The 55147-nt window shown below is 72.2% G+C and carries 39 protein-coding genes (1 of these 39 only partly in view); 12 read left to right on the top strand and 27 right to left on the bottom strand.

The window, feature by feature from the left end:
• Positions 1–282 (bottom strand): carboxyl transferase domain-containing protein (locus IO36_RS23495; protein WP_280923747.1); only part of this gene is annotated, 282 nt, incomplete at its 3' end.
• A 500-nt stretch (positions 283–782) separates the two neighbouring features.
• On the opposite strand from IO36_RS23495, the gene IO36_RS23490 reads away from it, so the two are divergent.
• Positions 783–1412, top strand: coding sequence for a YceI family protein (locus tag IO36_RS23490; RefSeq protein ID WP_037622692.1), 630 nt, complete (start codon positions 783–785; stop codon positions 1410–1412).
• Positions 1413–1670: 258 nt separating this feature from the next.
• Here the strand turns inward: IO36_RS23490 and IO36_RS23485 are convergent, their stop codons facing one another.
• Positions 1671–3032, bottom strand: a complete 1362-nt coding sequence (locus IO36_RS23485) for a hypothetical protein (RefSeq protein WP_037622690.1) — start codon at positions 3030–3032, stop codon at positions 1671–1673.
• A gap of 260 nt (positions 3033–3292) precedes the next feature.
• Positions 3293–6334: a glycoside hydrolase family 3 protein gene (locus tag IO36_RS23480; protein WP_037622688.1), complete on the bottom strand. Its 3042-nt coding sequence runs from the start codon at positions 6332–6334 to the stop codon at positions 3293–3295.
• A 289-nt stretch (positions 6335–6623) separates the two neighbouring features.
• On the opposite strand from IO36_RS23480, the gene IO36_RS23475 reads away from it, so the two are divergent.
• Positions 6624–8486, top strand: a complete 1863-nt coding sequence (locus tag IO36_RS23475) for a ricin-type beta-trefoil lectin domain protein (protein WP_037622687.1) — start codon at positions 6624–6626, stop codon at positions 8484–8486.
• Between the two features lie 100 nt (positions 8487–8586).
• Here the strand turns inward: IO36_RS23475 and cimA are convergent, their stop codons facing one another.
• The 5 genes from cimA to ureA all read right to left on the bottom strand — a co-directional run bounded on the left by cimA (position 8587) and on the right by ureA (position 14644).
• Positions 8587–10191 (bottom strand): citramalate synthase, encoded by a 1605-nt coding sequence (gene cimA / locus IO36_RS23470; RefSeq protein WP_037622686.1) that lies wholly within the window; start codon positions 10189–10191, stop codon positions 8587–8589.
• A 372-nt stretch (positions 10192–10563) separates the two neighbouring features.
• Positions 10564–11154 (bottom strand): TetR/AcrR family transcriptional regulator, encoded by a 591-nt coding sequence (locus IO36_RS23465; protein ID WP_037622684.1) that lies wholly within the window; start codon positions 11152–11154, stop codon positions 10564–10566.
• Between the two features lie 15 nt (positions 11155–11169).
• Positions 11170–12207 carry an agmatine deiminase family protein gene (locus tag IO36_RS23460; protein WP_037622682.1) on the bottom strand — a complete coding sequence of 346 codons (1038 nt, stop codon included), beginning with the start codon at positions 12205–12207 and terminating at the stop codon, positions 11170–11172.
• 26 nt (positions 12208–12233) lie between these two features.
• Positions 12234–13943, bottom strand: coding sequence for an urease subunit alpha (locus IO36_RS23455; protein ID WP_037622681.1), 1710 nt, complete (start codon positions 13941–13943; stop codon positions 12234–12236).
• Positions 13940–14644: an urease subunit gamma gene (ureA, locus tag IO36_RS23450; RefSeq protein ID WP_037622679.1), complete on the bottom strand. Its 705-nt coding sequence runs from the start codon at positions 14642–14644 to the stop codon at positions 13940–13942. Before ureA ends, IO36_RS23455 begins: the two co-directional genes overlap by 4 nt.
• Before the next feature lie 164 nt (positions 14645–14808).
• Here ureA and IO36_RS23445 point away from each other — a divergent pair, with 164 nt between their 5' ends.
• The gene (locus IO36_RS23445; protein WP_037622678.1) at positions 14809–16242 is read left to right on the top strand and encodes a cytosine permease; all 1434 of its coding nucleotides are present in this window, start codon (positions 14809–14811) and stop codon (positions 16240–16242) included.
• On the opposite strand, the gene IO36_RS23440 is transcribed toward IO36_RS23445, so the two are convergent.
• The 4 genes from IO36_RS23440 to IO36_RS23425 all read right to left on the bottom strand — a co-directional run bounded on the left by IO36_RS23440 (position 16189) and on the right by IO36_RS23425 (position 21186).
• The gene (locus IO36_RS23440; RefSeq protein ID WP_245173439.1) at positions 16189–17421 is read right to left on the bottom strand and encodes a KamA family radical SAM protein; all 1233 of its coding nucleotides are present in this window, start codon (positions 17419–17421) and stop codon (positions 16189–16191) included. The two genes, IO36_RS23445 and IO36_RS23440, sit on opposite strands and share 54 nt — an antisense overlap.
• A 137-nt stretch (positions 17422–17558) precedes the next feature.
• Positions 17559–18629, bottom strand: coding sequence for a hypothetical protein (locus IO36_RS23435; RefSeq protein WP_051900851.1), 1071 nt, complete (start codon positions 18627–18629; stop codon positions 17559–17561).
• Between the two features lie 156 nt (positions 18630–18785).
• The gene (locus tag IO36_RS23430) at positions 18786–19874 is read right to left on the bottom strand and encodes a branched-chain amino acid aminotransferase (protein WP_037622675.1); all 1089 of its coding nucleotides are present in this window, start codon (positions 19872–19874) and stop codon (positions 18786–18788) included.
• A 268-nt stretch (positions 19875–20142) separates the two neighbouring features.
• Complete coding sequence (locus IO36_RS23425) at positions 20143–21186, bottom strand: 3-isopropylmalate dehydrogenase (protein ID WP_037622674.1); 1044 nt, start codon at positions 21184–21186, stop codon at positions 20143–20145.
• A 142-nt stretch (positions 21187–21328) separates the two neighbouring features.
• On the opposite strand from IO36_RS23425, the gene IO36_RS23420 reads away from it, so the two are divergent.
• Positions 21329–22930 carry a purple acid phosphatase family protein gene (locus IO36_RS23420; RefSeq protein WP_037622673.1) on the top strand — a complete coding sequence of 534 codons (1602 nt, stop codon included), beginning with the start codon at positions 21329–21331 and terminating at the stop codon, positions 22928–22930.
• 110 nt (positions 22931–23040) lie between these two features.
• Here the strand turns inward: IO36_RS23420 and IO36_RS48970 are convergent, their stop codons facing one another.
• Positions 23041–23172 (bottom strand): hypothetical protein, encoded by a 132-nt coding sequence (locus IO36_RS48970; RefSeq protein WP_103550476.1) that lies wholly within the window; start codon positions 23170–23172, stop codon positions 23041–23043.
• A gap of 462 nt (positions 23173–23634) precedes the next feature.
• Between IO36_RS48970 and IO36_RS23415 the strand changes: the two genes are divergently transcribed.
• Both IO36_RS23415 and IO36_RS23410 read left to right on the top strand, forming a co-directional pair.
• A complete protein-coding gene (locus tag IO36_RS23415; RefSeq protein ID WP_037622671.1) occupies positions 23635–24501 on the top strand; it encodes an alpha/beta fold hydrolase in 867 nt (288 codons plus the stop codon).
• Positions 24502–24588: 87 nt separating this feature from the next.
• The gene (locus IO36_RS23410; RefSeq protein ID WP_037622670.1) at positions 24589–24795 is read left to right on the top strand and encodes a DUF5988 family protein; all 207 of its coding nucleotides are present in this window, start codon (positions 24589–24591) and stop codon (positions 24793–24795) included.
• Between the two features lie 144 nt (positions 24796–24939).
• Here the strand turns inward: IO36_RS23410 and pruA are convergent, their stop codons facing one another.
• A complete protein-coding gene (gene pruA / locus IO36_RS23405) occupies positions 24940–26571 on the bottom strand; it encodes an L-glutamate gamma-semialdehyde dehydrogenase (RefSeq protein WP_037622667.1) in 1632 nt (543 codons plus the stop codon).
• A gap of 130 nt (positions 26572–26701) precedes the next feature.
• Entirely contained in the window at positions 26702–27628 is a 927-nt protein-coding gene (locus tag IO36_RS23400; RefSeq protein ID WP_037622664.1) for a proline dehydrogenase family protein, read from the bottom strand.
• A gap of 143 nt (positions 27629–27771) precedes the next feature.
• On the opposite strand from IO36_RS23400, the gene IO36_RS23395 reads away from it, so the two are divergent.
• Positions 27772–29076 (top strand): PucR family transcriptional regulator, encoded by a 1305-nt coding sequence (locus IO36_RS23395; protein WP_209441257.1) that lies wholly within the window; start codon positions 27772–27774, stop codon positions 29074–29076.
• Between the two features lie 19 nt (positions 29077–29095).
• On the opposite strand, the gene IO36_RS23390 is transcribed toward IO36_RS23395, so the two are convergent.
• The gene (locus IO36_RS23390; protein ID WP_037622660.1) at positions 29096–30523 is read right to left on the bottom strand and encodes a MocR-like pyridoxine biosynthesis transcription factor PdxR; all 1428 of its coding nucleotides are present in this window, start codon (positions 30521–30523) and stop codon (positions 29096–29098) included.
• A 47-nt stretch (positions 30524–30570) separates the two neighbouring features.
• Between IO36_RS23390 and IO36_RS23385 the strand changes: the two genes are divergently transcribed.
• The gene (locus IO36_RS23385) at positions 30571–31803 is read left to right on the top strand and encodes an MFS transporter (protein WP_051900850.1); all 1233 of its coding nucleotides are present in this window, start codon (positions 30571–30573) and stop codon (positions 31801–31803) included.
• A 22-nt stretch (positions 31804–31825) separates the two neighbouring features.
• Here the strand turns inward: IO36_RS23385 and IO36_RS23380 are convergent, their stop codons facing one another.
• Positions 31826–32428, bottom strand: coding sequence for a TetR/AcrR family transcriptional regulator (locus IO36_RS23380; RefSeq protein ID WP_037622658.1), 603 nt, complete (start codon positions 32426–32428; stop codon positions 31826–31828).
• A 122-nt stretch (positions 32429–32550) separates the two neighbouring features.
• Between IO36_RS23380 and IO36_RS23375 the strand changes: the two genes are divergently transcribed.
• Entirely contained in the window at positions 32551–34155 is a 1605-nt protein-coding gene (locus tag IO36_RS23375) for an MFS transporter (RefSeq protein WP_078943382.1), read from the top strand.
• A 255-nt stretch (positions 34156–34410) separates the two neighbouring features.
• A complete protein-coding gene (locus tag IO36_RS23370; protein ID WP_037622656.1) occupies positions 34411–37383 on the top strand; it encodes a helix-turn-helix transcriptional regulator in 2973 nt (990 codons plus the stop codon).
• An 84-nt stretch (positions 37384–37467) separates the two neighbouring features.
• Here IO36_RS23370 and serA read toward each other — a convergent pair whose 3' ends face one another.
• The 6 genes from serA to IO36_RS23340 form a co-directional block, all read right to left on the bottom strand.
• Entirely contained in the window at positions 37468–39057 is a 1590-nt protein-coding gene (gene serA / locus IO36_RS23365) for a phosphoglycerate dehydrogenase (RefSeq protein ID WP_037622655.1), read from the bottom strand.
• A 308-nt stretch (positions 39058–39365) separates the two neighbouring features.
• The gene (gene ilvC / locus IO36_RS23360; protein WP_037622653.1) at positions 39366–40367 is read right to left on the bottom strand and encodes a ketol-acid reductoisomerase; all 1002 of its coding nucleotides are present in this window, start codon (positions 40365–40367) and stop codon (positions 39366–39368) included.
• Between the two features lie 136 nt (positions 40368–40503).
• The gene (gene ilvN, locus IO36_RS23355; protein WP_037622651.1) at positions 40504–41031 is read right to left on the bottom strand and encodes an acetolactate synthase small subunit; all 528 of its coding nucleotides are present in this window, start codon (positions 41029–41031) and stop codon (positions 40504–40506) included.
• A gap of 20 nt (positions 41032–41051) precedes the next feature.
• On the bottom strand, positions 41052–42908 hold the full coding sequence (locus IO36_RS23350; protein WP_037622649.1) for an acetolactate synthase large subunit: 1857 nt from the start codon (positions 42906–42908) through the stop codon (positions 41052–41054).
• Positions 42909–43135: 227 nt separating this feature from the next.
• A complete protein-coding gene (locus IO36_RS23345) occupies positions 43136–46309 on the bottom strand; it encodes a putative bifunctional diguanylate cyclase/phosphodiesterase (protein ID WP_051900849.1) in 3174 nt (1057 codons plus the stop codon).
• A gap of 392 nt (positions 46310–46701) precedes the next feature.
• Positions 46702–47643, bottom strand: a complete 942-nt coding sequence (locus IO36_RS23340) for a 2-hydroxyacid dehydrogenase (RefSeq protein WP_037622646.1) — start codon at positions 47641–47643, stop codon at positions 46702–46704.
• Positions 47644–47718: 75 nt separating this feature from the next.
• Here IO36_RS23340 and IO36_RS23335 point away from each other — a divergent pair, with 75 nt between their 5' ends.
• Positions 47719–48726, top strand: coding sequence for an aldo/keto reductase (locus IO36_RS23335; RefSeq protein WP_037622644.1), 1008 nt, complete (start codon positions 47719–47721; stop codon positions 48724–48726).
• A gap of 126 nt (positions 48727–48852) precedes the next feature.
• Positions 48853–50025 (top strand): PQQ-dependent sugar dehydrogenase, encoded by a 1173-nt coding sequence (locus IO36_RS23330; protein WP_037622737.1) that lies wholly within the window; start codon positions 48853–48855, stop codon positions 50023–50025.
• 79 nt (positions 50026–50104) lie between these two features.
• Here the strand turns inward: IO36_RS23330 and IO36_RS23325 are convergent, their stop codons facing one another.
• From IO36_RS23325 to IO36_RS23305, 4 genes are all read right to left on the bottom strand, one after another.
• Positions 50105–53242, bottom strand: coding sequence for a helix-turn-helix transcriptional regulator (locus IO36_RS23325; RefSeq protein ID WP_051900848.1), 3138 nt, complete (start codon positions 53240–53242; stop codon positions 50105–50107).
• Positions 53243–53874: 632 nt separating this feature from the next.
• On the bottom strand, positions 53875–54072 hold the full coding sequence (locus IO36_RS23315) for a hypothetical protein (RefSeq protein WP_037622642.1): 198 nt from the start codon (positions 54070–54072) through the stop codon (positions 53875–53877).
• Between the two features lie 184 nt (positions 54073–54256).
• Positions 54257–54868: a hypothetical protein gene (locus IO36_RS23310; protein ID WP_037622640.1), complete on the bottom strand. Its 612-nt coding sequence runs from the start codon at positions 54866–54868 to the stop codon at positions 54257–54259.
• Positions 54869–54903: 35 nt separating this feature from the next.
• Positions 54904–55147: the final stretch of a GNAT family N-acetyltransferase gene (locus tag IO36_RS23305; RefSeq protein ID WP_037622636.1), read on the bottom strand. 332 nt of this gene lie beyond the right edge of the window; 244 of the gene's 576 nt are visible here — the last part of the coding sequence; its start codon lies off the right edge, out of view — the gene reads right to left on this strand; the stop codon is at positions 54904–54906.

Below are 55147 nucleotides of genomic sequence, written 5' to 3'. Positions count from 1 at the left end.
ACCGTCCGTGTACGGCTTCTTGGCCTCCAGGCCGAAGCCGGTCGCCCGGTGCCGGCGCAGCTGCTCGACCTCGCTGAACGAGCCCGCGTCCAGCAGCAGCTCGATACGCTCCCGGGCGGTCAGCTTGCCCTTGGCGTGCTGCGCCTCGGTCGCCTTCTCGCTCGGCCCGGCCAGCGCCTCCGCACGGATGGCGTGCAGCTCCGCCACGCGGCCACGCGCGTCGGTCGGTTCGCCGGTGGGGATCGTGGTGCTGGCGGTGTCGGCCTCGTCCAAAACGGTCATGTAGCGACCATACGAAGTCCGCCAAGGAAAGAGGCCCGTCGACTCTGCACAGTCTCCGGACCGTTTTCCTGGCGCCCCTGAACAGAACCACCATCACATGCAGGCGATCCGACTGCCCGGAGGGGTTCGGCCTTGTGGGGGTCTCACAAACGGTTCCGCCGAGTGCCGTTCGGCATTCAAGCACGGCCCATGCCGTCACCGGGGTGACGCGACCCCCGTTCGGCGGTTCGCGCCGCGTCCGAGCGCCGGTTCGGCGGCCGGTCCGCGCTTCCTGTTGGAGCGACTCCACGGGGGTACCCGGTGCCGGTGTCCGACGTCCGGGCCGCCCGGCGAAGGCCCGCCCAGGACGACCCGGCGTCACGGCACGCGCACACTCCGGATGCTGTTGAAAGTTGAACGGAATAGGTCTACGGTTGCCCGTGTTGACCTCGTTGAACATTCAACAGAATGACGCCGTGGCTCCCCCCGGAACCGCGGCCCGTCCCCCCAAGGAGCATCTGATGGGCATCTTCGGCCGCAAGACCACCGACACCGCCGAGAACACCTCCGCCGTCGCCACGGCCACCGCCGGCGCCGTCAGCCCGGACCTGGCCGCCCTGACCGGCGACTACACGATCGACCCGGCCCACTCGACGATCGGCTTCGTCGCCCGGCACGCGATGGTGACCAACGTCAAGGGCTCGTTCAAGGACTTCGAGGGCACGCTGCGCCTGGACGGCACCGACCCGGCCCGGTCGACGGCTTCCCTGGACATCAAGATGGACAGCATCGACACCGGTTCCGCCGACCGTGACGGTCACCTCAAGAGCGCCGACTTCTTCAAGACCGACGAGTTCCCGGCGATGACCTTCCGCTCCACCAAGGCGGAGGCGCTCGGCGGTGACGACTACCGGATCACCGGCGACCTGGAGATCCTCGGCACCACCAAGCAGATCAGCATCGACCTGGAGTTCAACGGCGCCGCCAAGGACCCGTTCGGCAACGAGCGCGTGGGCTTCGAGGGCAAGGCCGAGATCCTGCGCTCCGAGTGGGGCCTCACCTGGAACGCCGCCCTGGAGACCGGTGGCGTCCTCGTCTCCGACAAGATCAAGCTGAACTTCGACATCTCGGCGATCCGGAACGCCGGCTGAGCCACGGGCCCAGGCCCCCGCTTCGACGCACGCTTTCCCTCGGCGCCGAGCTCCCCGCACAGGGGCGCTCGGCGCCGCCGTGTGCGCGGGGCGCGAGGGCCGTACGCACGGGGCGTCGCCGGGTCCGGATGCCTGGGGAGCCCGGGATGCATGGGGCGCCCGGAGTGCCTGGGGCGCCCGGGATGCCACGGGGAGCCCGGAGTGCTCCCCGTCCGCCCCACGCCCCACTCGCTCCGCTCCCTCCCTCGGCCGCGCGTCTCAGAAGCCGCCGCCGAAGTCGCCGCCGCCCCCGCCGCCGAAGTCCCCTCCTCCCCCGCCGTCGCCGAAACCGCCGCCGAAGTCGCCGGGGTCGAAGTCGGCTCCGGAGACGTCCCCGCCGTCGTAGCCGCCGCCGAAGTCGCCGTAGCCGGTGCCGTACGCGGCCCCGTACCCGGGGCTCGACATCATGCTGCCGAGCACGGTCCCGACGAGCAGGCCCGGCAGCACGCCGCCGCCGAAGTAGCCGCCCGCCCAGGGCCCGTACGCCGGACCGGCGTCCCAGTACGGGCGGCGGCCGTTCGGGGTCTCCACCTCGCGCACGGCCGGTTCCTCACCGCCGGTGAGACGCATCCAGTCCGCCTTGCAGACCGGGACCTCGCGGGGCGCGCCCCCGGCGGGCGTCCAGGCCGCGTCGGCGACGGACGGCCCGTGCCGGGGGTCGAAGAAGCAGGGCGCCCGGCGTTCGGGCACGGGCCGCCCCTCGCGGCGCGCGGCGAGGACCGCGAGGGAGAAGCGGCCGCCCTCCAGGGACTCGGTGACGGCGCGCACGTCCTCGGGTCTGCGCGCCCCGGCCATGAGCGACTTCGCCTGTTCGTAGGCGTCCAGCGCGCGTTCGTAGTCCGCGCGCATCGCGTCGTCGGCGCCGGCCTCGGCGGGATGGAAGTCGAGCCGGTCCAGTTCCTCGCCGAAGGCGGTGATGTCCTCGTCCACGACCACGCGGAGCCGCTCCAGCGCCGCCCGCTGTTCCTCCTCGTCGCGGCGACGGTTGCGCCGCACGACCACGTAGGCGCCCGCTCCGCCCACCACGGCCACCGCGCCGACCGCGATCAGCGCTCCCGTGGGCACGCCGCCGCTGTCCATGCCGCCTCCCCAGCTCGCGGGGGCCGAGCCGTGGATGTTGGCGAGCGCCCGGTCGGTGAACTCGTTCAGCTGGGTGTTCGCGTCCGAGACGCCCTGCACACTGGCGACGAGGTTCTGTACGGCCGTGCGGGACATCACGGCGGAATCGGCCCGGGCGTCGAAGCGGTCGCCGAGGCGGATCGCGTAGAGGCCGGTGATCCCGGTGTCGGTGCGCAGGTTCCGGAAGAGGTCCTGGGTGGGGAAGTCCGCGGGAAGGACCGCGACGAAGACCGGCTTGTCCGCCTTCTCGATCTTGGTGGAGAGCGCGTCGGCCTCCGCGCCGGAGAGCTGGCCGGAGGCGGCCGGGTCCACGTAGACGGGCCCCTCGCGCAGGGCCGCCGCGACCGTGGAGACGTCGGTGGCGGCTTCTGCCCGGGGCGCGGGGAGCCACATCGTCGCCAGGGCCGCGAGTATCAGCGCGGCCAGCAGGCCCGGAAGTCCTCGGGTGCGTGCGGCCCTCATGCCTTGAAGCTACCCGAACCGGGGCGAAAGAGGACACCGGTACGGCGGCTCGCCGGCGGGCGGGCACCGGCACCTCGCCCGGCGGCCACGGACCGTCCGCGCCGCCGGAACCGCGGGAACCGTCCGCGCCGCCGGAACCGCGGGAGCCGCTCATGCCACCGGTATCACCGGATCCACCGGAAACGGCGCGGGCCGGCCGGGGCTGGAACCCAGCCCCGGCCGGCCCTACCGTCCGCCCCCCTCCCCGGGAAGCGGCTCCCTCACGCCGCGCGGTACGCCTTCGTCAGTTCGGCCACCGCCTTCGCGTAGTGGCCGGTCAGCAGAAGGTGGTCCGCGTTCGCGAAGTGCCCCGCGTTCGCCGCGCCGAGCGACGGGCCGATCTTCTGCTGGACGAGCAGGCGGGCCCTGGTGACGATCCTGCGGGCGTCACGGTCGGCCCCGGCCCGTTCCGCCGCCGCGGCCACCAGGGCCATCTGGTGCAGCGTGGCCTCGCCGCCCCTCGGCGTCTTCGTCAGCGTGGTGAGACCCCATCCGTACGGGAACTGCGGGTCGTAGGAGGAGTCACCGACGTTGATCGGCAGCTGGTCCGCGGACTTCGGCCAGGTCACCGGGAGCTGCCCGGTGAAGGCGCGCCTTCCGTAGAGGACGTCGGCGACGCCGTCCCCCTCGGTGCCCGGCAGCCAGGAGGCCACCAGGGCGTCGATGGCGCCGAGCCGGTCGCCGATGAGCTGCGGGCGGCCCGAGACGACCAGCACCGCGCACTTCATGGCCGCGCACACCTTGTCCACGGCCGCCTTGTCCGCCGTGGTCAGCTCCAGGTCGTTGCCGTTGCCGACGTCGCCCACGCCCTCCGCGTACGGGGTCTCGCCGACGACGACCACGCCGACGTCGTAGCCCGAGGTGGGGGCCGAGGCGTCCTTGGAGTAGGTGACGTTCCCGCCGGCGTTCCGCATGCCCTGGAGGATCGTCGTGCCCCCGGGGACCGGGCCGGACTGTCCTTGCCAGGTGAGGGTCCAGCCGCCGGACTGGTTGCCGAGGTCGTCGGCGTTCGAACCGGCGACGTACACCTTCTGGGACTTCTTCAGCGGCAGTACGCCGTTCGCGTTCTTCAGCAGGACCTGGGACTCGGCGGCGGCCTGCCGTGCCACGGCCCGGTGCGCGGACGAGCCGATCCGCGAGGCGCCGCTCGTGTCCGCGTAGGGCTTCTCGAAGAGGCCGAGCCGGAACTTCTGGGTGAGGATGCGCGCCACGGCGTCGTCGATCCGCTTGGTGGTGACCCGGCCCGCCTTCACCTCGTCCGTGAGCGTCGCCCGGAAGTCCTTGTAGGAGTACGGCACCATCATCATGTCCACGCCCGCGTTGACCGAGGTGCGCACGTGCGCCGCGTAGTCGCCGGGGAGCTGGTCGATGGCGTTCCAGTCGCTGATGACGAAGCCGTCGAAGCCCATCCTGCCCTTGAGCACGCCGTTGATCATGTCGGCGCGGGCGTGCATCTTCACCGGGCCCTGGCCGTCACCGACGATGTCGAGCGAGGAGTACGACGGCATGACCGAGCCGACGCCCCGGTCGACCGCGGTCGTGAACGGGGCCAGGTGGACGGCCTCCAGTTCCTTGCGGGTGACCTTGGTGACGCCCTGGTCGAGGGTGTACGAACCCGTCGTGGACGTGCCGTAGCCGGTGCCGCCGTCGCCGACGAAGTGCTTGGCGGTGGCGAGGACCTTGTCGTCGTCCTTCAGGTCCTTGCCGCTGCGGGCGCCCTGCAGGCCCTGGACGACCGTCTCCATGGACTGGACGAGCGCCGGGTCCTCGCCGAAGGACTCGTAGGAACGGCCCCAGCGTTCGTCGCGCGAGACGCACAGGCAGGGGGCGAAGTCCCAGGGGATGCCGGTGGCGCGGACCTCGGCCGCGGTCACCGCGCCCGTCCGCTCCGCGAGGGCCGGGTCGCGGGTGGCGCCGATGCCGATGTTGTGGGGCATGACCGTCGCGCCGGCCAGGTTGTTGTGGCCGTGCACGGCGTCCACGCCGTAGATCAGCGGGATCTGCAGCCGGGTGGCCCGGGTCCGCAGCTGGTAGCCGTCGATCATCTTCGCCCAGGCCGCGGGGGTGTTGGGGGTCGGCGTGGAGCCGCCTCCGGAGAGCAGCGACCCGAGGTCGTAGGCGGCGATGTCGCCGCCGGTGCCGATCGCGCCGCGCTCGGCCTGGGTCATCTGCCCGGTCTTCTCCTCCAGGGACATCCGGGAGAGAAGGTCGGCGACCCGCTTCTTCACGGGCAGCTTCGGGTCCAGGTACGGGAGTCCGTGGGCGTCGATCACGACCTGCGGGGTCTCGGCGGGGGCCTTGGCGCCGGTGACCGTGAGCTTGAGCGGGATCGTCTCGGCGTCCTCGGCGGAGCGGTCGCGCAGGGTCGGGACCCTGACGACGCGGCTGGTGCCGGACACCGTGCCCGCCGGGAAGGTGACCTCGCCGTGGACCGGGGTGTAGTCCCGGCCGGCGGTGGCGGTGCCGCCCGCGCTCTCGTAGGCGACGGTCACGGGTTCGTCGATGGGGGCGGAGCCGGTGGTGGCGACGGTGACCTTCACGGCGGCCGTGGCGCCCTCGCGGACCGGGTAGACCGCGGAGTCGGTGGTGACGGAGGCCCGCAGGGACTGGTCGGCCTTGCCGTACAGCTCGACGTCGTCCATGGCGAACTGCCCCGCGACGCCGACCGGCAGGGTGAGGGCGTAGCCCCACATCTGCGTCAGGCCGAGGACGTGGTCGATGCCGCCGACGGGCTGGTAGTCCGTGCGGTAGACGAAGTCGGCGAAGGGGATCTCGATCTGCTTCCAGCCGGTGAAGTCGTCGGTGAAGGACGTCGTCCACAGCTCGGACGCCTCGCCGTTCGCCCCGCCGTCCTTGATCTCGAAGGAGATCTTCTTGGCCGTGTCGCGGCCGTCCCACCAGAAACGGATGCCCTTGTGCGCGGACCAGTCGTGGCCCGGCCGGTCGGCCGCGAAGTCGTGGGTGAAGCCGCCGTAGCCGCTGATGTCGTAGTCACCGGTGAGGACCTTGGCGCCCTCGGGGGCGTCGGACCGCGCGGTCAGGGCGAGCTTCGGCGGGTCGTCGCTGTCGCCGCCCCAGGTGAAGAGTCCCTCGGCCGGCTGGCTCGCGAAGGGCACCTCGCCCTCGAAGCGGTCGACCGGCACCGGCGCCGGTTCATCGGCCGCGGCCGCTCCCGCCGAGGCGAGCGGCAGCAGTCCGGCGATCAGCGCGGCACCGGCCAGCAGAGCGGTTCTTCGTACGGAGTTCCGATCGAGCCCGGTCAATGGGGTTCCCCTCGACTCTCACGTGGTTCGGACGACGTGCTTCCCGACGATGACGTGCCGCTCTGTTCCCTCGCTCGTCTCACGACTTAGATCACGGCGTGAGTTAACTGGCGTCCCGGCAACCCGTCAAGACTTCACGCCAGAACCGGTACACACTCAACTCACGGCCGGATCAGTGCAGTTGTTCCTTCAAAGTCTGAACGCGCACCCCCTTGACGCGGGTCCGCAGCCGTCATTTACTCACGCCTCGCACGCCTCCCAACCCCCACCTTCGAAAGGGCGGCGCTCCATGAGGAGATCCACTCGGGCGGCCCGGCTGATCGTCGCCGGGCTGCTGGCCACCGCGGGATTCACGGCGGCCGCGCCCGCTCACGCGGCGGGCGAACAGGTCACGGCCTACCTCACGACCACGGACGACGACGGCGGGCGTCATGTCGTGCGCGGGCTCCAGGCGCAGGCCCCGTTCGCCTTCCAGTCGGGCACCGGCGGCAGCGGCGAGAACATCACCGTCGACGAGAACACCCGGTACCAGACCTTCACCGGCGGCGGCGCGTCCTTCACCGACACCGCGGCCTGGCTGATGAACAGCAGCGGCGCCCTGTCACAGGGCACCCGCGACGCGACGATGCGCAAGCTGTTCTCGCCGACGGACGGGATCGGGCTGTCCTTCCTGCGCAACCCCATGGGCGCATCGGACCTCGCCCGCTACGGCTACACCTACGACGACGTGCCGGCCGGGCAGAGCGACCCGAACCTCGCGCAGTTCTCCATCGGGCACGACCTGGCCGACGTGGTGCCGCTCACCAAGCAGGCGCTCCAGCTCAACCCGGCCCTGACCGTGATGGCCTCGCCGTGGACGGCACCGGCCTGGATGAAGGACAGCGGGTCGCTGAACGGCGGCTGGCTGAAGGCGGAGGACTACGGCGCGTACGCCTCGTACTTCGTGAAGTACCTCCAGGCGTACCGGGACCAGGGCGTCCCCGTCTCCTACGTCACCGCCCAGAACGAGCCGACCTGCTGCTCCGGGTACCCCTCGATGAGCTGGAACGCCTCGGGGCTCGCCTACTTCACCAAGAGCGAGCTGCTGCCGAAGCTCCAGGCGGCCGGGCTGTCCACCAAGGTGCTCGCCCACGACTGGAACTGGGACGTGTACGACTCCTACGCGGCGGCCACGGTCGACGACGCGGCGGTCCGCTCGCACCCGAACTTCGGCGGGATCGCCTGGCACGGATACGGCGGCGACATCGCCAAGCAGACGAGCGTGCACAACCAGTACCCGGGCCTCGACGCCTTCGGCACCGAGCACTCGGGCGGCACCTGGATCGCGAACCAGCAGCGCGAGGACATGCTCAACATCGTCGACTACACCCGCAACTGGGCGAAGTCGGTGACCAAGTGGTCGCTCGCCGTGGACCAGAACAAGGGCCCGCACAACGGGGGCTGCGGCACCTGCACCGGACTGATCACCGTGCACAACGGGGACGGCGCGAGCGGGACCGTCGACTACACGGTCGAGTACTACACGATGGGGCACTTGACGAAGTTCGTCCGGCCCGGGGCGCAGCGGATCGCCTCCACGGCGTCCTCCGCCGTCCCGAACGTCGCCTGGCGCAACCCGGACGGGTCGAAGGCGCTGATCGCCTACAACGACGGTTCCGCGGCGAAGACGGTCACGATCGACTGGGGCGGCCAGCACGCCACGTACTCGCTGCCCGGCAAGACGTCGGCGACCTTCACCTGGTCCGGCACGCAGTCGGGCGGGGGCGGCCAGAGCGGGGCGCTCGTCGGACTGGCCGGCAAGTGCCTGGACGTGGCGGGCGCGTCGAGCGCCAACGGCACCGCGGTGCAGCTCTACGACTGCAACGGCACCACGGCGCAGCGGTGGACCGTGGCGGCCGACGGTTCGGTCCAGGCGCTCGGCAAGTGCCTGGACGTGACCTCTGCGTCGACCGCCGACGGGGCGAAGGTGCAGTTGTACGACTGCAACGGGACCGGTGCGCAACGGTGGTCGTACAACTCTTCGACCGGTGACGTCGTCAACACGGCGGCGAGCAAGTGCCTCGACGTGACCGGCAACGTGTCGGCCAACGGGACCCGGGCGCAGATCTGGTCGTGCACGGGGGCCGCCAACCAGAAGTGGCACCTGCAGTAGGGCGGGGCGTGTCCCGCCCTCGACGGGGGGCGGGACACGAAGCGTGCGGGAACAGCGGTGGCGCCTGCGGCGTCGCCCGGTCACCGCTGCCGAGCGGCCGCTACGCGGCGGGCTCCACCCCGGCGCGCAGCAGGCCGTAGGTGTACGCGTCCTCCAGGGCCTGCCAGGACGCGGCGATGACGTTCTCCGCGACGCCCACCGTGGACCACTCCCCCGTGCCGTCGGAGGTGGAGATGAGGACACGGGTCGTGGACTGCGTGCCGTGCTTGCCCTCCAGGATGCGGACCTTGTAGTCGACCAGCTCCAGCTTGGCGAGCTGGGGGTACAGCGTCTCCAGGGCGACGCGCAGGGCGCGGTCGAGGGCGTTGACGGGGCCGTTGCCCTCGGCGGTGGCGACGATGCGCTCGCCCTTGGCGAAGAGCTTGACCGTGGCCTCGTTGGCGTGGGAGCCGTCGGGGCGGTCCTCGACAATGGCCCTCCAGGACTCGACCTCGAAGTAGGTGCGCTTGCGGCCCTCGGCCTCCTCGCGGAGCAGGAGTTCGAAGGACGCGTCGGCGGCTTCGTAGGTGTAGCCCTTGAGTTCGCGTTCCTTGACGCGCTCGACGACACGGGCGACGAGCTCGCGGTCGTCGCCGAGGTCGACGCCGAGCTCCTTGCCCTTGAGCTCGATGGAGGCGCGGCCGGCCATGTCGGAGACCAGCATCCGCATGGTGTTGCCGACCTGCTCGGGGTCGATGTGCTGGTACAGGTCCGGGTCGACCTTGATGGCGGAGGCGTGCAGGCCCGCCTTGTGCGCGAACGCGGAGACACCCACGTAGGGCTGGTGGGTGGAGGGCGTGAGGTTGACGACCTCGGCGATGGCGTGCGAGATCCGGGTCATCTCCCGCAGCGCTCCCTCGGGGAGCACCTTCTTGCCGTACTTCAGCTCCAGGGCGGCGACGACGGGGAAGAGGTTGGAGTTGCCGACCCGCTCGCCGTAGCCGTTGGCGGTGCACTGGACGTGGGTGGCACCCGCGTCGACGGCGGCGAGGGTGTTGGCGACGGCGCAGCCGGTGTCGTCCTGGGCGTGGATGCCGAGGCGGGCCCCGGTGTCGGCCAGGACGGTGGAGACCACGGCCTGGACCTGGGCGGGGAGCATGCCGCCGTTGGTGTCGCACAGCACCACCACGTCGGCGCCGGCCTCGTGCGCGGCGCGCACGACGGACTTGGCGTAGGCGGGGTTGGCGCGGTAGCCGTCGAAGAAGTGCTCGCAGTCCACGAAGACGCGGCGGCCCTCGGCGACCAGGTGGGAGACGGTGTCGCGGACCATCTCCAGGTTCTCCTCCAGCGTGGTGCGCAGCGCGAGCTCCACGTGCCGGTCGTGGGACTTGGCGACCAGCGTGATCACCGGGGCACCCGAGTCCAGGAGTGCCTTGACCTGGGGGTCCTCCGAGGCCTTGCCGCCGGCCCGGCGGGTCGCGCCGAAGGCCACGAGCTTCGCGTGCCGGAAGTCGATCTCCTGGGTGGCGCGGGCGAAGAACTCGGTGTCGCGGGGGTTGGCGCCGGGCCAGCCGCCCTCGATGAAGCCCACCCCGAAGTCGTCCAGGTGCCGCGCGATGGCCAGCTTGTCCGCGACGGTGAGGTTGATGCCCTCGCGCTGCGCGCCGTCGCGCAGCGTCGTGTCGAAGACGTGGAAGGAATCGTCGACTCCGCTGGTTTCCGTCATGGTCTCAAGGCTCCTGTGTTGAAACTCGGTCTACCGGAATGACCGGCTCCACCGTCCTCCAATGATCCCGCGTGCGCCGCGCTCCCGGCTGAAGGTGGGCCAGAAACGCGAAAAACCCCTCGCGGGTGCGAGAGGTCTGCGCGCGGGTCGAGGACGACGGTGCCGCCCGTACCTGGTCGTACGTGGCGGTCACTGCGGACCGGCGCGCCTGCTGCCAATAATCATGGCGAACGAGAGCACGGGGGCAGTGTGGCACATACCGTCCCGGTGATCACACGGTGTCTCAGGATGCGAGCACTGGGCTACATGATCGGCGGACAGTGGCGGTAGCGGCGTCGCAGCCCTGTTCGGCGAACGCCTCGGCGGCGCCGGTCAGCCGAGCGACGCGTCCAGGAACTCCTTCACCTGGGACAGCACCTGGGCGCGGCTGGTGCCGCGCAGGCCGATGGCCACATGGATGGAGAAGCCGTCCAGCAGGGCGCGCAGCCGGGCGCCGAAGCGGTCCGCGTCCAGCGGACGGAACTCTCCGCGCGAGACACCCTCGGCGAGCAGGGCGACGAGGTCCCGGTGCCAGGCGCCCTCGATGGCGGCCTGCCGTTCGCGGGCGTCGTCGTCCGCGTTCTGGGAGTGGTTCCAGACCTCCAGCCACAGGGTCCAGTGCGGGTCCCGGTGGCCGTCGGGGACGTACAGGTCGACATAGGCGTCCAGGCGCTCGCGGGCGGTGCCCCGGGCGGCGAGCAGCCGGCCGCGTTCGGTGCCGAGGCGGCCCTCGCTCCACTCCAGGGTGCGCAGCAAGAGCTCGTCCTTGGTGCGGAAGTAGTACAGGAGATGGCCGCTGCTCATGCCGACCTCACGGCCGAGCGCCGCCATGGTGAGCTTGTCCAGACCGCGCTCGGCGATCATCTCCATGGCGGCGGCGAGGACCTCCTCGCGCGGCGGCGCGTTCCGGCGCACACCGGCCATCGGGGACTCCCGTCGTCAGACCTTCGGCTGCTGCTGGGTGATGCAGTGGATGCCACCACCGCCCGCGAAGATCGTACGTGCGTCCACCAGCGTCACGGTCCGCCCGGGGAACAGCCGCCGGAAGATGTCCGCGGCGGTCTCGTCGCGCGGGTCGTCGAAGCCGCACAGGACGACGCCGTCGTTGCAGAGGTAGTGGTTGATGTAGGAGTAGTCGGCCCAGTGGCCGTCGGCCTCCAGGACGGTCGGGGCAGGGACCTCGACGACCTCGATGGCACGGCCGCGCGCGTCGGTCTGGGCCCTGAGCAGCCCGATGATCTCCCGGCTGACCTCGTGGTCGGGGTGCGCCGGGTCCTGCTGGGAGTGGGCGACGATCACCCCGGGCCGGGCGAAGGCGGCGACGATGTCGACGTGGCCGAGGGTGCCGAAGCCGTGCGGGGGGTAGTCGCCGGTCAGGCCGCGCGGGAGCCAGATCGCCTTCTCGGTGCCGAGGTGGGCGTGGATCTCCGCCTCGACCTGCTCGCGGGTCCAGCCGGGGTTGCGCTCGGGGCCGAGCTGGACGGTCTCGGTGAGCAGCACGGTGCCCTCGCCGTCGACGTGGATCGCGCCGCCCTCGTTGACCAGCCGGGAGGCGTACGTCTTCGCCCCGGCCAGGCCCGCGACCTCGGCGCCGATCTTGGAGTCGTGCTCCCAGCGGGCCCACTCCTGGGCGCCCCAGCCGTTGAACGTCCAGTCCACGGCGGCGAGTCCGCCCTTCCCGTCGGTGAGGAAGGTGGGCCCGATGTCGCGCATCCAGGCGTCGTCGAGTTCCCGTTCGACGAGGTCGATGCCGGGGCCGAGGAGTTCGGCGGCCGGAGCGGACTGGCCCGGCCCGCACACCACGGTGACGGGTTCGAAGCGGCGGACCGTGCGGGCCACCTCGGCCCAGGCGGCGCGGGAGGCGGCGAGGTCCTCGGGGCTGTCGAAGGTGGGGTTGGGGCCCGGCCACGCCATCCAGGTGCGCTCGTGCGGGGTCCACTCGGCGGGCATGCGGAAGCCGTCGGCGGCAGCAGACATGGGGGGTTCCTTAGAGGCGGTGTCCATTACAGGAAGTACAGGCGGTTGAGGGAGACCGAGTCGGCGGCCTCCGAGCGCAGCGGCTCGCCGTCGAGGGTGACCAGGCCGGTGCGCCCGTCCACGTCGACCGCACCGGTACGGGAGTTGAGGCGCAGGTCGGCGGGACCGATGCCGCGGGTGCCGCGGACCGCGACGCGGCGCCGGCGGGTGGGCATGGTGTCGTTGCCCTGGTCGAGCGCGGCCTGCGCGACGAACGCCACGGAGATCTCGGCGGGGGTCGCGCCGTGCGCCCCGAACTGCGGCCCGAGGACCAGGGGTTCGCAGGTGTCGGTGGCGGCGTTCGGGTCGCCGACGACGCCGTAGGCGGGGAAGCCGGACTTCAGGACGAGCTGCGGTTTGGCGCCGAAGTACTCGGGGCGCCACAGCACGATGTCGGCGAGCTTGCCGGTCTCGATGGAGCCGACCTCGTGGGCGAGGCCGTGCGCGATGGCCGGGTTGATCGTCAGTTTGGCCATGTAGCGCAGGACGCGTTCGTTGTCGTGGTCCTCGGGGGCGCCGAACTGGGCCTTCATCTTCCCGGCCATGGCGAAGGTGCGGCGCACGGTCTCGCCTGCCCGGCCCATGCCCTGGGCGTCCGAGGAGGTGATGCCGATGGCGCCGAGGTCGTGCAGCACGTCCTCGGCGCCCATGGTCCCGGCGCGGATGCGGTCGCGGGCCATGGCGGCGTCGCCCGGCAGGTCGGTCTTCAGGTCGTGGACGGAGACGATCATGCCGTAGTGCTCGGCGACCGCGTCCCGGCCGAAGGGCAGGGTCGGGTTGGTGGAGGACCCGATGACGTTCGGGACGCCCGCCATCTTCAGCACGTTCGGCACGTGGCCGCCGCCGCAGCCCTCGATGTGGAAGGCGTGGATGGTGCGCCCCTCGAGCACCCTCAGGGTGTCCTCGACCGACAGGCACTCGTTCAGCCCGTCGCTGTGCAGGGCGACCTGGACGTCGTGCTCCTCGGCGACGCGCAGGGCCGTGTCCAGGGCGCGGGTGTGGGCGCCCATGTCCTCGTGGACCTTGAAGCCGCTGGCCCCGCCCTCGGCGAGGGCCTCGACGAGCGGCGCGCCGTGGGAGGACGAACCCCGGGCGAGGAAGCCGATGTTGACGGGCCAGGCGTCGAAGGCGGAGAACGCGTGGCCCAGCGCCCAGGGCGAGTTGACGCCGACGCCCCACACCGGCCCGAACTCCTGGCCGACGATGGTGGTGACGCCGGAGGCGAGGGATGCCTCCATGATGCGCGGCGACAGCAGGTGGACATGGGTGTCGACGGCTCCGGCGGTGGCGATGAGCCCCTCGCCGGAGACGATGGACGTTCCGGTGCCGACCACGACGTCGACGCCGTCGAGGGTGTCGGGGTTGCCGGCCCGCCCGATCGAGCAGATGCGGCCCTCACGGATGCCGATGGACACCTTCCGGACGCCCTGGACCGCGTCGATCACCACGACGTTGCTGACGACGACGTCGCAGGTCTCGCGGACGGCGGCGGCCTTCAGGTGCAGTCCGTCGCGGGCGGTCTTGCCGAACCCGGCGAGGAACTCGTCCCCGGCGAGCTGGGAGTCGGACTCGACGCGGACGGTCAGCCCCGAGTCGCCGAGCCGGATGCGGTCCCCGGCGCGGGGGCCGTGGGTGGCGGCGTACTCGTGGGGGGTGAGGCGGCGGGCCTCGGCGGGGTGGCCTCCGGGGCGGCTCATCGGTCGGCCTCCTGGTCGAGGGTGTCCGGCACGCCGAGGTATCCGCAGGCGGCGGCCCGGCGCAGGGCCTCTTCTCGGGCCCCGGGGGCGTCCAGCGGTCCGTCGACGAGGCCGGCGAAACCGATGGCGACGCGGGCTCCGCCGATGGGCAGCAGGCCCACCTCGGCGCTCTCCCCCGGGCCGAAGCGGACGGAGGAGCCGGCGGGCACGGCCAGCCGCATGCCGTAGGCGGCCGGCCGGTCGAAGTCGAGCCGGGGGTTGGCCTCGAAGAAGTGGAAGTGGGAGGTGACGGAGACGGGGACGGCGGCCGTGTTCGTCACGGACAGCCGGACGACGGCCTCGGGCTCGGCGTGCTCGGGACCGGGCAGCAGCGCTCCGGGGGCCCGCTCGCCGAGACCGCCGCCGATCGGGTCGCTCACCACCGCGAGGCGCGAGCCGTCGTCGAAGACGGCCTCCACGTGCACCTCGGTGACGATGTCCGCGACGCCGGGCAGGACGTCGTCCGGGCCGAGGACGGACCGGGCCGCCTCGACCGCCTCGGCCAGCCGTCCGCCGTCGCGGGCCACCTCGCAGACGGTGTCCGCGATCAGCGCGGTGGCCTCCGGCACGTTGAGCAGCAGTCCCCGCGCCCGGCGGGCACGGGCCAGCTCGGCGGCCGAGAACAGCAGCAGTCGGTCACGTTCCGTGGGGGTCAGTCGCACGCCACGACACCTCCTCGCCTTCCTCCATTTAGAACGTCACTCTAAACGCCGGATTCATGGAAGGGAAACATTGACGGATGACCATCGGAGGCGCCACATTGAGCGTCGCTCAAACTCGTGATGTTTCCCGCACCACGCCAGGTGGCCGTCAAAGGAGACCAGCCATGCCGATCGAACAGCGCGGAGTCGACACGATCCCCGACGAGGAACGCACCAGCGGGCCGCGCGACCTCGTGTCGATCCTGCTCGGTTCCAACCTCTGCCTCGGGGTGATCATCTTCGGCTGGCTGCCGCCCTCCTTCGGGCTCGACTGGTGGTCCTCGGTCAGCTCGATCGTGGCAGGCACGGTCGTCGGGACGGCGCTCACCGCGCCGCTGGCGCTGGTCTCCCTGCGGACCGGCACGAACCTCTCCACCTCCTCGGGCGCGCAGTTCGGCGTCCGCGGACGGCTGGTCGGCTCGATCGTCGGCCTGCTCCTCGCGCTCGGCTACACCGCGCTGACCGTGTGGATCGGCGGCGACGTGATGATCGGCGTGCTCGGCCGCCTCTTCGGTCTCCCGGCGAACGGGGTCACGTACGCCGTCGTCTACACGGTGCTGGCCGCCGCCACCGTCGCGGGCGCCGTCTACGGCTACCGGGTGCTGCTCGCCATGTCCCGCGCCCTCTCCTACGGCATGTCGGCGCTCCTGGTGGCCGGCGTGTTCGCGTACGCCCCGCACTTCACCACCACCTCGCTCCCCGACGCCGGCGGCTACCTGCTCGGCTCGTACTGGCCCACCTGGTTCCTCGCGGCGGTGGCGGCCGGTCTGTCGGGCCCGATCGCGTTCATCACCCTGCTCGGCGACTACACCCGCTACATCTCGCCCCGGCGCCACTCCTCCCGCACGGTCCTGCACGGCACCTGGCTCGGTCTGATCGCCGGTCTGCTGGTCCCCCAGCTCTTCGGCACCTTCACCGCGTACGGGGCCCGCGCCGCCCTCGACTACGCGGGACCGCTGGTCTCTGCGTCCCCCACCTGGTACCTGGTCCCGCTGCTGCTGGCCGCCTCCGCGGGCTCGGTCGGCAACGCCGGTCTGATGCTCTACTCGATGGGCCTCGACCTGGACGCGATCCTGCCCCGCGCCTCCCGCGCCCGCGCCACCTGCGCGGTCGCCGTCGTCGCCATGCTCTGCGTGTTCGTCGGCCACTACGCCTGGAACGCCCAGTCCGCGATGACGTCCTTCGTGCTGCTGCTGACGGCGATCGGCACGCCGTGGGCGGTCATCACCCTGATCGGCTTCGTCCGCTGCCGCGGGATCTACGACGCCGACGCCCTCCAGGTCTTCAACCGCCGTTCCCGCGGCGGCGTCTACTGGTACCGGGCCGGCTGGAACGTCCGGGCCACGGCGTCCTGGGCGCTGGGCGCCGTCGTCGGCCTGCTGGCCGTGTCCCTGCCCTCCTACGAGGGCCCGCTGCTGTCCCTGACGGGCGGGGTGGACTGCAGCTTCATCCTCTCGGGCCTGGTCGGCGGCCTGGTCTACCTGGCGCTGACGGCCAAGGAGACATCACCCCGCGTCGAGCCCGGGCAGGAACCGGCTCGCGCCGAAAGCCGGCTTTAGGTCGCTGAACCAGGTGGCGTCCTCGTCGTACGCGGCGAAGAACGGCCGCCCCACCAGGTCCGGGTCACGGGCCTGGATGAGGTGCAACACGAACACCTTCTCCCCGCCCACCTCAGCCGTCCCGTCCACGCACACCTTGCCCGGCATCGCCGACATGACCGGGCCGCGCACGGTCCGCGCGAGGCCGGACACCCGGGCGTAGGCGTCGCGGAAGATCTGATGGCAGCGGGCCAGCGGCACCCCGAAGTAGCCCTGAGGGCCGGTGTCCCGCTCGACGAACTGGTAGTAGGGCACCGCCCCCAGCGTGGTCGTCTCGTTCCACAGCTCGGCCCACGCCTCCGCGCTGTCGTTGATCCCCCTGACCAGGGGACCCTGGCAGCGGATCACGGCCCCCGTGTCGCGCACCCGGCGCATCGCCGCGCGCACGGCCGGGGGCCGCAGTTCCTGCGGGTGCGTGAAGTGGGCCATCAGGGCGAGCGTGCGGCCGCTCGCGACGACCTGTTCCAGCAGCCGCAGCAGGTCGTCCGCGTCGCGGTCGGTGAGGAAACGGTACGGCCAGAAGGCGAGCGCCTTGGTCCCGATGCGGACCGAGCGGACCGTGTCGATCTCCAGCAGCGGTTCGACGTAGCGTCGCAGCACCTCGGTACTCATCACCATCGGGTCGCCGCCCGTGATCAGCGTGCTGGTGACCTCCGGGTGGGCGCGCAGATAGGCGGACGTGGCGGCGATGTCGTCGGTGGCGATGCGCAGGTCGGACTCGCCGACGAACTGGGGCCAGCGGAAGCAGTACGTGCAGTAGGCGTGGCAGGTCTGGCCCTGGCGCGGGAAGATCAGCACCGTCTCCGGGTACTTGTGCTGGAGACCGGTGAGGCGGCGCCCCTCGTGCACGGGGACGTTGGCGTCGAGCTGGCCGGAGGGATGCGGGTTGAGCTTCATCCGGATCTCGTGCGCGGCCCGCAGCACCTCCGCCTTCGGAGCCTTTCGGGACAACAGGTCGGCCATCTGCTTGAGGTCCGGGGCGGGCAGCATCTCGGCCTGAGGGAACGTCAGCCGGAAGATGGGATCGTCCGGCACGGCCGACCAGTCGATCAGTTCGTCGACCACATAGCTGTTGGTGCGGAACGGGAGGACGGCGGCCACGGCCCGCAGGGCGAGCCGTTCGTCGGGCGACAGTGGCACACGCTGGAGCAGACCGTCCAAGTCGCGGGAGGTGTACGCACGGAAGCGAGGGTTCGTGCCGGAGGATCGGAGGCTCGTGTGCGGAGCCGGGTGGAGCGCTGAACCCATTGGTGCCGGAGCCTCTATTCCGTCAACGACTAGTCCGTCGGCGCCGTCGCCGGCCGCAACTCGACGAACGCGGTCGCCGACGCCTCGTATTTCTCCGTGAACTGCTCGATGAGCAGGGCATGGAGCTCGCTCTCGTCGTCCACCACGACGAGTTCGTGTGCGCCGGGGGCGCTCAAGGACTCGCTGTGCGCCGACAGTTGGTCCAGCCGGTGACGCGCCATGTACGAAACGAGGTCGTGCCCTGCGACGTACAGGGTGTCGTCAGAGTAGACGAAACGCACGCTGAACGCCCTGCGCCCGTCCGTCGCGTCGACCAGGGTCACCGGCAGATGCGTGAACCGTTCCATGGGCATGCTCTGCTGCCACAGCTCGTCGAAGCGCTGCTCGACGAACGTGCCGAGCGGGGAGCGGACGGCCACTTCGAGCTGGACGCCCTCTCCGGAGAGCCGGCCGACGGTGAGGAAGGAGACGAGGGAACGGTCGTCCCAGCGGTAGAGGGTCACCCCGGGGGACGTGGAGCACAGGCGCACTTCGAGGAGGTGACGGCTGTCCTCGTCGAGCCGCTGCGCGAAGCGGTCCAGGGTGCGCAGGTTGCGCATGATGTCCCGGCGGATGTCGGCGCTCTGCCCGCCCAGTTCACGGCCGCGCAGGATGACGGCCAGGGAATCGGGGTCCAGGAGCAGGATCTGGACCCGGGCGCCGTGCGCGGTGGCCGCCTTGACCCCGCGGAAGAGCCGCTCGGAGAACTGCGGGCCGAAGACGCTGGAGAAGGTGTCGAGCACCTTGACGTTCGAGGTGGCGCCGTGGACCTGGGCACTGAACCACTCGTAGTCCAGCCGGGTGTGCTCGCGGACGCGGCCCTCCTGGGCGCGGCTGATCAGCGGGCCGATCACGAAGACGGTGACGACGACGCCGACGATGTCGGTGCCGAGGTTGAGGGTGAGGTTCTCCCCGTAGTTGTCCATCCGGCTGCTGCTCCAGAGCAGCAGGGCGGCGACGGCGGCGAGCAGGCCGAGGACGGTGAGGCTCTGGGGGCGCCGCGGGGTACGCAGGGCCCGTAACAGCCGGCGCGGCCGTGCCGGCGGCGTCCTTGCACTCACCTGCGCTCCCTCCGTGACCGTGCGGGCGCACCGGAGGACACGCTCCCCCCGTGGACTGAGTGGATACCCGTGCCGCCGGGGCCCTACGCGTCGAACGAACAGCCGGTCCCCGCAACCCTGTCGGGATGCGGGGACCGGCCGGGGGTGCGGGAGGGGCTAGCCCAGGGGGTGCATCCAGCCGTGCTTGTCCTCGGTGACGCCGCGCTGGATGTCGAGCAGGGCCTCGCGCAGGCGCAGGGTGACCTTGCCCGGCTCGCCGCCGGACTGGAGCCACTCGGTGCCCTCGCGCTTGACCGTGCCGACGGGGGTGATGACGGCGGCGGTGCCGCAGGCGAACACCTCGGTGAGGGTGCCGTTCTCGGCGTCGGTCTGCCACTGGTCGATGGAGACGCGGCCCTCCTCGGCGGTGTAGCCGAGGTCGCGGGCGACGGTCAGCAGGGAGTCGCGGGTGACGCCCTCCAGGATGGAGCCGGTGAGGGACGGGGTGACGATCCGGTCCCCGTACACGAAGTACAGGTTCATGCCGCCGAGTTCCTCGATCCACTTGTGCTCGACCGCGTCGAGGTAGCAGACCTGGTCGCAGCCCTTGGCGGCGGCCTCCTTCTGCGCGAGGAGCGAGGCGGCGTAGTTGCCGCCCGTCTTCGCGTCGCCCATGCCGCCCGGGACGGCGCGGACGCGGTCCTCGGAGAGCCAGATCTTCACGGGCTTCACGCCGCCCGCGAAATAGGCGCCGGCGGGCGAGGCGATGACGAGGAACAGGTACTCGTTGGCGGGCTTCACGCCGAGACCGACCTCGGTGGCGATCATGAAGGGCCGCAGGTACAGCGACTCCTCGCCGCCGTGCGAGGGCACCCAGTCGCGGTCCTGGCGGACCAGCGCGTCACAGGCCTCGATGAAGGTCTCCACGGGCAGCTCGGGCATGCCGAGCCGGCGGGCGGAGGCCTGGAAGCGCTTGGCGTTCTTGTCGGGGCGGAACGTCGCGACGGAGCCGTCGGGCCGGCGGTAGGCCTTGAGGCCCTCGAAGATCTCCTGCGCGTAGTGCAGGGTCATGTTCGCCGGGTCGAGGGAGAGCGGTCCGTACGGAACGAGCTGGCCGTCGTGCCAGCCCCGGCCCTCGGTCCACTTGATGGTCACCATGTGGTCGGTGAAGTGGCGGCCGAACCCGGGGTTGGCCAGGATCGCCTCGCGCTCGGCGGCGGCGAGCGGACTGGCGGAGGGCTTGAGCTCGATCGTGGGCTGCGTCATGAGTGGTTTTGTCCTTCACCGGTTGTATGTGACGGGCCGCGCTCACACCCGGACCGTCCGTGGCCAGTGCTAGGACGTCCGAGCATTCCCTCGTTCCGCGGCTCCGCCCTCGATTATCGCGCGCGGAGGGCCGTGGACGAAACGGTGTGAATACGGCCCGGGAGGGTGGCCCGGGGAACTGATGGTGGCACCCGGCGACGGAACGGCGAAAGCCGCCGGGTGCGGATGCGACCCGGCGGCTGCTACGGAACGTAGGTGGTGCGCCGGATCAGCCGGCTACTCGCAGGGCGAGCGCGTCGCCGATCTCCTCGGTGCTGCGGGCGGGCTTGCCGACCCGTTCGGCGAGGTCGGCGGCGACGGCCTCCTCGATCCGGGCGGCCTCGGCCTCGTAGCCGAGGTGGCGCAGCAGCAGGGCGACGGACAGGACGGTGGCGCTGGGGTCGGCCTTGCCCTGGCCCGCGATGTCGGGCGCCGAGCCGTGCACGGGCTCGAACATCGAGGGGAACTCGCCGCTGGGGTTGATGTTGCCGGAGGCGGCGACGCCGATGCCGCCGGAGACGGCCGCGGCCAGGTCGGTGATGATGTCGCCGAAGAGGTTGTCGGTGACGATCACGTCGAATCGCTCGGGCTGCGTGACGAGGAAGATCGTCGCCGCGTCCACGTGGATGTAGTCGGTGGTGACCTCGGGGAACTCGGCCGCGACCTTGTTGAAGATGTTCGTCCACAGGTGGCCCGCGAAGGTCAGCACGTTGTTCTTGTGGACCAGCGTCAGCTTCTTGCGCGGACGGGCCTGGGCACGGGCGAAGGCGTCCCGGACGACCCGCTCGACACCGAAGGCCGTGTTGACGGAGACCTCGGTGGCGACCTCGTGCTCGGTGCCCTTGCGGATGGTGCCGCCGTTGCCGGTGTACGGGCCCTCGGTGCCCTCGCGGACCACGACGAAGTCGATCTCGGGCTGGCCGGCCAGCGGGGTCTCGACACCCGGCAGCAGCTTCGAGGGACGCAGGTTCACGTGGTGGTCGAAGGCGAAGCGGAGCTTGAGCAGGAAGCCGCGCTCCAGCACGCCGGACGGGACCGAGGGGTCGCCGATCGCGCCGAGCAGGATGGCGTCGTGCCCCTTGAGGGCGTCGAGGTCGGCGTCGGTGAGGGTCTCACCGGTGGCGTGGTAGCGCCGGGCGCCGAAGTCGAACTCCTTGGTCTCCAGCTTCACGTCCTGCGGGAGGGCGGCGGAGAGGACTTTGAGCCCCTGGGCCACGACTTCCTGGCCGATGCCGTCACCGGGGATCACTGCGAGATCGATGCTGCGAGACATGTCGGCACCGTACTCCTTGTCCCATGGAATGACACACGACGTCCGCCATACGGACAGGGCGGTGTCGCGCAACGTCTACCCTTCGACCCACGTTCACCCGTATGTATGAACGCCGTTGGCGCAGGCTGGGAACTTTCCAGACATGACCGCTCCTTCCACGGGGACCTCCCCCGAGCTTCCCGTCCCCGACGTCGGCATCCCGCGCGAGCTCGCGCGCACCCTGAGCATGGCGGAGCAGTACGAGTACCTGAGGACGCGACTCACCCGGCGCCGGGCGCTCGTGGCCGCGAGCGCCTTCGCCGGCGGCGGGCTGCTGACCGGCTGCGCCCAGGGCGCGAAGGCACCCGCCCGGGTGACGTCCGGCTCCTCCCCGAACCCGGCCACCCGCCTGGTGCCCGGCGCCGCCGTCACCCCGTTCGGCCGCCACCTCGCCTTCGGCGCGGACCCGAAGACCCAGATGCGGATCTCCTGGCAGGTGCCGTTCGCGGTCCGGAAGCCGTACGTCCGGGTGGGCCCGACCCCCTGGGCCCTGAGCCGCCGGATCGAGGCCGAGGTCCGGCACCTGCACACCCCGGGCCTCGCCGGTCAGCGGGCCGCCCTCGACCAGTACTACCTGCACGCGGCGCTCGACGGACTGCGCCCGGGGACGACGTACTACTACGGCGTGGGCCACGAGGGCTTCGACCCGGCGAGCCGGGAGCGGCACCCCACGATCGGCCACTTCCGCACGGCGCCCGCGCACCCCGGGACGTTCGTGTTCACCGCCTTCGGCGACCAGGGCGTCACACCCGACGCCCTCGCCAACGACAAGGTGCTCCTCGGCCGCGGTCCCGCCTTCCATCTGCACGCGGGCGACATCTGCTACGCCGACGGGGTCGGGCTCGGCCAGGAGTCGGACGTCTACGACCCGGCCGCCTGGGACCTGTTCCTGCGGCAGACCGAGACGGTCGCGCGGACCGTGCCGTGGATGGTGACCACCGGCAACCACGACATGGAGGCGTGGTACTCGCCGAACGGGTACGGCGGCCAGTCGGCACGCTGGGCACTCCCCTCCAACGGGTTCGACCCCCGCAACGCGCCGGGCGCCTACTCGTTCGTGTACGGCAACGTCGGCGTCGTCGCGCTGGACGCCAACGACGTGTCGTACGAGATCCCCGCCAACAAGGGCTACTCGGGGGGCCGGCAGACGGCCTGGCTCGACAAGCGGCTCGGGGAGCTGCGCCGGCAGGTCGACTTCGTGGTCGTCTTCTTCCACCACTGCGCCTACTCGACGTCGACGCACGCCTCGGACGGAGGGGTGCGGGACGCCTGGGTGCCGCTGTTCGCCAAGCACCAGGTGGACCTGGTGATCAACGGCCACAACCACGTGTACGAGCGCACCGACGCCATCAAGGGCGGCACGGTGGGCAGGAAGGTTCCGGTGGGCGGTTCGACCGACCCGACCCGGGACGGGATCGTCTATGTGACGGCGGGCGGCGCGGGCAAGAGCCTCTACCGCTTCCCCATCGGGGTCAAGGACAGCCACGAGGGCAAGGTCACGCGGCACGAGGCCGTCGAGACGTTCCACTGGACGAAGTCGAAGCAGCAGAAGCCGGACACCGTGGAGTGGTCCCGGGTCCGCTACACCGGCTTCTCGTTCCTCTCGGTGGAGGCCGAGGCCGGTCCGTCGCCCCGGCTCAAGGTGTCGGCGCTGGCCCAGAGCGGCGAGCGCATCGACCACTTCGAGGTGCGGCGCGGCACCTGAACACCGCGCCGGGGCACGGCGGACGGAGCCGGCGGGCCGAGGTGCGGCGTGAGGCGGTGCCCCACGCCGCGCCCCCGGGGTGCGGCTCCCGGTTCAGAGGGCGGCGGGCGTCAGTGGCCCGTCGCTCCGCCGTTGTCCCTGCGGTCGAGGGCGCGCTGGAGCGCGGCGGCGGCGTTCTTGCGGTCGGACTCGCTGCTCGTACGGGAGAGGTGACGGACTCGGCGGACGGTCGTCTCGGCCATGATGAATCGACTCCTTGCCTCCGGCGGTGCCCACGGGGACGGCCGGAAGTGCGATGAGGGATTTACGAGACGCCGGAAGGGGCGGGGAGCGGTGCCGCAGGGGTTGCCTGCCAAAGGGCTCCGGCTCACGACCGCCATTCGCTTGGTCGAGCGAGACGTTCGGCTCCTACCAAGCTAGGTGAGGACCGCGCATCTGTCTCCACAATTACTCGGACTTCCTACTATCTGAGACGGCGGATTACGTCACACGGCCCCGACCTGCGCGTTTCCGTCGGAGGCACATCTCGAATCCCGGGGCCACCTGACCCGTACGGCCGATCCGCGGGCCCCGCGCACCCTCACGCACCCTCGTGCACCCCCGGCCTCAAATCTAACCTTCAAAAACTCCTTGACCGGTTAGGTGCAGCCGTGCTGAACTGTTCTAACCATCAAATATGCTTTCAGGGGTTAGGGGATCCGATCATGAGCAGCCACCCGGTCCACCACCGCACCACCACCGTCGCCGGCCACGAGATCGCCTACCGCGAGGCCGGCCCCGCGGACGCGCCCGTCCTGCTCCTGCTGCACGGCTTCCCGAGCAGCTCGCACATGTTCCGGGACCTGCTGCCGCTGCTCGCCGACCGCTACCACCTGATCGCCCCCGACCACCTCGGCTTCGGCCGCTCGGACGCCCCGGCCGCCGGGGACTTCCCGTACACCTTCGACCGGCTGGCCGAGATCACCGGGGAGTTCACCGAGCAGCTCGGCCTCAAGGAGTACGCGCTCTACATCCAGGACTACGGCGCCCCGATCGGCCTGCGCCTGGCGCTCGCGCACCCCGAGCGGGTGACCGCGATCGTCACGCAGAACGGCAACGCGTACGAGGAGGGGTTGGGCGCCGACGCCTGGGCACCGGTGCTGGCGCTGATCGCGGAGCGCACCCCCGAGACGGAGGCGCCGGTGCGGGCGATCAGCAGCCCGGACGGCATCAGGTGGCAGTACCTGACCGGCGTGACGGACCCGACCCTGGTCAGCCCCGACGCCTACGAGCACGACGCCGCCCTGATGGCCCGCCCCGGCCAGGGCGAGATCCAGCTCGACCTGATCTCCGACTACGGCTCCAACATCGCGCTCTACCCGGCGTTCCAGGAGTACTTCCGCACGAGCGGGGTCCCGCTGCTGGCGGTCTGGGGCGGCGGCGACGAGATCTTCGTCCCCGCGGGCGCCCTCGCCTTCCGCCGCGACCTCCCGGACGCCGAGATCCATCTGCTCCCCACCGGGCACTTCGCCCTGGAGACGCACGCGCCCCAGATCGCGGCCCTGATCCGGGACTTCCTCGGCCGGATCTGAGAGCCGGACGCGGTGGCGGGTCACCCGCACGGCTGGTTCTCCGCCCGGCGTGCCACATCGGGCTCCGCCGCAGGGAACGGTCACGTCATGAGCGACACGACCAGAGCACTGCTCGAAGGCGGCCCCGACGACCTGCCCGAACGGATCGTCCCCGCACCGGACCCCGGATCGGACGTGAAGATCGAGCTGCGCGGCGGCTACGAGCACTTCAGGGCGACCGAGCGGCATGCGGACTCGGCGGAGGGCAGGCTGCCCGTGTACGAGTGGTGGGAGCGCACCGAGCAGCCCGGCTAGGGCGGGGCGGACGGGAACCGCCGGACGGGCCCGGCGCCGCCGGACATGGAAACCGCCCCCGCTCCACGGACGGGGGAGACCGTGGGGCGGGGGCGGAGCGAGTGGGAGACCGCCGGCCGGGTGACCGGCGGCCTCGTCGGGCTGTCAGCCCATGTGGGGGTAGCCGTAGTCGGTCGGCGGGACCAGCGTCTCCTTGATGGCGCGGGTCAGCGTCCAGCGCATCAGGTTCTGCGGGGCGCCGGCCTTGTCGTTGGTGCCGGAGGCACGGCCGCCGCCGAAGGGCTGCTGGCCGACGACGGCGCCGGTCGACTTGTCGTTGATGTAGAAGTTGCCCGCCGCGTAGCGGAGCTTGTCCATCGTGTACGCGGCCGCCGCGCGGTCGCCGGAGATGACCGCGCCGGTGAGGGCGTAGTCGGACGCCGACTCCATCTGGGTCAGCATCTCGTCGTACTTGTCGTCCTCGTAGACGTGCACGGCGAGGAAGGGGCCGAAGTACTCGGTCGTGAAGACCTCGTTATCCGGGTCCGTGCACTCGACGACGGTCGGGCGCACGAAGTAGCCGACCGAGTCGTCGTAGGTGCCGCCCGCGACGATCGTGCAGGTCGGGTCCGCCTTGGCGCGGTCGATGGCCGCCTTGTTCTTGGCGAAGGACCGCTCGTCGATGACCGCGCCGATGAAGTTCGACAGGTCGGTGACGTCACCCATGGTCAGGTAGTCGACCTCGGCCGCGAACTCCTCCTTGAAACCGGAGTTCCAGATGGAGGCCGGGATGTAGGCGCGGGAGCTCGCCGAGCACTTCTGACCCTGGTACTCGAAGGAACCGCGGGTCAGGGCGGTCTTGAGGACCGCGCGGTCCGCCGACGGGTGGGCGACGACGAAGTCCTTGCCGCCGGTCTCGCCGACCAGACGCGGGTAGGAGCGGTACTTCTCGATGTTGTTGCCGACCGTCTTCCACAGGTACTGGAAGGTCTTGGTCGAGCCGGTGAAGTGGATGCCGGCCAGGTCGCGGTGCTCGAGGGCGACCTTGGAGACCTCGATGCCGTCACCGGTGACGAGGTTGATGACGCCCTTGGGCAGGCCCGCCTCCTCCAGGAGCTGCATCAGCAGCACGGCGGCGTGGGTCTGCGTCGGGGACGGCTTCCACACGACGACGTTGCCCATGAGCGCCGGGGCGGTGGGCAGGTTGCCCGCGATCGCCGTGAAGTTGAAGGGCGTGATCGCGTAGACGAAGCCCTCCAGCGGGCGGTGGTCCATGCGGTTCCACACGCCCGGGGAGTTCGCCGGCGGCTGCTCGGCGAGGATCTGGCGGGCGTAGTGGACGTTGAAGCGCCAGAAGTCGACGAGCTCGCACGGGGTGTCGATCTCGGCCTGTTGGGCGGTCTTCGACTGGCCGAGCATGGTGGAGGCGGCCAGCGTCTCGCGCCAGGGGCCGGCCAGCAGCTCGGCGGCGCGCAGGATGATCGCCGCGCGGTCGTCGAAGGACATCGCGCGCCACGCCGGGGCGGCGGCGAGGGCCGCGTCGACGGCGTCCTGGGCGTCCTGCTGCGTGGCGTTGGCGTAGGTGCCGATGCGCGCCTTGTGGTTGTGCGGCTGCACGACGTCGAAACGCTCGCCGCCGCCCATGCGCTTCGCGCCGCCGATGGTCATCGGCAGGTCGATCGGGTTCTCGGCCAGCTCCTTGAGCTTCGCCTCCAGGCGGGCACGCTCGGGCGAACCGGGCGCGTAGCCGTGCACCGGCTCGTTGACGGGGGTGGGGACCTGGGTCACAGCGTCCATGGGTTCCGTAACTCCTTGAGTCGAGCGGGTGGTTCGGTCTCAGCCCTTGGTGAGGATCGAGCGAGCGCTGTGCCTGCCCGGGGGACAACCCCCGGACCCCCGGCCGAAGCCGAGGCACAGCCAAGTGGGGTCAGCCACGTGTGATCATGCTTCGCAGGAAGAACACGAGGTTGGCCGGCTTCTCCGCGAGGCGGCGCATGAAGTAGCCGTACCAGTCGGTGCCGTACGCGGTGTAGACGCGCATGCGGTGGCCCTCGGCGGCGAGTCGCACGTGCTCGTCGCTGCGGATGCCGTACAGCATCTGGAACTCGTACTCGTCCAGCTTGCGCCCGGCGGTCCGCGCGAGCTCCTGCGCAATGGAGATGAGGCGCGGGTCGTGGGACCCGATCATCGGATAGCCCTCGCCCTCCATCAGGATCTTCAGGATGCGGACGTACGCCTTGTCGGTCTCGGCCTTCTGCTGGTACGCGACCTCGGCGGGCTCCTTGTAGGCGCCCTTCACCAGACGGACGCGGCTGCCGCTCTCGGCGAGGCGGCGGGCGTCGGCCTCCGTGCGGAACAGATAGGCCTGGATCACACAGCCGGTCTGAGGGAAGTCCTTCCGCAGTTCCTCGTGGATCGCGAACATCGAGTCGAGGGTGGTGTGGTCCTCGGCGTCCAGCGTGACGGTGGTGCCGATGGCGGCGGCGGCCTCGACGACCGGACGGACGTTGGCCAGGGCCAGCTCGTGGCCGCCCTCCAGGGCCTGTCCGAACATCGACAGCTTGACCGACATCTCGGCCTTCGTGCCGAGGCCGAGCTCCTTGAGGCGGCCGATCAGCTCCAGGTAGGCGTCACGGGCGGCGTACGACTGCTCGGGGGTCGTGATGTCCTCGCCGACGACGTCCATCGTGACCTCCAGGCCCTTGCCCGTGAGGTCCTTGATGATCGGGACGACCTGGTCGACGGTCTCGCCGGGGATGAAGCGGTCGACGACCGGCTTGGTCACCGGGGCGGCCGAGATCAGACGGCGCATCTTGTCGCTGCGCGAGGCGGCGAGAATCACGGGACCCAGCACGGGGCACCTCCACAACGAGATCAGCAGGAGGCCGAATCCCGACGTTTCGGGTACGGCACGGAGAACCACCGTGAAACCTAGGGATATCTCCGATCGTGGGCCATCGACAGCTGTCACGCATCCCTGCCCCGGATCTCAGACATATGTATGAAGGCCTGCCGGAAGTGCGCGAGAATACGGGCGTGAGCGGTGAACACAGAGGCGACTATCAGGAGCTGGTCGACGAGATCTCGGCGCTCCTCGGCGTCCCGGCGACGCTGGAGAACCGCGATTTCGAGCTGATCGCCTTCGGGGCGTACGACAGCGAGGGCGACCTCGATCCGTCCGCCCTGGACCCCGTGCGCACCCGCTCGATCCTCACCAGGCGGTCCACCACCGCGGTCCGTACCTGGTTCGAGGGCTTCGGCATCACCCGCGCGACCGGGCCCGTCCGTATCCCGCCGACCCCCGAGGCCGGGGTCTACCGGGGGAGGATCTGCCTTCCGGTACGCCATCGGGGTGTCGTCCTCGGCTACGTCTGGCTGCTCGACGACGACCCGGGCCCCACCGACGCCCAGCTCGCCGGGGCGATGGAGGTGGCCTCCCGCATCGGCGCGCTGCTCGCGGACGAGGCCCAGGCGGGCGCGGACCTCACCCGCGAGCTGCGGGCCGTCCTGACCGCCGAGCGCGGCTGGCAGCTGGACATGGCGGTGGCCGAGCTGCGCACGGCGCTCGGCCCGCGCGGCGAGGGGCTGCACACGGTGGTGTGCGTGGCGCCCTGGCCCTCGGCCGACCCGGACGACGCGCCGTCCGCCCGTACGGTGCCGGGGGCGACCGCGCTGTGCACCGTCCCGTGGGGCGTGGCCTCGCAGAGCCTGGCCCTGCTGGTCCGGCTGCGCTCGCCGGACGTACTGACCCCGGCGCTGACGGCGGCCGGCCGCTTCGTCCGGGAGGCCTCCGGCGTCCGCGCCAAGGGCGTCGGCGGGACGGAGGGAACCCGGTCCGCGAGTCCCGCGGGAGCCAGGTCCGGCGGGACGGCCGAGGCCCCGGCCGGCGGGGCGGTGGCCGCCGGGGTCGCCGGGGCCCGGGAGGGCCTCGGGGAGCTGGGGGCCGCGTGGCGCGAGGCGGCCGCGGCCGCGCGGGCGGTGCTGGCCGAGCCCCGGCTGGGTCCCGTGGCCGAGTGGGGGGCGATCGGCCCGTTCCGGCTCCTCACCGCGCTGCCGCCGGACGCGGCCCACGACCCCGCCGTGAGCGCCCTGTTGGGCAGCGCTCACCGCGAACTCGCGCGCACGGCCGAGATGTTCCTGGACCGGGCGGGCCAGGCCGGGCGCACGGCGGCCGAGTTGGGCATCCACCGCCAGACGCTCTATTACCGCCTGTCCCGCGTGGAGCAGCTCACCGGCCTCGACCTCGACGACGGCGAGGACCGGCTGCTGCTGCACATGGCGTTGAAGGGGGCACGCCTCTGACCCCGGAGGACAGTGCGGCTCAGCTGTGTCCGGGCGGGCCCGGTGTCCCGGTCAGGAGGTCGGCGATCGTGGCGACTCCCTCGGTGATCGCCCGCTCCCCCACCGCGCCGAAGCCGAGCACCAGCCGGGGCGGCGTCGTCCCTCCGTCGGAGCGGCACGCGCTCATGCCGTACAGGCCGACGGACCGCTCGCGGGCCGCGGCGATCACCGACCGTTCGTCGGCGGCGGGGTCCAGATGCAGGACCGCGTGGAACCCCGCGGCCAGCCCGGTGAGCCGGATCCCGGGGGCGTGCGTAGCCAGCGCGGCGACCAGGGCGGTGCGCCGGGCCGCGTAGACCGTGCGCATCCGGCGCAGATGGCGGTCGTGGCGCCCGGACTCGATCAGCCGGGCGAGGGCGAGCTGGTCGAGGGTCGGGGAGCCGCGGTCGGCGAGGCGCTTGGCCTCCGTCAGCGGGGCGGCGAGGGCGGGCGGGCACAGGATCCAGCCGATGCGCAGGGCCGGGGCGAGCGACTTGCTGACGGTACCGATCGAGACGACCCGGTCGGCGGCCGGCCCCTGGAGGGCGCCCACCGGCTCCCGGTCGTAGCGGAACTCGGCGTCGTAGTCGTCCTCGATGACGTACGCGTCCCGCCGTCTGGCCCACCGGATCAGGGCGATCCGGCGTTCGGGGGCGAGCACGACACCGGTGGGCCACTGGTGGGCCGGGGTGACGACGACCGCGCGGGCGCCGGTGGCGTCGAGCGCCCGTACGTCGATACCGCCCTCGTCGACCGGTACGGGCACGGCCCGCAGGCCCGCGGCCCCGGCGGCTGCCGACACGGTGGCGGGCGCGCCCGGATCCTCGTACGCCACCTCGCGGACACCCGCGAGCCCCAGCGCGCGCAGCGCGAGGCCGAGCCCTTGGGCGTAGCCGGAGCAGACGACGATCCGCTCCGGGTCGGCGGCGGCCGCACGCACCCGGCGCAGATAGCCGGCCAGCACCTCGCGCAGCACCGAACTCCCGCGTGGATCCCCGTAGTCGAGGTCCGCCGTCGGCATCGCCCGGGCCGCCTCGCGGGTCGCCCGGAGCCAGTCGGCCAGCGGGAAGCTCCCCAAGTCCGGTACGCCGTGCCGGAAGTCGGCGATCAGGCGCGGGGCGGCCCGCTCGCGGGACGCGGCCGCGGGCGGCACGTGCGCTCCCTGGGCGACCCGGGTGGCGGAGCCGGTCCGGGTCACCAGATAGCCCTCCGCCTGGAGTTGGGCGTAGCAGTCCTGGACGAGACCGCGGGAGAGACCGAGCTCGCGGGCGAGTCCGCGGGAGGAGGGCAGGCGCTCCCCGGCGCCGAGCCGGCCCGTGCGGATCGCCTCGCGCAGCTGCCGTTCCAGCTGGGCGCGCAGCTGCTCACCGCTGTCACGGTCGACGGACAGGAGCAGCTCGGGCGACAGACCGGCCCACTCTGGAGGCATGGAATTGGAGCTTACCGGGGGTCCGGCGGGAACCTAGCGTCGTTCCCATGACACCTTCCTCCACGCCAGGGACCCCGCGGACGTCCGCAGAGCCGTCCGCCGGCCGGCCTCCGCTGATCACCCGGCCCCTGATGCTCCGCTTCGTCAGCATGATCGGAGCCTCGGTGAGCTTCTTCCTGCTGCTGTCGGTCGTCCCCGCGTACGCGACGGTGTCGGGAGCGGGCTTCGCCACGGGCGCCCTGATGCTGGCCACCGTTCTCGGTGAACTGGCCGGTCCCCGTCTGGTCGGACGCTACGGCCACCGGGCCGCGCTGACCGCCGGTCTCGTGCTGCTCGGCGCACCCGCGCTCGTCCTGACCCTGTCGCACTCCCTGGCCTGGATCGTGCTGGTCTGCCTGGTCCGCGGTCTCGGTTTCGCGCTCACGCTGGTGGCCGGCGGCGCGCTGACCGCCTCGCTGATCCCGGCCGAGCGCAGGGGCGAGGGGCTGGCCCTGGTGGGCGTGGTCTCCGGAGTGCCGTCGCTGATCGCACTGCCGCTGGGCGTGTGGCTGGCGGGGCGCGCGGGCTTCACCCCGGTCGCGATCGCCGCGGGCGTGGCCGCGCTCGCCGCCGTGGCGTCGGTGGTGGGCCTGCCGGGCCGGGAGCGGACGCCGGGGGAACCCGTCGGGATGGTGGCCGCGCTCCGCAGCGGCGCCCTGGTCAGGCCCGCCGCCGTCTTCGCGACCACGGCGCTGGCGACCGGCGTCGTCGTCACGTTCCTGCCCCTGGCGGTCCCGGCCGGCTCGTCGGGGGTCGTCGCGGTGGCGCTCTTCGTCCAGCCCGCCACGTCGACCGCGGCCCGGTGGGCGGCGGGGCGGTACGGGGACCGGCGCGGACCCGCGGGGCTCGTACTGCCGGGGCTGCTGCTCGCGTCCGCCGGCATGCTGGTCACCGCGTTCACGGGGAGCGCCGTGGCCGTGGTGGCCGGAGCGGCCGTCCTCGGAACGGGCTTCGGCATCGCCCAGAACGCCACGCTGAGCCTGATGTACGCGCGGGTCCCCGCCGCCGGCTACGGCACGGTGAGCGCGCTGTGGAACCTCGCCTACGACGGCGGCATGGGCGTCGGCGCTCTCGGCTTCGGCCTCCTCGCGGCGCCGGCGGGCGCCGCGCCGGCCTTCGCCCTCACGGGCGTCCTGATGCTGGCGGCGCTGGCCCCGGCCCTGCGGGACCGCGCGGCGCCGGCCGCTCCCCCGGCCCCGGCCGGACGCCCGGCGAAGCGGCCGGCGCCGACGGCGGACTGACGCCCCAGCTGCCCCGGCGGCTCTACTCGCCTTGGCTGCTCTGCGACGTCGTGGCTCCGGAGATGACCCGGCGCAGTCCCTCGGTCAGTTCGGCGGCGTCGGTCGCCGAGTCCGGGTCGAAGAGCCACTGCACGCTGAGGCCGTTGAGCAGCACCTGGTAGAAGCCGCCGAGCGAGCGCATCGTGGCGTCGTCCACGTCGGCCTCCGATCCCCCGGCCAGCATGGGAACGAGCCCGCGCCGGCCCTCGTCCGAGGCCTTCGCCAGATGGTCGCGGACCGTGGGCAGCCGGTCCGTGTTGGTGATCACCTCGAAGGTGAGCATCCAGATGGCCCGGTCCTCGACGAAGGAGCGGGTGATGTTCTCCCACGCCTCCTGGAAGCGCTCCAGGGAGCCGGGAGCGCTCGCGCTGTCGGTGGTCGCGAACGCGCCGAACGTGTCACCGATGTCGGAGATCAGCTCCACGTAGGCCTGCGCGAGCAGCGCGTCCTTCGAGCCGTAGTGGTAGCCGATGGACGCCAGGTTCGTCCCCGACTCCTTGACGATGTCGCGCGCCGTCGTGCGCGCGAAGCCCTTCTCCAGCAGGCAGCGCTTGGCGCCTTCGAGCAGATCCTCACGGTGTCCCATGCCGGCCACCCTACCTCGATTCAGACAAGCGTCCCATACAACCGTCAAGGACGAGCGTGTGAAACGAACGTCTTATACGAGCGTACTAGACAAGCGTTTAATACGTCCGTACAGTCCCTGGCATGACGAACCCGACGAGCACGACTCCCGCCTCCGGCGCCCCCGGCGCTCTGGCCGGCCGCCGCGAATGGACCGCCCTCGGCGTCCTGATGCTTCCGCTGCTCCTGGTCTCGATGGACGTCTCCGTCCTCTACTTCGCGATCCCCTCGATCAGCGCGGACCTGGAGCCGAGCGGCACCCAGCAGCTGTGGATCTTCGACATCTACGCGTTCGTGCTCGCCGGGCTGCTGATGACGATGGGCTCCCTCGGCGACCGCATCGGGCGCCGCAAGCTGCTCCTGTTCGGCGCCGCCGCGTTCGGCTCCGCCTCCGTGCTCGCCGCCTACGCCGACAGCGCCGAGATGCTGATCGCGGCCCGCGCGGTCCTCGGCGTCGGCGGCGCGACCCTGATGCCCTCGACCATGGCGATCATCCGGACGATGTTCACCGACCCCGGGCAGCGCGCGAAGGCGATCGGCCTGTGGTCCGGCGTCATGACCGGCGGTATCGCCCTCGGCTCGGTGATGAGCGGTGTGCTCGTCCAGTACTTCTGGTGGGGGTCGGTCTTCCTGGTCAACCTGCCCGCGATGGTGCTGCTGCTGGTCCTCGGCCCGATCCTGCTGCCCGAGTCGAAGAACCCCGAGCCGGGCCGGTTCGACCTGCTGAGCGTGCCGCTGTCGATGGCCGCCGTCCTGCCGGTGATCTACGGCGTCAAGGAGATCCCGGCCGAGGGCTGGCGGACCGAGTACGTCGTCTCGGTCCTGGTCGGCCTGGTCTTCACCGCCCTGTTCGTCCACCGCCAGCGCACCGCGAAGTCCCCGCTCATCTCCCCCGCCCTGTTCCGCGGCCGCGGCTTCGCACCCGCCGTCGTCCTCAACCTCGTCTCGTCCTTCGGCATGATGGGCTCGGCGTACTTCACCACCCAGTACCTCCAGTCGGTGCTCGGCAAGAGCTCCATGGCCGCCGCCCTGTGGTCCCTGCTCCCCACCGTCCTGGTCGGTGTGGCCGCGCCGGTCGCGGCCCAGCTCGTGCAGAAGGGCGTCCACCGCGCCCACGTCGTCTCGGGCGGATTCGTCCTCGCCGCCTGCGGCTACGGACTGCTGGCCTGCGCCGGCACCGACTCGCTGTGGCTCGTGCTGGCCGGCGCGGGTGTCCTCGCCTCCGGGATCGTCACCGTGATGTCCCAGATGATGGACCTCGCCCTCGGCACGGTCCCCCTCGGCAACACGGGCGCCGCCGCCTCCCTGCTGGAGACCGGCGCCGAGTTCGGCGGGGCCCTCGGCATGGCGGTCCTCGGCTCCATCGGCACCGCGGTCTACCGCCACGACGTCCCCTCCGGCGCCCCGGCCGCGGCCCGGGAGACGCTGGGCGGCGCCCTGGCCGTGGCCGGCCGGCTGCCGGGCGACGCCGGGAAGGCACTGGCCACAGCCGCGCGGGAGGCGTTCACCAACGGGATGCAGGCGGCGGCCGTCGCCGGTGCGGTCCTCCTGCTGGGCGCCGCCGTCCTCGCCACCGCGAGCCTGCGCAAGGTGGCGGTGCACGAGGACGGCGACGACCTCGGCACGGGTGCCGGTGAGCCGCTCCCCGCGGCGGCGTCCGAGCCGGGAGGCGGCCTGACCCCCGCCTGACCCGGCCCGCCGGGTGGGCGCACCCCGGCCCCCGCCTTCCGCCTCCCGGGCGAGCGGCGCCCCGGCCCCGAAACCCCGTGCCCCTCGAACCCCCGTCCGCCGGGCGGGCCGGAGCACTCCGGCCCGCCCGGCACCGGCGTGTGCGCCGGAGGATTCCCGCACCGGCGGGCCTCCCCGGAGGACCGTCCGGGAGCAGGTCGCCGATCGGGGCGAATACGCCGGGGAGTTGTCGGCCGAGCGTGCCAGGATGGGCCTGTGACACAGACTTTCGGTACGCCGTTCATCGGCCGGGGTGACGAACTCGCCCGGCTCACCGGCGTGCTGGACCGCGCCCGAGACGGCGAGCCGCGCGCGGTCCTGGTGGCCGGGGACGCCGGCGTCGGCAAGACCCGCACCCTCACGGAGGCCGCGGCGCGCGCGTCCGCCGCCGGGACGACGGTCCTGACCGGGCACTGCGTCGACCTCGGTGACGTGGGCCTCCCCTACCTCCCGTTCACCGAGATCCTGGGCGCTGCGTCCGCCGAGGACCGGTTCTCCCCCGCGTTCGCCGCCCACCCCGAGGTGGACCGGCTGACCGGCTCCGGCCCGGGGGCGGGCGCCGCCCCGGACCCCGGCGGCCGGCTCCGGCTCTTCGAGGCCGTCGCGGGTCTCCTCGCCGACCTGGCCGACATCGCCCCGCTCCTGCTGGTCCTCGAGGACCTCCACTGGGCGGACCAGTCCTCCCGCGACCTGCTCCGCTTCCTGCTCAGCCGGGGCGTGCTCCAGGGGCCCGCGGCCGGCGGCCCCGCCCGGCGCCTCGCGGTCTTCGCCTCGTACCGCGCGGACGACCTGCACCGCCGCCACCCGCTGCGCCCGCTGCTCGCCGAGCTGATCCGATTGCCGGCTGTCGACCGGCTGGAGCTGCGGCCGATGGCCGACGCCGACGTGGCCCGGCTCGTGCGCGCGCTGCGCATCCGCCCGGTCTCCGACACCACGGTCCGTCGCATCGTCGAACGGGCCGAGGGCAACGCCTTCTACGCCGAGGAACTGCTCGCCGCGCTGCCCGGCGACGACACCCCCGTCTCCCCCGCCATGCCGAGCGGGCTGGCCGACGTCCTGCTCATCCGCATCGAGCAACTCTCCGACACCGCCCAGCAGGTGCTGCGCACGGCGGCCGTCGCGGGACGCCGCGTCGAGCACGAACTGCTGCGCGGCGCCGTGCAACTCCCCGAGGAGGAACTGGAGTCGGCGCTGCGCGAGGCCGTCGGTCACCAACTCCTCGTGCCGGGCGAGGATGCGACGTACTCGTTCCGGCACGCGCTCACCCGCGAGGCCGTGTACGCGGACCTGCTGCCCGGTGAACGGGTGCGGCTGCACCGGCAGTTCGCCGGACTCCTCGCCGGAGAGGCCCGCTCGGCGAAGAACGCGGCGGAGCGCGCCCACCACTCGCGCGAGAGCCACGACCTTGCCGACGCGCTCGCCGCCTCCCTCGAGGCCGCCGAGCACGCCCAGCGCGTCGGCGCGCCCGCCGAGGAGCTGCACCACCTGGAGACCGCCCTCGAACTGTGGCCCGCGGTGGACACCGGCGCCCGCCCCGAGGGGAGCACCGTCACGCTCACCCTGCGCGCCTCGGCGGCCGCCGCCAGCGCCGGGGAGACCCACCGCGCGGTCCACCTCACCCGCGACGCGCTCGCCCGGGCCGGCTCCGACACCGACTCCGAGCTCGCCGCCCGGGTCCGGTACACCCTCGCGGGCAATCTGATGCGGATCGACAGCCTGAAGGACGCGTTCACCTACAGCAGCGAGGCGCTCGCGCTGATCCCCGCCGAACCGCCCTCGTACACCTGGGTGTGGGCCGCGGCGACCCATGTCATGGCGGCCCGCCACGTGGGCCGGGCCGAGGACGCCGAGCGCGTCGCCCGGCAGGCGCTCGCCACGGCCGAACAGCTCCGGCTGGCCGACGCCCAGGCCGACCTGATGATCTCCCTGGTCGGTCTGGAGGCGAACAGCCGACGCACGCGCAACGGCCGCGAAAGGCTGCGCCGGGCCCTTGAACTGGCGCACGGCGCCGGGAACTTCCCGGTCGAGATGCGGGCGCTGTTCAACCTGGCCATCGGGTGCTTCGAATCCGGTGACCTGGAGGAGTGCCTGACCTGGCTCTCGGACGGAGTGGACCGCGCCCGCCGCTCCGGACTGCTGTCCTCTCCGTACGCCCTGGAGCTGCGCTACCTCCAGTCGCTGGTGTTCTACACGATGGGCCGCTGGGACGCCTGCGCGCGTGCGGCCGCCGACGACGCCGAGCTGCTGCCGGCGGCGGCCGGGTTCGCCACGGGGCCCGCCCTGTACGTCGCCCTGGCCCGCGGCGAGCTGGAGGCGGCCGTCACCGGAGCCCGCGCACTGCTCGACCGGCCCTTCGACTGGATGTCCACGCTCGTCGCGAGCATCGTGCTGACCGACGCCGCGGCCCACGGCGGCGACGCGGAGGAGGCCGTACGGCGGCTGCGCACCGCGGCCGAGGCCCTCACGGACGCCTCCGGCACCGGCCCGCCCCCCGTCGTGGTGCGGCTCGCCGCGCTCGCGCTGTCGGCGGTCGCGGATGCCGCCGAGGAGGCACGCCGTTCCGGTGACCCGGCCGGCGCCGGCCACTGGGCGGACAGCGCGGCCGAGGTGGCGGAGCTGGCCAGGAGCGCGGCGGCGCAGAGCGAGAAGGACGGCGAGGAGGGTCCCGAGGGGCGGGCCTGGCTCGCCCGTGCCGAGGCGGAGTGGCTGCGTGCCCGCACCGGCCCGGACGTCGCGGCCTGGGAGCGGGCCGTGGCGGCCTTCGGCTACGGCGACCCGTACGAGCTGGCGCGGAGCAGACGGCGGCTCGCGGAGGCCCTGCTCGCGGCGGGCCGCCGCGCGGAGGCCGCCGAGCAGGCCCGCGCCGCCCACGACACCGCCGTGCTCCTCGGCGCGAAGCCGCTGCGCGAGTCCCTGAAGGCGCTGGTCCGGCGGGGCGGCCTCGCCGAGTCACCGGCCGCCGACGAACGCATCGCCGCGCTGACCGCGCGGGAGAGCGATGTGCTGCGGCTGCTGGGCCGGGGACGCACCAACCGCCAGATCGGCGAGGAACTGTTCATCAGCGGCAAGACGGCGAGCGTCCACGTCTCGAACATCCTCGCCAAGCTGGGGGCGGCGAGCCGCACCGAGGCCGTGGCCATCGCCTATCGCGAGGGCCTGATCGACCCGGAGACCGCCCCGTCCCCGTGACCCGCGCGGAAACGGCCGAGGGCCGGGACACCAGGTGGTGTCCCGGCCCTCGGCCGTCGCGGGGGAAGCCGTCGCCCGACGGCCTCAGACGAGGTTGACCGACCGCGCCGAGGTCGCGCCGATCTCGGCGGACAGCTCGGTGAGGACACCGGCCGGCACCGTGTCGTCGACCGTGAGGACCGCGAGGGCCTCGCCACCGACGTTCGCGCGGGCGACCTGCATGCCGGCGATGTTGATGCCGGACTCGCCGAGGATGCGGCCGACGGTGCCGACGACACCGGGACGGTCCTCGTAGCGCAGGACGAGCATGTGGTCGGCGAGCGCCAGGTCCACGTCGTACTCGCCGACGGCGACGATCTTCTGCAGGTGCTTCGGACCGGCCAGCGTGCCGGAGACCGCGACCTCCTGGCCGTCGCCGAGCGTGCCGCGCACGGTGACCACGTTGCGGTGGTCGGGGGACTCCGAGCTCGTGGTCAGCCGGACCTCGACGCCGCGCTCCTGCGCGAACAGGGGGGCGTTGACGTACGACACGGTCTCGTCGACGACGTCCTCGAACACGCCCTTGAGCGCGGAGAGTTCGAGCACCTTCACGTCGTGCTGGGTGATCTCGCCGTACACCTCGACGTCGAGGCGGAGCGCGACCTCGCCCGCGAGGGCGGTGAAGATGCGGCCGAGCTTCTCGGCGAGCGGCAGACCCGGCTTGACGTCCTCGGCGATCACGCCGCCCTGGACGTTGACCGCGTCCGGCACGAGCTCACCGGCGAGGGCGAGACGCACCGAGCGGGCGACGGAGATGCCGGCCTTCTCCTGGGCCTCGTCCGTGGAGGCGCCCAGGTGCGGGGTGCAGACGACCTCGTCGAGCTCGAACAGCGGGGAGTCCGTGCAGGGCTCCTTCGCGTACACGTCGAGGCCGGCGCCGGCGACGCGGCCCTCCTTGAGCGCCGAGTACAGCGCCGCCTCGTCGACGATCCCGCCGCGCGCGGCGTTGACGATGCGCACCGTCGGCTTGACCTTGTGCAGGGCCTCGTCGCCGATGAGACCGAGGGTCTCGGGGGTCTTCGGGAGGTGCACGGTGATGAAGTCCGAGACCTCGAGCAGCTCGTCGAGGGTCAGGACCTTCACGCCCATCTGCGCGGCCCGCGCGGGCTGGACGTAGGGGTCGTAGGCGACGACCTTCATGCCGAACGCCGACATGCGCTGCGCGACGAGCGCGCCGATGCGGCCGAGGCCGACGACACCGAGGGTCTTCTCGGCGAGCTCCACACCGGTGTACTTGCTGCGCTTCCACTCGCCGTTCTTCAGCGCCGTGTTGGCCTGCGGGATGTGGCGCGCGGTGGCGAGGAGGAGACCGCAGGCCAGCTCGGCGGCGGTCACGATGTTGGAGGTGGGGGCGTTGACGACCATCACGCCGGCCTTGGTGGCGGCGGAGACGTCTACGTTGTCCAGGCCGACGCCGGCTCGTGCGACGACCTTCAGCTTCCTGGCGGCGGCGACGGCCTCGGCGTCGACCTTGGTGGCCGAGCGGATGAGGATGGCGTCGACGTCGGCGATGGCGGGCAGCAGCTCGGCACGGTCCGCGCCGTTGCAGTGCCGGATCTCGAAGTCCGGGCCCAGGGCGTCTACGGTCGCGGGCGACAGCTCTTCAGCGATGAGTACGACAGGTTTCGAGCTCACGTGAGTCCTCACAAGTCCAATGCGGACGGCCGTCCCGACGGCCGCAGGCGGTGGAGGGTTTTAGCGGCCCCGGAATGTACCTGCACTTCTTGGGGGGCTGCTCGAGCCGCGTGGAAGACGCACGACGCTGTGGGCCTGACGCGTTGGTGATGTGGAGCAGTGTAGTGGCGCCGGACAGGTCGTCCTGCGCCTCTGCGGAAGGATCACCCTTCCGTGGCTGGACGGGATGTCCAACACCGTGTCCACGGGCGTTACCCGGGGTTCGACGAAGGGGCCGGAGCATGCAGCCCCGGCCCCCGTCGCAGGGCTTACGCCTCGTCGTCGTTGACCCACGACATGAGCTTGCGCAGCTCCTTGCCGGTGGTCTCCAGGAGGTGGTTCTCGTCCTGGGTCTTGTACTCGTTGTACTTCTTCAGGCCCGAGTGGTACTCGTCCATCCAGTTGCGGGCGAAGGTGCCGTCCTGGATCTCGGCGAGGACCTTCTTCATCTCGGCCTTGGTGGCGTCCGTGATGATGCGGGGGCCGGTGACGTAGTCGCCCCACTCGGCGGTCTCGGAGACGGACCAGCGCATCTTCTCCAGGCCGCCCTCGTACATGAGGTCGACGATGAGCTTCAGCTCGTGCAGGCACTCGAAGTACGCGATCTCGGGCTGGTAGCCGGCCTCGGTCAGCGTCTCGAAGCCGGCCTTGACCAGGGCGGCGGTGCCACCGCAGAGGACGGCCTGCTCACCGAACAGGTCGGTCTCGGTCTCCTCGGTGAAGGTCGTCTTGATGACGCCGGCGCGGGTGCCGCCGATGCCCTTGGCGTACGACAGGGCAAGCGCGAAGGCGTTGCCGGTCGCGTCCTGCTCGACGGCCGCGATGCAGGGGACGCCGCGGCCCTCTTCGTACTGGCGGCGCACGAGGTGGCCGGGGCCCTTGGGCGCGACCATGCAGACGTCGATGCCGGCCGGGGGCTTGATGAAGCCGAAGCGGATGTTCAGGCCGTGGCCGAAGAACAGCGCGTCGCCGTCGCTCAGGTTGTCCTTGATGGACTCCTCGTAGACCTGGGCCTGGATCGGGTCCGGGACGAGGATCATGATGACGTCGGCCTCGGCCGCGGCCTCGGCCGGGGTCACCACGCGCAGGCCCTGCTCCTCGGCCTTCGCCTTGGACTTGGAGCCCTCGTGCAGACCGACGCGGACGTCGACACCCGAGTCGCGCAGGGACAGCGCGTGGGCGTGGCCCTGGCTGCCGTAGCCGATGACCGCGACCTTGCGGCCCTGGATGATGGACAGGTCGGCGTCGTCGTCGTAGAACAGCTCGGCCACTGGGGTTCTCCTTGTTTTCCGGTATTTCCGGTGTTGCGTCCCACCGTACGGCGGGCGGGGGAAGTGAAGTTCTCGGGTCTCGGTATACGGGCGGGTCGGGGTGGGCGGCCCGCCCGTGCACCGGTGTACTGCCGTCTCAGGCCGAACGGTCCAGCGCGCGCAGCGACCGGTCGGTGATCGAACGCGCCCCGCGCCCGATCGCGATCGTGCCGGACTGGACGAGCTCCTTGATGCCGAACGGCTCCAGCATCTTGAGCATGGCCTCCAGCTTGTCGGCGCCGCCGGTGGCCTCGATCGTGACGGCCTCCGGGGAGACGTCGACGGTCTTCGCACGGAACAGCTGCACGATCTCGACGATCTGGGAGCGCGTCTCGTTGTCGGCGCGCACCTTCACCAGAACGAGTTCCCGCTGAACGGCCGAACCGGGTTCCAGCTCGACGATCTTCAGGACGTTGACGAGCTTGTTGAGCTGCTTGGTGACCTGTTCGAGCGGGAGTTCCTCGATCACGTTCACCACGATGGTGATGCGGGAGATCTCGGGGTGCTCGGTGACACCGACGGCGAGGGAGTCGATGTTGAAGCCGCGCCGGGAGAACAGGGCGGTGATCCGGGCGAGGACACCGGGCTTGTTCTCGACGAGGACGGAGAGGGTGTGCTTGCTCATGGGTCTGACTCGGCTCTCTCTCAGTCGTCTTCGTTGTCGCCGAAGTCGGGGCGGACGTCCCGGGCGAACATGACCTCGTCGTTGGAGGTGCCGGCGGCGACCATCGGCCACACCATCGCGTCCTCGTGGACGATGAAGTCGACCACGACCGGGCGGTCGTTGATCGCGTTCGCCTCCTCGATCACCTTGTCGAGGTCGTCCGGGGACTCGCAGCGGATGGCGTGGCAGCCCATCGCCTCCGACAGCTTGACGAAGTCGGGGACGCGGGTGCCGGCGCTCGGCTGCTTGCCGTCCGCGTCCGGGCCGCTGTGCAGCACGGTGTTGGAGTAGCGCTGGTTGTAGAAGAGGGTCTGCCACTGGCGGACCATCCCGAGGGCGCCGTTGTTGATGATGGCGACCTTGATCGGGATGTTGTTCAGGGCGCAGGTGGTGAGTTCCTGGTTGGTCATCTGGAAGCAGCCGTCGCCGTCGACCGCCCAGACCGTGCGGTCCGGCTGTCCGGCCTTGGCGCCCATCGCGGCGGGGACCGCGTAGCCCATCGTTCCGGCGCCGCCGGAGTTCAGCCAGGTGGAGGGCTTCTCGTACTGGATGTAGTGCGCGGCCCACATCTGGTGCTGGCCGACGCCGGCCGCGAAGATCGTGCCCTCCGGGGCCAGCTGGCCGATGCGCTCGATGACCTGCTGCGGGGACAGCTGGCCGTTGTCGGGCTGCTCGTAGCCGAGCGGGTAGGTCTCGCGCCAGCGGTTGAGGTCGCTCCACCAGGCGGTGTAGTCGCCGGCGTTGCCCTCGCTGTGCTCCTTCTGGACCGCCTGGACCAGGTCGGCGATGACCTCGCGGGCGTCTCCGACGATCGGGACGTCGGCGGCGCGGTTCTTGCCGATCTCGGCCGGGTCGATGTCGGCGTGGACGATCTTGGCGAACGGGGCGAAGCTGTCCAGCTTGCCGGTGACGCGGTCGTCGAAGCGGGCTCCGAGGGCGACGATCAGGTCGGCCTTCTGCAGCGCGGTGACGGCGGTGACCGAACCGTGCATGCCCGGCATTCCCACGTGCAGCGGGTGGCTGTCGGGGAAGGCGCCGAGCGCCATCAGGGTGGTGGTGACGGGCGCTCCGGTGAGTTCCGCGAGGACCTTCAGCTCGGCGGTGGCGCGGGCCTTGATGACGCCGCCGCCGACGTACAGCACGGGCCGCTTGGCCTGGCTGAGCAGCTTGGCGGCCTCGCGGATCTGCTTGGCGTGCGGCTTGGTCACCGGACGGTAGCCGGGCAGGTCCTGGACGGGCGGCCACTGGAAGGTGGTCCGGGCCTGGAGGGCGTCCTTGGCGATGTCGACGAGGACCGGGCCGGGCCGGCCGGTGGAGGCGATGTGGAAGGCCTCCGCGATCGTCCGCGGGATGTCCTCGGCCCGGGTGACCAGGAAGTTGTGCTTGGTGACGGGCATCGTGATGCCGACGATGTCCGCCTCCTGGAAGGCGTCCGTGCCGATCGCCTTGGACGCGACCTGGCCGGTGATCGCCACGAGCGGCACCGAGTCCATGTGGGCGTCGGCGATCGGGGTGACCAGGTTGGTCGCACCGGGGCCGCTGGTCGCCATGCAGACACCGACCTTGCCGGTGGCCTGGGCGTAGCCGGTGGCCGCGTGGCCGGCTCCCTGCTCGTGGCGCACGAGCACGTGGCGCACCCGGGTGGAGTCCATCAGCGGGTCGTAGGCCGGAAGGATCGCACCGCCGGGAATGCCGAATACGGTCTCGGCCCCGACCTCCTCGAGCGAGCGGATGAGGGACTGCGCACCCGTGACGTGCTCGGGGGCGGACTGCTGTCCTCCGGAACGGGGCCGCGGCTGCGGATGGTGGGCCCCGGTGGCCTGCTCGGTCATCGGCATTCTCTTCTCGATGCTGAGGGTTTTTGCGACTTTTGTGCGGTGTACGACTGGTGCCTGTGCAACAAAAAACCCCTCGTGCCGTGAGGCAAGCGAGGGGAGCGCGCCGGGTGCGGTCGCTGGGTGTTCCGGACCTTTCCGGTGATCACCTAGCTTCAGCCGACGCGCTTTCCAAGTACGAGAATTCGGGTGCGCATGGCATTGACCCTCCCCCCGGCACGCACCGACTGTCAAGTGGGTGGGACGGGAGTCTCATTATGTGAGCGGAGGGCTGTTCCGCCGCTCAGTACGACAGGCACTCCTCCCGTATACACCCCCGCGCCGCCACCACCGGCGAACACCGGCTCGGCGGGTCCGCTCGGCACCGGAAAGTGGCCGGAAGACAGTGCTCTGCGCAGCCGGTACTCGTCCAGCGGCCCGGAGAACGCCATGCCCTGCCCATGGGTGCAGCCCATCGCGCGCAGGGCGACGACCTGCTCGGGAAGATCCACCCCGTCGGCCACGGACTGCATCCCCAGATCGGCGGCGATCCGCAGCAGCCCGCTGGTGATCTTGTGCAGCCTGGCGGACTCGACGACCCCCTCGACCAGGCTCCGGTCGATGCGCAGTACGTCGACCGGGAGCCGCCGAAGCGCCGTGATCGCCGCGTAGCCGCTGCCGAAGCCGTCCAGGGCGATCCGTACCCCGAGACGCCGAAGCGCGTTCAGACGGCGCTCCAGCTCGTCCAGGGGGACCCTCGGGTCGGTGTCGGACAGCTCGATGATCAGGCCGCCCGAGGCGAGCCCGTGCCGGGTCAGCAGGGACTCGACGGAGCCCAGCGGCATCGAGCGGTCCACCAGACGCCGGGCCGTCATCCGGACCGTGACCGGCACCGCGACACCCGCGGCGGTGCGTTCGGCGGCCTGCCCGACGGCCTCGTCGAGCATCCAGCGGCCGAGTTCGGCGGTCCGCTCGCCGTCCTCGGCGACCCGCAGGAACTCGGCGGGCGTGAAGAGCACCCCCTGGGAGGAACGCCAGCGCGCCTGTGCGGTGACCGAGGCGATCCGGCCGTTCTCCAGCGAGACCACCGGCTGGTGCAGCAGGGCGAACTCGCCGTCCTGGAGCGCGGAGCGCAGCCGGGTCGCCAGTTCCGCCCTGCGGACGACGTCCTGCTGCATCTGGGGGGCGTACAGCTCGACGCGGCCCTTGCCGGCGGCCTTGGCGCGGTACATGGCGAGGTCGGCGTTGCGCAGCAGTTCACCGGCGCCGAGGCCCGGTTCGGCGAAGCCGACGCCGATGGACGCGGCGACCCGGACATCGTTGCCGTCGATGCAGTACGGCTGCGAGAGCCGGATCCGCAGCCGGTCGGCGAGCTCCAGGATCTGCTGCTCGCGGGCGGTGCGGTCGCGGCCGCCGTCGCCGACGATCAGGGCCGCGAACTCGTCCCCGCCGAGCCGGGCTGCGGTGTCGCCGTGCCGGACGGAGTCCTGGAGCCGGCGTGCGGCCTGGACGAGCAGTTCGTCCCCGGCCTGGTGTCCGATGGTGTCGTTGACGGCCTTGAAGCCGTCGAGGTCGATGAACAGGACGGCGGTGCCGCGGTCGGTGGAGCGGCGCCCGGACAGGGCCTGCTGGACGCGCCGGGTGAACAGCGCGCGGTTGGGCAGGTCGGTCAGCGGGTCGTGCTCGGCGTTGTGCTGCAACTGCGCCTGGAGCCGCACGCGCTCGGTGACGTCACGGCTGTTGAAGATGAGGCCGCCGTGGTGCCGGTTGACGGTGGACTCCACGTTGAGCCAGCCGCCGTCGCCGGAGCGGAACCGGCACTCGATCCGCGTGGTGGGCTCCTCGGCGTGGCTGGCCGCGAGGAAGCGGCGCACCTCGTGGACCACGCAGCCGAGGTCCTCGGGATGGATGAGCGAGGCGAGCTCGGAGCCGACGAGTTCCTCGGCGTCACGGCCGTAGACCCCGGCGGCGGCCGGGCTGACGTATCTCAGGATGCCGTTCGGAGCGGCGATCATGATGACGTCGCTGGAGCCCTGCACCAGGGAGCGGAAGTGGTTCTCCTTCTGGGCCAGTTCCTGGGCGAGGGTGATGTTGTCGAGCAGCATGATGCCCTGGCGCACCACGAGCGCGAGGACGACGAGACCGGCGGTGACCAGCACCACGCGGTCCACCCTGCGGCCGTTCAGGATGTTGTAGAGGATCCCCAGCGTGCAGACGGCGGCGGCCAGATAGGGGGTCAGGGCGGCGAGTGAGCCGGTGATCGGGCGCGGCGCCGCGTACCGGCCGGGTCCGGGGACCTGTCCGGCGGCCTCGGAGCCGGCGGGCGCGGGTTCGCCGTGGCTCCGCCCGTGCGGGCGCTCCGGCTCCCGGTGCGGGTCCTCGTGGGAACCGGGACCCTCCGCCGGGGCTCCCGGTCCGTACGGCGGGCGGACCTCCCGGAGTCCGCTCGCCGCGTGGCTCCCCGGCGGTCCGTGCTGCCCTTCCCTGCGCTGTCCCGGGATGCCCTCGTGCACCACGCGCGCGTGTTCCTCCGAGCCCTGCTCGTCCGGTCCGCGCGAGTCGGGCCCGCGCAGGTCCGGGCCGTAGGCGTCGAGGTCGTGCTCGTCGGCGTGCTCCTCGGGCTCGTTCCCGTGCCGGGTGACGACCCAGGGCGCGTACGCGAGGAGCAGCGAGCCGGCGAACCAGCCCGCGTCGAGGAGCTGGCCCGAGTGGTAGCTGTTGTGCAGGAGGGGCGAGGTGAACAGCGCGTCGCACATCACGGTCAGGGCCAGCGCCCCGATCGCGGTGTTCACCGCCGACCGGTTCACCGACGAGCGCCGGAAGTGCAGGGCGAGCACCATGCTGACCAGGGCGATGTCCAGCAGCGGGTACGCGAGCGACAGCGCGGTGTGGGCGACGCTCGGTCCGTCGAACTTTGCCGCCTGGGCGAGCGCCAGACTCCAGGACAGGGTGAGCAGTGATCCGCCGATCAGCCAGGCGTCCAGCGCGAGGCACACCCAGCCCGCCTTGGTGACGGGCCGTTTGGCGAGCACCAGCAGGCCCACGATGGCGGGCGGCGCGAAGCAGAGGAAGAACAGGTCGGCGTAACTCGGCGTCGGCACGGGCTGGTCGAGGACGACCTCGTACCACCCCCAGACCAGGTTGCCGAGCGAGGCCATCGCCGAGGAGAGGGAGAACAGCAGCCAGGCGGGGCGGAAGCCGCTGCGGCGGCTACGGGCGTAGAGGAAGCAGGAGACCGCCGCCGTGCCCGCGGCCACGCTCAGCCCGAAGTCGCCCATGACCAGCGCGAGTCGCGTGGAACCCCAGCCCAGCGCGGAGCCGACGGCATAGGCCGCGCACACCAGGGCCAGCGCGAGTTGCGAGAACAGGCCCGTCCCTCCGTCGAACACCGTCCGACGGATCAGCAGCGCTCCGGGGGAGCTCACCGGGCCCACCCTGTCCGTGCCCCGGCGTCGCGCCGGTCCCGGGGAGCCGGGTGTCCGGGCCGTCGGCGGGCCTGGTGCCTGCGGTGGTGGTGATGGGCGCCCTGACCGTGGCCGTGCGTGGTCGCGCGCCAGGGTCGTCGGCGGCGGCCCCGCCGCGTCGGATCGTTGGTCCATAGGCCGTGCATCGCCCGTCGCCCCCCTCGCAGTCTCACAGTCCGTCCCCGGCGCCGAACGGTGCGCGGCGCAGCCCCTGTCGGGACGATACACCAGTCTCGTCACTCAGGGACATAGTTCCTCTACGCTCCGTGACGACCAGGGACTATGCCGCGACTGCCCGCATCCGGGGGACTGCGGAGGGTGCCCGAGGCGGGCAGCGAGCGACGGGCGGTTGCTCAGGTGCCGGTGGTAAGGACCACGTTGCGCAGCGGCTCCCGGTTCACGAAGCGGGTCAGCTGGTCCGCGAGCAGCCGCTTGGCGCGCGGCCAGAACGCCGAGGTCGGACCCCCGACATGGGGGCTGACCAGCAGACCGGGCGCGTTCCACAACGGGTGGCCCGGGGGCAGCGGTTCGGGGTCGGTGACGTCGAGGGCCGCGGTGAGGCGCCCGCCGTTCAGCTCGGCGAGCAGCGCGTCCGTGTCGACGACGGGGCCGCGGGCCACGTTCACCAGAAGCGCGCCGTCCTTCATCCGGGACAGGAACCCGGCGTCCACCAGCCCGCGGGTGCCCTCCGTGAGCGGTACGGACAGGATGACCACGTCGAACTCGGGCAACAGGGACGGCAGTTCGGACAGGGGGCGCACGGGACCGCGCTCCGTGGCACGGGAGGAGCGCCCGACGCGCGCGACCCGCGCGAGCTCGAACGGCGTGAGCCTGTCCTCGATGGCGGACCCGATCGACCCGTACCCCACGATGAGAACGGACTTGTCGGCCAGCGAGGGCCGGAAACCCGAGCGCCACTCCTGCTTGTCCTGGCCCCGCACGAAGTCGGGGATCCCGCGCAGCGAGGCGAGGACCAGGGCGAGGGTGAGCTCCGCGGTGCTCGCCTCGTGCACCCCGCGGGCGTTGCACAACAGCACGCCGGACGGAAGGGACTTGAGGCCCGGCAGCACGTGGTCGACACCGGCGGAGAGCGTCTGCACGGCGCGGACCGACGTCATTTCGGCCATCGGGCGCCGCGAGACCTCGGACGGCTTCATGTAGGGCACGACGTAGAACGCGCAGTCGGCGGGATCCGCGGGGAACTCCCGGCCGCCGTCCCAGAAGCGGTAGCCGGGTCCTTCGGGGAGTCCGTCGATCTCGTCCGCGCGGAAGGGGAGCCAGACATCAAAGGTCATGGTCAGGAGGTTATGCCAGGCGCCCATGCGCGCAGAGGTTAGGTTGGGGGCCAGCAGAAGGAGGATCACGGCCAGGTGGAGCGCAGAACGATCGGGGCCGCGGCGCTCGAAGTGGGGGCGGTCGGACTCGGATGCATGCCGATGAGCTGGGCTTACACCGGGTCACAACAGCGCGGCGAGGAGTCGCTGCGCGCGGTGAACGCGGCACTTGACCGGGGATCGACGCTGCTCGACACGGCCGACATGTACGGGCCCTTCACCAATGAGCTGCTCCTCGGCCGCGTACTGAAGGAACGGCGCTCCGAGGCCTTCGTGTCGACCAAGGTCGGCCTGCTGGTGGGTGATCAGCACCTGGTGGCCAACGGCCGCCCCGGCTATGTGAGACGGGCGTGCGACGCGTCGCTGCGCCGGCTCCAGACGGACGTGATCGACCTCTACCAACTGCACCGCGCCGACCCGGAAGTGCCGGTCGAGGAGACGTGGGGCGCGATGGCCGAGCTCGTCGCGGCCGGAAAGGTCCGCTCGCTGGGGCTGTGCGCGGTGGGCGCCGGGTCCGGCCGCCGGGCGGGGGCGCGGGTGCACGACGGAACGATCCGGCTGCTGGAGCGGGTGCAGCAGGTCTTCCCGGTGAGCGCCGTACAGGCCGAGCTGTCGGTGTGGTCGACCGAGGCGCTGGACGCGCTGCTGCCGTGGTGCGCGGCGCGCGGTGTCGGGTTCCTCGCCGCGATGCCGCTCGGCAACGGCTTCCTGACCGGCACGCTGACGCCGGGCGAGGGCTTCGAGCCCGACGACCCGCGGGCCCGCCATCCCCGGTTCACCGCCGAGATGATGGCCGCGAACCAGCCCATCGTCGTCGGGCTGCGGCGCGTCGCGCGACGGCACGACGGCGGGGCGCTGCCCGTCACCCCGGCGCAGGTGGCGCTGGCCTGGGTCCTGGCGCAGGGGCCGCACGTCGTCCCGGTGCCGGGGGCCAAGCGGGAGCGCTGGGCCGTCGAGAACGCGGGGGCGGCCGGGCTGCGGCTGACGGCCGGGGATCTCGCCGAGGTGGCGGGGCTGCCCGGGGCGCTGGGATCCTGGGACTGAGGACGCCGCGCCCCCGGGTCCGGCCGGCGTTCCGTCCGGCCCGGCGCGGTCCGTCCGCCCGGACCGGGAACCCGAGGAACGCGAGCGGTGTATGAACAGGAGGACCGCCGCGTCGAAGGGACACTGATGGTGCAAGTTCGAGCAGTGACAGTCGTGTTGGCCACGACCGCGCTTCTGGTGACGGCCGGCTGCTCCTCCGGCGGCGGTCCGGGGCCGACGGGTGCCGGCGCATCCTCCGGCAGCGGGAGCGGGACGGCGCAGGTGTCCTCCGCCCCGGGCGCCACCCCCGCGGCGACGCCGCCCGCGAAGGGGTCGGTGAAGGTCCTGCGCACGGTCACCGAGGACCTCGACACGCCGTGGGGCCTCGCGCCGCTGCCCGGCGGCGGGCTGCTGGTGTCCTCGCGGGACAAGGGGACGATCACCCGGATCGACGAGAAGACCGGCGCGAAGACGGTGCTGGGCGAGGTGCCCGGGGTGGCCCCGGCGGGCGAGGGCGGCCTCCTCGGGATCGCGCTGTCGCCGGACTACGCCTCCGACCACATGGTCTACGCCTATCTGACGACGGCGTCCGACAACCGCATCGTGCGCATGCTGTACGACGCGCGCAGGCCGGCCGGCGACCAGCTCGGGGCGCCGGACACGATCTTCAAGGGCATACCCAAGGGCGTGATCCACAACGGCGGCCGGATCGCCTTCGGACCGGACAGGATGCTGTACGCGGGCACCGGCGAGACGGGTGACCGGGGGCTCGCCCAGGACAGGAAGTCGCTCGGCGGGAAGATCCTGCGCATGACGCCGGAGGGCGAGCCCGCGCCGGGCAATCCGTTCCCGGACTCGGTCGTGTACTCGTACGGGCACCGCAACGTCCAGGGTCTGGCCTGGGACGACAAACAGCGGCTGTGGGCCTCGGAGTTCGGCCAGGACACCTGGGACGAGCTGAACCAGATCAAGCCGGGCGACAACTACGGCTGGCCCGTGGTCGAAGGCATCGGCCACGAGCCGAAGTACCACGACCCGGTCGTCCAGTGGCACACCGACGAGGCCTCCCCCAGCGGGATCGCCTACGCCGAGGGCTCCATCTGGATGGCGGCCCTCAGGGGGCAGCGGCTGTGGCGCATCCCGCTCGACGGCACCAAGGCGTCGGCGCCGCCCGAGGCGTTCCTGAAGGACAGGTACGGCCGGCTGCGTACGGTCGTCGCCGCGGGCGGCGACAAGCTCTGGCTGACCACGAGCGAGACCGACGGCCGCGGCACACCCGTGAAGGGCGACGACCGGCTGCTGGAGCTCGAGGTGAAGTAGCGGGTGCCCGGGGGTGCGGCCCCCGACGGCTCGTGCCCTCGCCGGCCGGTCCCCCGGGCCGCCGCGCCTCGGCACCGTCCTAGCCGGCCGCCCGGGCCACCGGGGAGTCCGGGGTGTCCGGGTCCGGCGCGTCCGGGGGGAAGAGCCGCAGCCGGTGGGCCAGGGCCGCCGCCTCCCCGCGGCCCGAGACGTCCAGCTTGGACAGGATGTTCGAGACGTGCACACTGGCCGTCTTCGGGGAGATGAAGAGTTCCTCGGCGATCCGGCGGTTGCTGTGCCCCGCGGCGACCAGGCGCAGCACGTCCCGCTCCCGGCTGGTGAGGCCGAACGCGGCGGCAGGGTCGTCGGGAGCGGTCCGGGGCCGTTCGGGGGCGTGCTCCAGGGTGAGGCGGGCCCGCTGGGCGAGCAGGGCGACGGCCTCGGCGAGCGGCCGGGCGCCCAGGTGCTCCGCGGCGGCGCCGGACAGCCGCAGGAGTTCCGCGGCACGGGTGCGCTCCTCGTCGGCCGCGCCCGTGAGTAGCAGGGACTCGGCGAGGCGGAGACGGACTCGGGCGAGGTCGTAGGGGCGCTCCAGGGGTTCGAGCGCCTCGACCACCTCAGACCACTCGTCCGGGGTGCCCGCCCCTTCGGCCCGACGGAGCTCGGCGCGCAGCCAGGCGGCGTGGGCGAGCCAGACCGGCGCTCCGGTGGCCAGGTTCCGCGCGGCGGCCCGGATGCGCTCCAGGGCCGCGGCGCGGCCGGGGCCGGCGACGGGCAGCCCGCGGGCGTCGGCCTCCGCGGTGACGGCGGCCAGCAGCAACGGCCAGGCGTAACGCTGGGTCCCGGGCGGGAAGCCCGTGGTCAGGGCCTCCTCCAGGGCCGTGCGGCCGTCGAGGAAGCGGCCCTCGCCCGCGGCGAGGGCGATGGTGACGCCCAGCAGCGGCAGGGTGTGCTGGGGCATCGGGTCGTGGGTGCCGAAGTGTGCGCGGGCGGCGGCCAGTTGGCGTCCCGCCTCGGCGAGGTCGCCGCGGGCCAGGGCCACCGGCACCAGCCGGGACGCCCCCACCCCGGAGGCCTTGCCGCCGAGTCCGACGGCCAGGGCGTTGTGCCCGGCCTCGGCGGCCTCGTCCCAGCGGCCGAGCGCGTACAGGGATTCGGAGAGGTTGCCCCAGACCCAGGCCTGGGTGTCCAGCAGGCCGTTCCGGCAGGCGAGTTCGACCCCGTCGCGCAGGATGGCGACGGCTTCGCGGGAGCGGCCGACCGACTCCAGGTGCGAGGGCAGGTTGATGTGGAGCCGGCCCACGACATACGCGGCGTCCTGGAGGTTCGCCCGTTCCCTGACCCGGTACATCTCGGCGAGCCCGGCCTCGACGTCCCCCGCGTCGACCATCAGGCCGCCGAGGGTGAGCCGGGCGTTGAGCTCGGTGTCCCGGGCGCCCACCATCTGCGCGTACTCCACGGCGCGTTCGGCCGCGGAGAGGGCACCGTGGCCCGGCTGGTGCACCATGCACCAGGCGGCCACCATGGACAGGACCTCGGCGTGCACCGGGGAGGGCGGCAGTCCGCGCACCAGGTCCTGGGCGGTGGCGAGCTCCTTCCAGCCGTCGCCGCGGACCAGTGCCTGCACCAGCCGGGAGCGCTGGATCCAGAACCAGGCGGCGCGCAGCGGGTCGCCCTCGTCCTCCAGCAGGTGCAGCGCCCGACGGGTCGTCTTCAGGGCGCGCTCGCGTTCCCCGCACAGCCGGCCGGCGACGGCGGCCTCGGCCATCAGGTCGAGATAGCCCAGGGGCGCGCCCGCCGGATCGGTTCCCGCGGATGTCCCGGGTCCGCCCTCGGGCGGCAGCGGGGGGTAGGCCTCAACGTAGCCGATGGGGCGCAGTTCGGCCCGTACGGAGTCGGGGACCGCCTCCCACAGTTCCATCGCCCGTTCCAGGAGCCGCAGTTGCTCGGCGTAGGCGTGCCGGCGGCGGGCCTCCACCGAGGCGTCGAGAACGGCGGGCAGGGCCTTGGCGGCGTCATGGGCGTGGTACCAGTAGCTGGCCAGGCGGGTGACGCGCTCGTCGGCCGGCACGAGCGCCGGGTCGGCGTCCAGGGCCTCGGCGTAGCGGCGGTTGAACCGGGAGCGCTCGCCGGGCAACAGGTCGTCGCTGACGGCCTCGCGGACCAGGGAGTGGCGGAAACGGTAGCCGTCGCCGCCGGGCGAGGCGGTCAGGATGTTGGCACCGACGCAGGCGCGCAGGGCCTCGATGAGGTAGTCCTCGGCGAGCCCCGCCACGGCCGCGAGCAGGGGGTACTCGACGGTGCTGCCGCCCTCGGCGACGATCCGGGCGACCCGCTGGGCGCTCTCGGGCAGCCCCTCGACCCGGACCAGGAGCAGGTCGCGCAGGGTGTCCGTGAGCCCCGTGCGGCAGCCCTCGCGGGCGGCCACGGCCAGTTCCTCGACGAAGAACGCGTTGCCGTCGGAGCGGGCGAAGATCTCGTCGGCCTGGGCGGTGTCGGGTTCCCGGGCGAGGATGCCGGCGATCTGGCGGCCGACCTCGGCCCGGTTGAAGCGGCCGAGCTCGATGCGGCGGACGGTGCGCAGCCGGTCGAGCTCGGCGAGCAGGGGGCGCAGCGGATGCCGGCGGTGGATGTCGTCGGCGCGGTAGGTGGCGATCACGACGAGACGGCCGGTCCGCAGGGTGCGGAAGAGGTAGGCGAGCAGATGGCGGGTGGAGGCGTCGGCCCAGTGCAGGTCCTCCAGGACGACGACGACCGTGCGGTGCGCGGCGACGCGTTCCAGGAGGCGGGCGGTGAGTTCGAAGAGGCGGGCCATGCCGTCCTCCTCGTACGGCCGTCCCGCGGGCGTCTGCGCGAGCTCGGGGAGCAGCCGGGCGAGTTCCTCCTCCTGCCCGGCGGCCGCGGCGGCGAGTTCGTCGGGCAGGGCGCGGCGCAGGGCGCGCAGGGCGGTGGAGAAGGGGGCGAAGGGGAGGCCGTCGGCGCCGATCTCGACACAGCCGCCGCAGGCGACGACGGCGCCCTCGCGGGCGGCGGCGGCCGAGAACTCCTCCAGGAAGCGGGTCTTGCCGACGCCGGCCTCGCCGCCGAGCAGGAAGGCCTGCGGCTCTCCCCCGGTGCCGGCCGCCCCGGAGGTGCCCCCGGCGGCGGCGCGGGCGAGCGCGTCGTTCAACATCCTCAGTTCGTCGGCGCGTCCGACGAACACCGGGCTGACGGACCTGGTCTCCACGGGCCCGAGCATGGCACAGGGGTCCGGCGGGACGGCAGCGCTTATCGGGACGGCGGCGGTCGGACGGGCGGTGGCGGCTACGGCTGGGTGGGAGGTGTCGGCTACGACCGGGCGGGAGGTGGCAGCCGGGCGGGAGGTGGCCGCCGGGTGCGCAGTGGAGGCGGCGGCCGGGCGGGTGGTGGAAGCGGCGGCGGTGGCCGGGACGGCTGCGGCTGAGGTTGCCGTTGCCGTTGCCGTTGCCGTTGCCGTTGCCGTTGCCGTTGCCGTTGCCGTTGCCGTTGCCGTTGCCGTTGCCGTTGCGGGGACGGTGGTGAGGGCCGGTGCGGCGGCAGTAGTGATCGGGACGGCGGGCGGTGCCCCGTCGGCGGGTCGGCCGGCCTTCGGCGGGAGGCGGTGGGCCGGGACGGCGGGCGGTGCCTCGTCGGGCCGGCCGGCCTTCGGCGGGAGGTGGTCGGCCGCGACGGCGGGCGGTGCTGCGTCAGCGGCCCGGCCGGCCTTCGACGAGAGGCGGTCGGGCGGGACGGGCGGTGCCCCGTCCGCGGGCCGGCCGGCCTCCGGCGGGAGACGGCCGGCCCCCGGTCCGCCGTCCCGCGCGTTTCGCGGACCGGCGGACGGCGGCCGGCCGTCCACGGGTGCCCCGGCGCTCATACGGCGCGGGCGAAGCGGTGCCGGCGGGGACGGTCGCTATGGGCCCGCTCGTCGGTGTCACCGTGGGCGGACCGGGCGCCGGCGGCGCGGCGGGCGGCCCGGCGGGTGCTCGTGGCCTCGCGGGCGAGCCGGTAGGCCTGGGCCTCGCGGATCAGGTCGGCGGACCGCAGACGGTGGAGCTCGTACTCGAACATCTTGTACCCCTTGGGAAGAGCCGGTTTCGATCTCGCCCGGTGGCGATGTCTCAACCTTCGTCTCCCAGGGGGGTCGGCCACATCGGGAGAGTTCCGCATCTTGGGAACGCGAAGGGCCTTAGGGCGGCTTACGGTTTCCCGTGCCGGCCCTAAGGCCCCTCAGAGATGTGCGGGTTTCCCCGGGTCAGCCGGTGGACGGCAGGCCGAGGATGACGTCGGAGTACTTGGCGACCGCGAGCACCAGCCCGACGACGCCGAGCGACACGCCGGCCCAGGCGACGGACTTGATCCAGGCCGCCTGCGGCCTGCCGGGCGCGCCGAAGGCGGGCCGCACCAGCACGAACACACCGACGATCAGCGCGGCCAGCGCGAACAGGCCGCCGATGAGCGCGGTGGTCGCCCAGGCGTCGCCGTAGACCTCCTTGACCTGCTTGGCGACGGTCGCGGTCGACGAGGTCTCCAGCTGGCCGACCAGGGTCTCGCGGGCGGCGGCCACGGTGCCGACCCAGCTGCCGGTCAGCGACACGACACCGAGTCCGGCGGAGACGACGGCCGCGGCACCCTGTCCGACGCCGGCGTCCGCTTCCCCGGCGGCGGCGTCGTCCGCGGGGTTCTCGTCCGTCTCGTCCTCGTCGGGGTCCGTGCCGTCCTCGTCCCGGTCCTGGGCGTCGGCCGCGGTCTCCTCGTCCGTACCGGCCCCGGCCGCGTCCGCCTTGGTGACGTCCACGGTCTGCTCGTCGCGCCGTGCCTCGGTCCCGGTCTCGGCCCCGGGCTCGTCAACTGTTGTGGTTCCCATGTGCGGCACGGTACGGATGCTCTCTGAGAGGTTCCTTAATGATCCTTGTGGGCGGTGTCCGCACGGGCGGCACGCCACTCGGGCGCCAGTACGGACCACACTTCCAGGTCGTGCCGGACCCCGTGGTGGAGGCGCTTCTGCCGGAGGACGCCGTCCCGGCTCATGCCGAGCCTGCGGGCCACGTTCAGGCTCGGGACGTTGCCCGCGGCGGCGACCCACTCGACGCGGTGGATCCCGCGCTCGCCGACCGCCCAGTCGATGAGGATCCGCATCGCGCGG

Origin of the sequence: Streptomyces aureus (assembly GCF_000725495.1) — a bacterium.
In the GTDB taxonomy this organism is placed as follows: domain Bacteria; phylum Actinomycetota; class Actinomycetes; order Streptomycetales; family Streptomycetaceae; genus Streptomyces; species Streptomyces aureus_B.
The sequence above is the reverse complement of the archived record's forward strand: the minus strand, read 5'-3'. Positions and strand labels throughout refer to the sequence as shown.

Excerpts from the sequence above, each read along its gene's own strand:
- IO36_RS23445 (WP_037622678.1), top strand. The coding sequence starts at position 14,809 with ATGCCGATCGAACAGCGCGGAGTCGACACGATCCCCGACGAGGAACGC.
- IO36_RS23340 (WP_037622646.1), bottom strand. The coding sequence starts at position 47,643 with ATGACCTTTGATGTCTGGCTCCCCTTCCGCGCGGACGAGATCGACGGA.
- IO36_RS23425 (WP_037622674.1), bottom strand. The coding sequence starts at position 21,186 with ATGTCTCGCAGCATCGATCTCGCAGTGATCCCCGGTGACGGCATCGGC.
- IO36_RS23380 (WP_037622658.1), bottom strand. The coding sequence starts at position 32,428 with ATGGGACACCGTGAGGATCTGCTCGAAGGCGCCAAGCGCTGCCTGCTG.
- IO36_RS23460 (WP_037622682.1), bottom strand. The coding sequence starts at position 12,207 with ATGTCTGCTGCCGCCGACGGCTTCCGCATGCCCGCCGAGTGGACCCCG.
- IO36_RS23455 (WP_037622681.1), bottom strand. The coding sequence starts at position 13,943 with ATGAGCCGCCCCGGAGGCCACCCCGCCGAGGCCCGCCGCCTCACCCCC.
- IO36_RS23390 (WP_037622660.1), bottom strand. The coding sequence starts at position 30,523 with ATGCCTCCAGAGTGGGCCGGTCTGTCGCCCGAGCTGCTCCTGTCCGTC.
- IO36_RS23475 (WP_037622687.1), top strand. The coding sequence starts at position 6,624 with ATGAGGAGATCCACTCGGGCGGCCCGGCTGATCGTCGCCGGGCTGCTG.
- IO36_RS23350 (WP_037622649.1), bottom strand. The coding sequence starts at position 42,908 with ATGCCGATGACCGAGCAGGCCACCGGGGCCCACCATCCGCAGCCGCGG.
- IO36_RS23395 (WP_209441257.1), top strand. The coding sequence starts at position 27,772 with ATGTATGAAGGCCTGCCGGAAGTGCGCGAGAATACGGGCGTGAGCGGT.
- IO36_RS23325 (WP_051900848.1), bottom strand. The coding sequence starts at position 53,242 with ATGCTCGGGCCCGTGGAGACCAGGTCCGTCAGCCCGGTGTTCGTCGGA.
- IO36_RS23330 (WP_037622737.1), top strand. The coding sequence starts at position 48,853 with ATGGTGCAAGTTCGAGCAGTGACAGTCGTGTTGGCCACGACCGCGCTT.
- IO36_RS23415 (WP_037622671.1), top strand. The coding sequence starts at position 23,635 with ATGAGCAGCCACCCGGTCCACCACCGCACCACCACCGTCGCCGGCCAC.
- IO36_RS23410 (WP_037622670.1), top strand. The coding sequence starts at position 24,589 with ATGAGCGACACGACCAGAGCACTGCTCGAAGGCGGCCCCGACGACCTG.
- IO36_RS48970 (WP_103550476.1), bottom strand. The coding sequence starts at position 23,172 with ATGGCCGAGACGACCGTCCGCCGAGTCCGTCACCTCTCCCGTACGAGC.
- cimA (WP_037622686.1), bottom strand. The coding sequence starts at position 10,191 with ATGACGGAAACCAGCGGAGTCGACGATTCCTTCCACGTCTTCGACACG.
- IO36_RS23420 (WP_037622673.1), top strand. The coding sequence starts at position 21,329 with ATGACCGCTCCTTCCACGGGGACCTCCCCCGAGCTTCCCGTCCCCGAC.
- IO36_RS23485 (WP_037622690.1), bottom strand. The coding sequence starts at position 3,032 with ATGAGGGCCGCACGCACCCGAGGACTTCCGGGCCTGCTGGCCGCGCTG.
- IO36_RS23490 (WP_037622692.1), top strand. The coding sequence starts at position 783 with ATGGGCATCTTCGGCCGCAAGACCACCGACACCGCCGAGAACACCTCC.
- pruA (WP_037622667.1), bottom strand. The coding sequence starts at position 26,571 with ATGGACGCTGTGACCCAGGTCCCCACCCCCGTCAACGAGCCGGTGCAC.
- IO36_RS23375 (WP_078943382.1), top strand. The coding sequence starts at position 32,551 with ATGACGAACCCGACGAGCACGACTCCCGCCTCCGGCGCCCCCGGCGCT.
- IO36_RS23315 (WP_037622642.1), bottom strand. The coding sequence starts at position 54,072 with ATGTTCGAGTACGAGCTCCACCGTCTGCGGTCCGCCGACCTGATCCGC.
- ilvN (WP_037622651.1), bottom strand. The coding sequence starts at position 41,031 with ATGAGCAAGCACACCCTCTCCGTCCTCGTCGAGAACAAGCCCGGTGTC.
- IO36_RS23310 (WP_037622640.1), bottom strand. The coding sequence starts at position 54,868 with ATGGGAACCACAACAGTTGACGAGCCCGGGGCCGAGACCGGGACCGAG.
- IO36_RS23385 (WP_051900850.1), top strand. The coding sequence starts at position 30,571 with ATGACACCTTCCTCCACGCCAGGGACCCCGCGGACGTCCGCAGAGCCG.
- IO36_RS23465 (WP_037622684.1), bottom strand. The coding sequence starts at position 11,154 with ATGGCCGGTGTGCGCCGGAACGCGCCGCCGCGCGAGGAGGTCCTCGCC.
- IO36_RS23430 (WP_037622675.1), bottom strand. The coding sequence starts at position 19,874 with ATGACGCAGCCCACGATCGAGCTCAAGCCCTCCGCCAGTCCGCTCGCC.